At 71.5% G+C, this 55875-nt stretch carries 56 protein-coding genes and 1 pseudogene (2 of these 57 cut by a window edge); 26 read left to right on the top strand and 31 right to left on the bottom strand.

All coding sequences use genetic code 11. The annotated features are described in order from the left end of the window. The 8 genes and pseudogenes from AB0I04_RS02815 to pyrR form a co-directional block, all read right to left on the bottom strand. Window positions 1–91 carry the 5' end (the start) of a dihydroorotate dehydrogenase gene (locus AB0I04_RS02815; protein WP_360877906.1) on the bottom strand. 935 nt of this gene lie to the left of the window's left edge, so 91 of the gene's 1026 nt are visible here — the first part of the coding sequence; the start codon lies at window positions 89–91; its stop codon lies off the left edge, out of view. Next, window positions 88–966 (bottom strand): dihydroorotate dehydrogenase electron transfer subunit, encoded by an 879-nt coding sequence (locus AB0I04_RS02810; RefSeq protein WP_360877903.1) that lies wholly within the window; start codon window positions 964–966, stop codon window positions 88–90. Before AB0I04_RS02810 ends, AB0I04_RS02815 begins: the two co-directional genes overlap by 4 nt. Then, on the bottom strand, window positions 963–4301 hold the full coding sequence (carB, locus tag AB0I04_RS02805) for a carbamoyl-phosphate synthase large subunit (RefSeq protein ID WP_360877900.1): 3339 nt from the start codon (window positions 4299–4301) through the stop codon (window positions 963–965). Before carB ends, AB0I04_RS02810 begins: the two co-directional genes overlap by 4 nt. Continuing rightward, window positions 4301–4498: a hypothetical protein gene (locus AB0I04_RS02800; protein WP_360877898.1), complete on the bottom strand. Its 198-nt coding sequence runs from the start codon at window positions 4496–4498 to the stop codon at window positions 4301–4303. The genes carB and AB0I04_RS02800 overlap by 1 nt, the downstream gene beginning before the upstream one ends. After that, window positions 4495–5610, bottom strand: a complete 1116-nt coding sequence (gene carA / locus AB0I04_RS02795; protein ID WP_360877895.1) for a glutamine-hydrolyzing carbamoyl-phosphate synthase small subunit — start codon at window positions 5608–5610, stop codon at window positions 4495–4497. Before carA ends, AB0I04_RS02800 begins: the two co-directional genes overlap by 4 nt. Next, window positions 5607–6887: a dihydroorotase gene (locus AB0I04_RS02790; protein ID WP_360878793.1), complete on the bottom strand. Its 1281-nt coding sequence runs from the start codon at window positions 6885–6887 to the stop codon at window positions 5607–5609. The genes carA and AB0I04_RS02790 overlap by 4 nt, the downstream gene beginning before the upstream one ends. Window positions 6888–6988: 101 nt before the next feature. Beyond that, a pseudogene (locus AB0I04_RS02785) lies at window positions 6989–7897 on the bottom strand (aspartate carbamoyltransferase catalytic subunit); the annotation flags it as partial. Next, window positions 7894–8430 (bottom strand): bifunctional pyr operon transcriptional regulator/uracil phosphoribosyltransferase PyrR, encoded by a 537-nt coding sequence (pyrR, locus tag AB0I04_RS02780; protein WP_360877892.1) that lies wholly within the window; start codon window positions 8428–8430, stop codon window positions 7894–7896. The pseudogene AB0I04_RS02785 and the gene pyrR, both read right to left, overlap by 4 nt. 552 nt (window positions 8431–8982) lie before the next feature. Between pyrR and AB0I04_RS02775 the strand changes: the two genes are divergently transcribed. Together AB0I04_RS02775 and AB0I04_RS02770 are read left to right on the top strand one after the other, a co-directional pair. After that, the gene (locus AB0I04_RS02775) at window positions 8983–9477 is read left to right on the top strand and encodes a transcriptional regulator (RefSeq protein ID WP_252782932.1); all 495 of its coding nucleotides are present in this window, start codon (window positions 8983–8985) and stop codon (window positions 9475–9477) included. Window positions 9478–10004: 527 nt separating this feature from the next. Continuing rightward, window positions 10005–11216: a Cmx/CmrA family chloramphenicol efflux MFS transporter gene (locus tag AB0I04_RS02770; protein ID WP_360877889.1), complete on the top strand. Its 1212-nt coding sequence runs from the start codon at window positions 10005–10007 to the stop codon at window positions 11214–11216. A 451-nt stretch (window positions 11217–11667) separates the two neighbouring features. Here AB0I04_RS02770 and AB0I04_RS02765 read toward each other — a convergent pair whose 3' ends face one another. After that, complete coding sequence (locus tag AB0I04_RS02765; protein WP_345431319.1) at window positions 11668–12051, bottom strand: SAV_6107 family HEPN domain-containing protein; 384 nt, start codon at window positions 12049–12051, stop codon at window positions 11668–11670. A gap of 345 nt (window positions 12052–12396) precedes the next feature. Here AB0I04_RS02765 and AB0I04_RS02760 point away from each other — a divergent pair, with 345 nt between their 5' ends. From AB0I04_RS02760 to AB0I04_RS02740, 5 genes are all read left to right on the top strand, one after another. Continuing rightward, window positions 12397–12861: a YbaK/EbsC family protein gene (locus AB0I04_RS02760; RefSeq protein WP_360877886.1), complete on the top strand. Its 465-nt coding sequence runs from the start codon at window positions 12397–12399 to the stop codon at window positions 12859–12861. A 290-nt stretch (window positions 12862–13151) separates the two neighbouring features. Beyond that, on the top strand, window positions 13152–14171 hold the full coding sequence (locus AB0I04_RS02755) for a hypothetical protein (protein ID WP_360877883.1): 1020 nt from the start codon (window positions 13152–13154) through the stop codon (window positions 14169–14171). Next, window positions 14168–14494 (top strand): hypothetical protein, encoded by a 327-nt coding sequence (locus tag AB0I04_RS02750; RefSeq protein ID WP_360877880.1) that lies wholly within the window; start codon window positions 14168–14170, stop codon window positions 14492–14494. Before AB0I04_RS02755 ends, AB0I04_RS02750 begins: the two co-directional genes overlap by 4 nt. A 5-nt stretch (window positions 14495–14499) precedes the next feature. Further along, window positions 14500–15087, top strand: a complete 588-nt coding sequence (locus AB0I04_RS02745; protein WP_360877877.1) for a GNAT family N-acetyltransferase — start codon at window positions 14500–14502, stop codon at window positions 15085–15087. Window positions 15088–15285: 198 nt separating this feature from the next. Further along, window positions 15286–16731: a phospholipid carrier-dependent glycosyltransferase gene (locus tag AB0I04_RS02740; protein ID WP_360877875.1), complete on the top strand. Its 1446-nt coding sequence runs from the start codon at window positions 15286–15288 to the stop codon at window positions 16729–16731. On the opposite strand, the gene metF is transcribed toward AB0I04_RS02740, so the two are convergent. After that, window positions 16680–17591 (bottom strand): methylenetetrahydrofolate reductase [NAD(P)H], encoded by a 912-nt coding sequence (gene metF / locus AB0I04_RS02735; protein WP_360877872.1) that lies wholly within the window; start codon window positions 17589–17591, stop codon window positions 16680–16682. The two genes, AB0I04_RS02740 and metF, sit on opposite strands and share 52 nt — an antisense overlap. Before the next feature lie 49 nt (window positions 17592–17640). Here metF and AB0I04_RS02730 point away from each other — a divergent pair, with 49 nt between their 5' ends. Beyond that, window positions 17641–18702: a polyprenyl synthetase family protein gene (locus AB0I04_RS02730; RefSeq protein WP_360877869.1), complete on the top strand. Its 1062-nt coding sequence runs from the start codon at window positions 17641–17643 to the stop codon at window positions 18700–18702. A 96-nt stretch (window positions 18703–18798) separates the two neighbouring features. After that, complete coding sequence (locus AB0I04_RS02725) at window positions 18799–18969, top strand: hypothetical protein (RefSeq protein ID WP_360877866.1); 171 nt, start codon at window positions 18799–18801, stop codon at window positions 18967–18969. Window positions 18970–19087: 118 nt separating this feature from the next. On the opposite strand, the gene AB0I04_RS02720 is transcribed toward AB0I04_RS02725, so the two are convergent. The 5 genes from AB0I04_RS02720 to AB0I04_RS02700 form a co-directional block, all read right to left on the bottom strand. Then, a complete protein-coding gene (locus AB0I04_RS02720; protein WP_360877863.1) occupies window positions 19088–19510 on the bottom strand; it encodes a hypothetical protein in 423 nt (140 codons plus the stop codon). A 264-nt stretch (window positions 19511–19774) separates the two neighbouring features. Further along, the gene (locus AB0I04_RS02715; RefSeq protein ID WP_360878844.1) at window positions 19775–19942 is read right to left on the bottom strand and encodes a hypothetical protein; all 168 of its coding nucleotides are present in this window, start codon (window positions 19940–19942) and stop codon (window positions 19775–19777) included. A 254-nt stretch (window positions 19943–20196) separates the two neighbouring features. Next, on the bottom strand, window positions 20197–20880 hold the full coding sequence (gene thiE / locus AB0I04_RS02710; RefSeq protein ID WP_360877860.1) for a thiamine phosphate synthase: 684 nt from the start codon (window positions 20878–20880) through the stop codon (window positions 20197–20199). A gap of 52 nt (window positions 20881–20932) precedes the next feature. Then, entirely contained in the window at window positions 20933–21310 is a 378-nt protein-coding gene (locus AB0I04_RS02705; protein ID WP_360877857.1) for an Rv2175c family DNA-binding protein, read from the bottom strand. A 41-nt stretch (window positions 21311–21351) separates the two neighbouring features. Continuing rightward, window positions 21352–22518: an FAD-dependent oxidoreductase gene (locus AB0I04_RS02700; RefSeq protein WP_360877854.1), complete on the bottom strand. Its 1167-nt coding sequence runs from the start codon at window positions 22516–22518 to the stop codon at window positions 21352–21354. Between the two features lie 148 nt (window positions 22519–22666). Here AB0I04_RS02700 and thiO point away from each other — a divergent pair, with 148 nt between their 5' ends. The 5 genes from thiO to AB0I04_RS02675 all read left to right on the top strand — a co-directional run bounded on the left by thiO (window position 22667) and on the right by AB0I04_RS02675 (window position 28157). Continuing rightward, window positions 22667–23782: a glycine oxidase ThiO gene (gene thiO, locus AB0I04_RS02695; RefSeq protein ID WP_360877851.1), complete on the top strand. Its 1116-nt coding sequence runs from the start codon at window positions 22667–22669 to the stop codon at window positions 23780–23782. After that, the gene (gene thiS, locus AB0I04_RS02690) at window positions 23779–23979 is read left to right on the top strand and encodes a sulfur carrier protein ThiS (protein ID WP_360877848.1); all 201 of its coding nucleotides are present in this window, start codon (window positions 23779–23781) and stop codon (window positions 23977–23979) included. Before thiO ends, thiS begins: the two co-directional genes overlap by 4 nt. A gap of 1 nt (window position 23980) precedes the next feature. Next, window positions 23981–24910 (top strand): thiazole synthase, encoded by a 930-nt coding sequence (locus AB0I04_RS02685; RefSeq protein ID WP_360877846.1) that lies wholly within the window; start codon window positions 23981–23983, stop codon window positions 24908–24910. Between the two features lie 239 nt (window positions 24911–25149). Next, window positions 25150–27174: a Stk1 family PASTA domain-containing Ser/Thr kinase gene (gene pknB, locus AB0I04_RS02680; RefSeq protein WP_360877843.1), complete on the top strand. Its 2025-nt coding sequence runs from the start codon at window positions 25150–25152 to the stop codon at window positions 27172–27174. Window positions 27175–27293: 119 nt separating this feature from the next. Further along, entirely contained in the window at window positions 27294–28157 is an 864-nt protein-coding gene (locus AB0I04_RS02675) for a deoxyribonuclease IV (protein ID WP_360877840.1), read from the top strand. Between the two features lie 589 nt (window positions 28158–28746). On the opposite strand, the gene AB0I04_RS02670 is transcribed toward AB0I04_RS02675, so the two are convergent. From AB0I04_RS02670 to AB0I04_RS02650, 5 genes are all read right to left on the bottom strand, one after another. Next, entirely contained in the window at window positions 28747–30444 is a 1698-nt protein-coding gene (locus tag AB0I04_RS02670) for a cation acetate symporter (protein WP_360877837.1), read from the bottom strand. Window positions 30445–30510: 66 nt separating this feature from the next. Further along, window positions 30511–30861 carry a hypothetical protein gene (locus tag AB0I04_RS02665; protein ID WP_360877834.1) on the bottom strand — a complete coding sequence of 117 codons (351 nt, stop codon included), beginning with the start codon at window positions 30859–30861 and terminating at the stop codon, window positions 30511–30513. Then, the gene (locus AB0I04_RS02660) at window positions 30854–31615 is read right to left on the bottom strand and encodes a LytTR family DNA-binding domain-containing protein (protein ID WP_360877831.1); all 762 of its coding nucleotides are present in this window, start codon (window positions 31613–31615) and stop codon (window positions 30854–30856) included. The genes AB0I04_RS02665 and AB0I04_RS02660 overlap by 8 nt, the downstream gene beginning before the upstream one ends. 62 nt (window positions 31616–31677) lie before the next feature. Further along, window positions 31678–32880: a histidine kinase gene (locus AB0I04_RS02655; protein ID WP_360877828.1), complete on the bottom strand. Its 1203-nt coding sequence runs from the start codon at window positions 32878–32880 to the stop codon at window positions 31678–31680. A 102-nt stretch (window positions 32881–32982) separates the two neighbouring features. Then, the gene (locus tag AB0I04_RS02650; RefSeq protein WP_360877825.1) at window positions 32983–33576 is read right to left on the bottom strand and encodes a sulfite oxidase-like oxidoreductase; all 594 of its coding nucleotides are present in this window, start codon (window positions 33574–33576) and stop codon (window positions 32983–32985) included. 267 nt (window positions 33577–33843) lie between these two features. Between AB0I04_RS02650 and aroF the strand changes: the two genes are divergently transcribed. The 8 genes from aroF (at window position 33844) to AB0I04_RS02610 (ending at window position 41410) form a co-directional block, all read left to right on the top strand. Beyond that, on the top strand, window positions 33844–34866 hold the full coding sequence (gene aroF / locus AB0I04_RS02645) for a 3-deoxy-7-phosphoheptulonate synthase (RefSeq protein ID WP_360877822.1): 1023 nt from the start codon (window positions 33844–33846) through the stop codon (window positions 34864–34866). Window positions 34867–35214: 348 nt separating this feature from the next. Then, complete coding sequence (locus tag AB0I04_RS02640; RefSeq protein WP_360877819.1) at window positions 35215–36123, top strand: EamA family transporter; 909 nt, start codon at window positions 35215–35217, stop codon at window positions 36121–36123. 120 nt (window positions 36124–36243) lie between these two features. Then, entirely contained in the window at window positions 36244–36372 is a 129-nt protein-coding gene (locus AB0I04_RS02635; protein ID WP_360877816.1) for a lasso RiPP family leader peptide-containing protein, read from the top strand. 188 nt (window positions 36373–36560) lie between these two features. After that, window positions 36561–38216 carry an asparagine synthase-related protein gene (locus tag AB0I04_RS02630; RefSeq protein ID WP_360877813.1) on the top strand — a complete coding sequence of 552 codons (1656 nt, stop codon included), beginning with the start codon at window positions 36561–36563 and terminating at the stop codon, window positions 38214–38216. After that, window positions 38213–38479, top strand: coding sequence for a lasso peptide biosynthesis PqqD family chaperone (locus AB0I04_RS02625; protein ID WP_360877811.1), 267 nt, complete (start codon window positions 38213–38215; stop codon window positions 38477–38479). The genes AB0I04_RS02630 and AB0I04_RS02625 overlap by 4 nt, the downstream gene beginning before the upstream one ends. After that, complete coding sequence (locus AB0I04_RS02620; protein WP_360877808.1) at window positions 38476–38901, top strand: lasso peptide biosynthesis B2 protein; 426 nt, start codon at window positions 38476–38478, stop codon at window positions 38899–38901. The genes AB0I04_RS02625 and AB0I04_RS02620 overlap by 4 nt, the downstream gene beginning before the upstream one ends. A 183-nt stretch (window positions 38902–39084) precedes the next feature. Next, complete coding sequence (locus tag AB0I04_RS02615) at window positions 39085–40530, top strand: sulfatase (protein WP_360877805.1); 1446 nt, start codon at window positions 39085–39087, stop codon at window positions 40528–40530. 235 nt (window positions 40531–40765) lie between these two features. Further along, complete coding sequence (locus AB0I04_RS02610; protein ID WP_360877802.1) at window positions 40766–41410, top strand: FMN-binding negative transcriptional regulator; 645 nt, start codon at window positions 40766–40768, stop codon at window positions 41408–41410. Window positions 41411–41644: 234 nt separating this feature from the next. Here AB0I04_RS02610 and thiI read toward each other — a convergent pair whose 3' ends face one another. Together thiI and AB0I04_RS02600 are read right to left on the bottom strand one after the other, a co-directional pair. Continuing rightward, complete coding sequence (gene thiI, locus AB0I04_RS02605) at window positions 41645–42898, bottom strand: tRNA uracil 4-sulfurtransferase ThiI (RefSeq protein ID WP_360877800.1); 1254 nt, start codon at window positions 42896–42898, stop codon at window positions 41645–41647. Between the two features lie 77 nt (window positions 42899–42975). Continuing rightward, a complete protein-coding gene (locus tag AB0I04_RS02600) occupies window positions 42976–43635 on the bottom strand; it encodes an HAD-IA family hydrolase (protein WP_360877797.1) in 660 nt (219 codons plus the stop codon). Between the two features lie 43 nt (window positions 43636–43678). Here AB0I04_RS02600 and AB0I04_RS02595 point away from each other — a divergent pair, with 43 nt between their 5' ends. Beyond that, window positions 43679–44245, top strand: a complete 567-nt coding sequence (locus tag AB0I04_RS02595) for an XRE family transcriptional regulator (protein WP_360877795.1) — start codon at window positions 43679–43681, stop codon at window positions 44243–44245. Between the two features lie 113 nt (window positions 44246–44358). Here the strand turns inward: AB0I04_RS02595 and AB0I04_RS02590 are convergent, their stop codons facing one another. Both AB0I04_RS02590 and AB0I04_RS02585 read right to left on the bottom strand, forming a co-directional pair. Further along, window positions 44359–45384 (bottom strand): 6-phosphofructokinase, encoded by a 1026-nt coding sequence (locus AB0I04_RS02590; protein WP_360877792.1) that lies wholly within the window; start codon window positions 45382–45384, stop codon window positions 44359–44361. 160 nt (window positions 45385–45544) lie between these two features. Continuing rightward, on the bottom strand, window positions 45545–46402 hold the full coding sequence (locus tag AB0I04_RS02585; RefSeq protein WP_360877789.1) for a lysophospholipid acyltransferase family protein: 858 nt from the start codon (window positions 46400–46402) through the stop codon (window positions 45545–45547). A 487-nt stretch (window positions 46403–46889) separates the two neighbouring features. Between AB0I04_RS02585 and AB0I04_RS02580 the strand changes: the two genes are divergently transcribed. Both AB0I04_RS02580 and AB0I04_RS02575 read left to right on the top strand, forming a co-directional pair. Continuing rightward, window positions 46890–48548, top strand: a complete 1659-nt coding sequence (locus AB0I04_RS02580; protein ID WP_360877786.1) for a zinc ribbon domain-containing protein — start codon at window positions 46890–46892, stop codon at window positions 48546–48548. A gap of 142 nt (window positions 48549–48690) precedes the next feature. After that, window positions 48691–49392, top strand: coding sequence for a hypothetical protein (locus AB0I04_RS02575; RefSeq protein WP_360877783.1), 702 nt, complete (start codon window positions 48691–48693; stop codon window positions 49390–49392). Between the two features lie 56 nt (window positions 49393–49448). On the opposite strand, the gene AB0I04_RS02570 is transcribed toward AB0I04_RS02575, so the two are convergent. From AB0I04_RS02570 to AB0I04_RS02545, 6 genes are all read right to left on the bottom strand, one after another. Beyond that, window positions 49449–50147 (bottom strand): endonuclease/exonuclease/phosphatase family protein, encoded by a 699-nt coding sequence (locus tag AB0I04_RS02570; protein WP_360877781.1) that lies wholly within the window; start codon window positions 50145–50147, stop codon window positions 49449–49451. Window positions 50148–50154: 7 nt separating this feature from the next. Beyond that, complete coding sequence (locus AB0I04_RS02565; protein ID WP_360877778.1) at window positions 50155–51099, bottom strand: ROK family glucokinase; 945 nt, start codon at window positions 51097–51099, stop codon at window positions 50155–50157. A gap of 16 nt (window positions 51100–51115) precedes the next feature. Beyond that, the gene (locus AB0I04_RS02560) at window positions 51116–51460 is read right to left on the bottom strand and encodes a hypothetical protein (RefSeq protein WP_360877775.1); all 345 of its coding nucleotides are present in this window, start codon (window positions 51458–51460) and stop codon (window positions 51116–51118) included. A 112-nt stretch (window positions 51461–51572) separates the two neighbouring features. Continuing rightward, complete coding sequence (locus AB0I04_RS02555; RefSeq protein ID WP_360877772.1) at window positions 51573–52007, bottom strand: SRPBCC family protein; 435 nt, start codon at window positions 52005–52007, stop codon at window positions 51573–51575. Between the two features lie 75 nt (window positions 52008–52082). Then, window positions 52083–52850, bottom strand: coding sequence for a metallophosphoesterase (locus AB0I04_RS02550; RefSeq protein ID WP_360877770.1), 768 nt, complete (start codon window positions 52848–52850; stop codon window positions 52083–52085). Between the two features lie 25 nt (window positions 52851–52875). Then, window positions 52876–53562 (bottom strand): copper homeostasis protein CutC, encoded by a 687-nt coding sequence (locus tag AB0I04_RS02545; RefSeq protein WP_360877767.1) that lies wholly within the window; start codon window positions 53560–53562, stop codon window positions 52876–52878. A 321-nt stretch (window positions 53563–53883) separates the two neighbouring features. Between AB0I04_RS02545 and AB0I04_RS02540 the strand changes: the two genes are divergently transcribed. After that, window positions 53884–55644, top strand: a complete 1761-nt coding sequence (locus AB0I04_RS02540) for a long-chain fatty acid--CoA ligase (protein WP_360877764.1) — start codon at window positions 53884–53886, stop codon at window positions 55642–55644. A gap of 201 nt (window positions 55645–55845) precedes the next feature. Here AB0I04_RS02540 and AB0I04_RS02535 read toward each other — a convergent pair whose 3' ends face one another. Next, on the bottom strand, window positions 55846–55875 hold the 3' end of the coding sequence (locus AB0I04_RS02535) for a TetR family transcriptional regulator (RefSeq protein ID WP_360877761.1). It continues 549 nt past the right edge of the window; the window shows 30 of its 579 coding nt (coding positions 550–579); its start codon lies off the right edge, out of view; the stop codon is at window positions 55846–55848.

Genomic DNA, 55875 nt, shown 5'->3' with positions numbered 1-55875 from the left:
CCAGTTCGCGGCCGGTGCCTCCGCAGCCCGCCGCCGTCATGACGGGGTTCGGCAGCGTGACGTCGCCGATCCGGGTCTCGAGGTCGATCATGAGAGGGATCCGGGGAGTACGGAGCGGGGGGCGCCGTAGGCGTCGAACGGGATCGTGCCGAGGTCGTCCCAGCGCACCCGCTCGCCGCGGAACACCGGGCCCTCGACGCACGAGCGCGCCATGTGGGTGACGCCCTCGTCGTCGATCACGGGGAGCGCGCAGGCCATGCAGACGCCCGTGCCGCAGGACATCGGCTCCTCGACCGCCACCTGGGCGGGCAGGTCGTACTTCGCGGCGGTCCGGGTGACGGAACGGAGGGTCTCCGTCGGCCCGCAGGCGTACACGACGTCGGCGGCGACCTCATCGACGACGGCGGCCACCAGGTCCTCGGGCCGGCCCTGCTGTCCGAGCGAGCCGTCCTCGGTGGTGACGGAGGTGGAGTCGGCGACGCGGCGCGCCGCGCGTGTGCCGTACACGTGCTCGGAGTCCGCGCCGCCGAGCACGAAGTGGACGGCGCAGTCGCGCTGGCGCAGCACGGCCGCGAGGGGGAACAGCGCCGCCCCGGAGTGCCCCTCACCGACGAGGACGCAGCGCACGGGGTGGCGCGGCAGCGGGAAGGGGCGGCCGAGGGGGCCGGCGAGGTCGAGGATGTCGCGTGGGCGCAGCGCCGCCAGCCACCGGGTGCCGGCGCCGCGCACCGCGAAGACGATCTCGACGGTGCCGCCGTAGTCGGGTTTGACCTCGCGGACGAAGAAACATCGCCGCGTCAGCATGCTCGACTCGTCGCCGCCGACGGCCAGGGAGACGAACTGGCCCGGCCGGAAGCGCTCGGCGACGCCCGGGGCCACCAGGGTGATCGTGTGGTAGGCCCCGGTCCGCCGTATCGTCAGGACCGTTCCGGGCACCTGGACCGGTGCGACCGGTGAGTCGGTCAACTGTCCTCCTTGCCACCCCAGAGGTGCTCCGCGTGCTCCTGCAGCGACCGGACACCGACGACGCCGGCGGCGATGGCCTCGATGCCCTGGACCGCCGCGCCGAGCGCCTGGACGGTGGTGAGACAGGGCACGCCGCGCAGGACGGCGGCGGTGCGGATCTCGTATCCGTCGAGCCGCGGCCCGGACTGTCCGGGGCTGCCGAACGGGGTGTTCACGATGAGGTCGACCTCGCCGTCGAGAATGCGCCGCACGATCGTCGGCTCGCCATCCGGCCCGGGGCCGGCGCTGTGCTTACGCACGATCTTGGCACGCACGCCGTTGCGGCGCAGGACTTCCGCCGTCCCCTCGGTGGCAAGGATCTCGAAGCCGAGGTCGGCCAGCCGCTTCACCGGGAAGATCATCGCTCGCTTGTCCCGGTTCGCCACTGAGACGAACGCGCGGCCCTTGGTGGGCAGCGAGGCGTACACCGCGATCTGCGACTTGGCATACGCCGTGCCGAAGACCGCGTCGATGCCCATGACCTCGCCGGTCGAGCGCATCTCCGGGCCGAGGATGGTGTCGACGCCGACGCCCTCCGGCGTGCGGAACCGGTCGAAGGGCAGCACCGCCTCCTTGACCGAGATCGGCGCGTCGAGCGGGAGGTCCCCGCCGTCTCCGGTCGCGGGCAGGATGCCCTCGGCGCGCAGCTTGGCGACGCTCTCGCCCATCATCACGCGGGCCGCCGCCTTGGCGAGCGGCACAGCCGTGGCCTTGGACACGAACGGCACCGTACGGGACGCACGCGGGTTGGCCTCCAGGACGTACAGGACGCCCGCCGCGAGGGCGTACTGGACGTTCATGAGGCCGCGTACGCCGATCTCCCGGGCGAGGGCCTCGGTGGAGGCGCGGATGCGGCCGATGTCCTCGTGCCCGAGGGTGATCGGCGGCAGCGCGCACGCCGAGTCGCCGGAGTGGATGCCGGCCTCCTCGATGTGCTCCATGACGCCGCCGAGGTACAGGTCCTCACCGTCGTACAGCGCGTCGACGTCGATCTCGATGGCGTCGTCGAGGAACCGGTCGACGAGCACCGGGTGCTCGGGGTTCCACTGCCCGCCGCCGGCGCGCTCGATGTACGACTTCAGGGTGTCCTCGTCGTAGACGATCTCCATGCCGCGCCCGCCGAGGACATACGACGGCCGGACGAGCACCGGGTAGCCGATCTCGGCCGCGATCGCGGCCGCCTCCTCGTACGAGGTCGCGGTGCCGTGCTTGGGCGCCGGCAGCCCGGCGCGGGCCAGGACCTGCCCGAACGCGCCCCGCTCCTCGGCGAGGTGGATGCTCTCCGGCGACGTGCCCACGACCGGCACCCCGGCGTCCTTGAGCTTCTGCGCGAGTCCGAGCGGCGTCTGCCCGCCGAGCTGCACGATGACCCCGGCGACCTCGCCGGTCTCCTGCTCGGCGTGCACGACCTCCAGGACGTCCTCCAGGGTGAGCGGCTCGAAGTAGAGCCGGCCGGAGGTGTCGTAGTCGGTCGAGACGGTCTCGGGGTTGCAGTTGACCATGACGGTCTCGTAGCCGGCGTCGGCCAGCGTGAACGAGGCGTGCACGCAGCTGTAGTCGAACTCGATGCCCTGCCCGATGCGGTTCGGCCCGCTGCCGAGGATGATCACCTTGGGCTTGTCGCCCGGCGGCACCTCGGTCTCCTCGTCGTAGGTCGAGTAGAGGTACGGCGTGCGGGCCTCGAACTCGGCGGCGCAGGTGTCGACGGTCAGGTAGACGGGCCGGATGCCCAGGGCCTGCCGCAGCTCGCGGACGACCTCGGCGGAGGTGCCGCGGATCTCGGCGATCTGCTCGTCGGAGAAGCCGTGCCGCTTCACCTCGCGCAGCGCCTCCGGGTCGAGCTGGTCGCCCGCCACGGCGGCGGCGATCTCGTCGAGGGAGGCGATCTGGTCGAGGAACCACGGGTCGATCCGCGTCGCCTCGTAGAGCTCCTCGACGGTCGCGCCCACCCGGAGCGCCTGCTGGACGTCGCGCAGCCGCCCGTCGTGCGGCCGGCGGGCCCGCTCGATGAGCTCGGCCTTCAGCGCGGCCCGCTCGCCCTCCGTGAGCGCTTCGGGGCCCGGAGCCCAGGAGAAGGAGCTTTCGGCCCTCTCCAGCGACCTCAGGGCCTTCTGCAGCGCCTCGGGGAAGGACCGGCCGATGGCCATGGCCTCGCCGACGGACTTCATGTGGGTCGTCAGCGTCTTGTCGGCCGCGGGGAACTTCTCGAACGCGAACCGCGGCGCCTTCACCACGACGTAGTCGAGGCTCGGTTCGAAGCTCGCGGGCGTCTCTTCGGTGATGTCGTTGCGGATCTCGTCGAGGGTGTAGCCGACGGCGAGCCGGGCGGCGATCTTGGCGATCGGGAAGCCGGTCGCCTTGGACGCCAGCGCGCTGGAACGTGACACGCGCGGGTTCATCTCGATGACGGTCATCCGGCCGGTGGCCGGGTCGATCGCGAACTGGATGTTGCACCCGCCGGTGTCGACGCCGACGGCGCGGATGACGTCGATGGCGACGTCCCGCATCCGCTGGTACTCCCGGTCGGTGAGCGTCATGGCCGGCGCGACGGTGATCGAGTCGCCGGTGTGCACGCCCATCGGGTCGACGTTCTCGATGGAGCAGACGACCACGACGTTGTCGTGCCGGTCGCGCATCAGCTCCAGCTCGAACTCCTTCCAGCCGAGGATCGACTCCTCCAGGAGCACCTCGCTGGTCGGGCTGGCGGCCAGGCCCGCGCCGGCGATGCGGCGCAGGTCGTCCTCGTCGTAGGCCATGCCGGACCCGGCGCCGCCCATCGTGAACGACGGGCGCACGACCATCGGGTAGCCGAGGGTCTCGACGGCGGCCAGGCAGTCGTCCATCGTGTGGCAGATCACGCTGCGCGCGGACTCGGCGCCGATGTCGGCGACGATCTGCTTGAACCGCTCGCGGTTCTCCCCCGCCTGGATGGCGTCGACCTTGGCGCCGATCAGCTCGACGCCGTACCGCTCCAGGACCCCGGACTCGTGCAGGGCCACGGCGGTGTTGAGCGCGGTCTGCCCGCCGAGGGTGGGCAGCAGCGCGTCGGGACGCTCCTTGGCGATGACCTTCTCGACGGTCTCCGGGGTGATCGGCTCGACGTACGTCGCGTCGGCGATCTCCGGGTCGGTCATGATCGTCGCGGGGTTGCTGTTGACGAGGGCCACGCGCAGGCCCTCCGCCTTGAGAACGCGGCACGCCTGGGTGCCGGAGTAGTCGAACTCGGCGGCCTGGCCGATGACGATCGGGCCCGAGCCGATGACGAGGACGGATTTCAGGTCGGTACGGCGCGGCATCAGGTTCCCTGTCCGGAGGCGACCACGAGGGCCACGAGGGCCAGCGCGGTCAAGACGGCTGCGGCGGCGGTGAGGATGAGGGCGAGCGGAGACGGCGGACGGGCCCGTACGACGGCGTCGTTCGGGTCGACGGGCACGTGGCCGTGCGACGCGCTGTCGGAGGCGTGGTCGGCCTCATGGCCGGAGACGTCACTCATTTTTCTTCCATCAACTCGCAGAACCGGTCGAACAGGCCGGTCGCGTCGTGCGGGCCCGGCGCGGCCTCCGGGTGGTACTGGACGCTGAAAGCCGGCCGGTCGAGCAGCCGCAGCCCCTCGACGACGCCGTCGTTGAGGTCGACGTGGCTGACCTCGGCGCGGCCGTACGGCGTGTCGAACGGGCCGTCCACGGGGGCCTCGACGGCGAAGCCGTGGTTGTGGCTGGTGATGTGCACCCGCCCGTTGGCACGGTCCTGCACCGGCTGGTTGACGCCCCGGTGGCCGAAGCGCAGCTTGTACGTGCCGAGGCCGAGCGCCCGGCCCAGCATCTGGTTGCCGAGGCAGATGCCGAACACCGGCGTGCCGGAGTCCAGCACGCCGCGCATCGACTCGACGGCGTAGCCGCAGGCGGCCGGGTCACCCGGCCCGTTGCTGTAGAAGACGCCGTCCGGCCCGACCGCGAGGATCTCCTCGGCGGTCGCGGTCGCGGGCAGCACGTGCACCTCGCAGCCGCGCTCGGCCATGCGCCGCGGGGTCATCGCCTTGATACCGAGGTCGATCGCCGCCACCCGGTGGCGCACCTCCCCCTCGGGGCGCACGACGTACGGCTCGGGTGTGGACACCACACGGGCCAGGTCGGCGCCGATCATGTCCGGGCTGGCCAGTACGCGCTCCAGTAGCGCCTCGGGGTCGGTCTCGGCCGTGCTGACCCCGGCCCGCATGGCGCCCTTGTCGCGCAGGTGGCGGGTGAGCGCCCGGGTGCCGTTGATCGCGATGCCGACGACGCCGTACTCGCGCAGTTCGTCGTCGAGCGAGCGGCGCGCCCGCCAGTTGGAGACGATCCGGGACGGCTCGCGGACGACGTACCCGGCGACCTGGACGCGGCCGGACTCCGGGTCCTCGTCGTTGACGCCGGTGTTGCCGATGTGCGGCGCGGTCATCGTGACGATCTGCCGGTGGTACGACGGGTCGGTCAGCGTCTCCTGGTAGCCCGTCATGCCGGTGTTGAAGACGATCTCCCCGAAGGCCTCGCCCTCGGCGCCGTACGCCGTGCCGTGGAACGTCCGGCCGTCCTCCAGGACGAGCAGCGCGGGCTTGGTCGCGGAACTCAAATTACCTTTCCTTCCAGGACGGTGGGGCGGCCGCGCAGGAACGTCGCGCGCACCCGGCCCGGCAGCGTGAGCCCGGCGAACGGGGTGTTGCGGCTCTTCGAGGCGAAGACCGCCGGGTCGACGGCCGTGCGCGGGGCCGGGTCGTACAGCGTCAGGTTGGCCGGGGCGCCGACCTCGACCGGCTGGCCCTGGCCGTTGAGGCGGCCGATGCGCGCCGGCCGGGCCGACATGCGGTCGGCGACGCCGGCCCAGTCGAGCAGGCCGGTCTCGACCATGGCCTCCTGGACGACGGACAGGGCCGTCTCCAGCCCGATCATGCCCATCGCGGCCGGCGCCCACTCGGTCTCCTTGGCCTCGGCCGGATGCGGGGCGTGGTCGGTGGCGACGCAGTCGATCGTGCCGTCGGCGAGGGCCTCGCGCAGCGCCTCGACGTCGGCCTTGGTGCGCAGCGGCGGGTTCACCTTGTAGACCGGGTCGTAGGTCTCGGCGAGCTCGTCGGTCAGCAGCAGGTGGTGCGGCGTGACCTCGGCCGTCACCTGCCAGCCCTTGCTTTTCGCCCACCGGAGGATCTCCACCGAGCCGGCGGTGGAGACGTGGCAGACGTGCAGCCGGGAGCCGACGTGCGCGGCGAGCAGGCAGTCGCGGGCGATGATCGCCTCTTCGGCGACGGCCGGCCAGCCGGCCAGGCCGAGCCGCCCGGAGACCTCGCCCTCGTTCATCTGCGCGTGCTCGGTGAGCCGTGGCTCCTGCGCGTGCTGGGCGACGACGCCGTCGAAGGCCTTGACGTACTCCAGCGCGCGGCGCATCAGCACCGCGTCCGACACGCAGTGGCCGTCGTCGGAGAACACCCGGACCCGCGCGGCCGAGTCGGCCATCGCGCCCAGTTCGGCGAGGCGCTCGCCCTCCAGGCCGCGCGTGACCGCGCCGACCGGGTGGACGTCGCAGTGGCCGGCCTCCCGGCCGAGGCGCCACACCTGCTCGACGACGCCGGCCGTGTCGGCGACGGGCTCGGTGTTGGCCATGGCGTGGACCGCGGTGTAGCCGCCGGCCGCAGCGGCGCGGGTGCCGGTCTCGACCGTCTCGGCGTCCTCCCGGCCCGGCTCGCGCAGGTGGGTGTGCAGGTCGACCAGGCCCGGCAGCGCGATCAGGCCGCCGGCTTCGACGACGGTCGCCTCCGGCGCGGTCAGGCCCGCGCCGATCTCGGCGACGAGGCCGTCGCGGAGCAGGATGTCGGCGGGCGCCCCGCCGAGGATCCGCGCGCCCTTGATGAGGAACATCACGCCTCTTCCCTTCTCGATGCGTCGCCGCCGGTGCGTGCCTCGTCTCGGTCGCGAGACACCTCACTGCGGCCGGAGGCGTCGCCGCCGATCGCCGGCTCGGAGCCGCCCAGGAGGAGGTAGAGCACGGCCATCCGGACGGTGACGCCGTTGGCGACCTGCTCGACGATGGTCGAGCGCGGCGAGTCGGCGACCTCCGCGGCGATCTCGACGCCGCGGTTCATCGGGCCGGGGTGCATGACGATCGCGTGGTCCGGGAGCGCGGCCAGGCGGCGGGCGTCCAGGCCGTACCGCCGGCTGTACTCGCGGACGGTCGGGAAGAAGGCGTCGGTCATCCGCTCCTGCTGAACCCGCAGCATCATCACGACATCGCTCTTGGGCAGGACCGCGTCGAAGTCGTAGGCGACCTCGCACGGCCACGTGTCGACCGCGACGGGGAACAGCGTGGGCGGCGCGACGAGCGTGACCTCCGCGCCGAGGGTGTTCAGCAGCAGAACGTTCGAGCGGGCGACCCGGCTGTGCAGGATGTCGCCCACGATGGTGACCCGGCGGCCGTCGAGGTCGCCGAGCCGCCGGCGCATGGTGTACGCGTCGAGCAGCGCCTGCGTCGGGTGCTCGTGCGTGCCGTCCCCGGCGTTGACGACGCTGCCGCGCACCCAGCCGGCGAGCCGCTGCGGCGCGCCGGAGGCGTTGTGGCGGATGACGACGCCGTCGGCGCCCATCGCCTCCAGGGTCAGCGCGGTGTCCTTGAGGCTCTCGCCCTTCGACACGCTGGAGCCCTTGGCCGAGAAGTTGATGACGTCGGCCGACAGCCGCTTGGCGGCGGCCTCGAACGAGATGCGCGTGCGCGTGGAGTCCTCGAAGAAGAGGTTGACGACGGTGCGCCCGCGCAGCGTGGGCAGCTTCTTGATCGGGCGATCGGCGATCCGGGACAGCTCTTCGGCGGTGTCGAGGACGAGCAGCGCGTCGTCCCGGGTGAGATCGGCCGCCGAGATCAGGTGGCGCTTCACTTGGGGACCTCCAGAACGACGGCGTCCCGGCCGTCGGTCTCGGCGAGCAGCACCTTGACCTTCTCGCGGGTGCTGGTCGGAAGGTTCTTACCGACGTAGTCGGCGCGGATGGGCAGCTCGCGGTGGCCGCGGTCGACCAGAATGGCGAGCTGCACGGCGCGCGGGCGGCCGAGGTCGTTCAGCGCGTCGAGGGCCGCCCGGACGGTGCGGCCGGAGAAGAGGACGTCGTCGACGAGGACGACGACGCGGTCGTCGACCCCCTCGGGCGGCAGCTCGGTGCGGCCGAGGGCGCGCGCCGGGCGCAGGCGCAGATCGTCGCGGTACATCGTCACGTCGAGCGAGCCCCGCGGGACGGGGGCGCCTTCGACGTCGGTGATCCGCTCGGCCAGCCGGGCGGCGAGCGTGACCCCGCGTGTCGGGATTCCGAGCAGAACGATGTCGCGGCCACCCTTGGTGCGTTCGAGGATCTCGTGAGCGATCCGAGTGAGCGCGCGCCGGATGTCGGGGGCCTCGAGAACGGTCTTGTGACTCACATCACTATCGGGTGACGGTCCGTGCGCGGGCACGGAGGCAGCACTCACCTCGATAACCTCCTTTCCCGCCTCTCTGGACGGGTCTTAAAGGACGTCGGGCGCTATCACGGTAGCAGCCCGGACGTACACGCCCCGCACCGGCACCGTCACGTTTTCGCTGGTGACGACGCTGCGCAAGCGGGCCGCCGGACGCCGGGCCGGGGATATGGCAAGCTTTTACCCAACGGTCGGCGGCCCCCACGGCGTCGGCCCACCGGATCCCGCGGGCCCCTGCGGGCAAGGGGTTCCGGGCCCTCCGAGCCCCTCGTCGGAGGCTCTCCGAGCGCCGACTGTTTCGCCGCTTTTTTCCAATCAGCTTGACCTGGGGCTCTACCCGTTTTACCGTCACTGTCCGTAACCATCCCAGGAGATGGACCCCTCGGGCAGTCGGCCCCCCGGCCGGCTGAGAGTGCGCCTGCATGGGCACACCCGTCTCGGGGCGGCGGGGTTTCCCGTCCGGGTCCCCCTCCCGGGGCCACTATCGACGACGAGAAAGTGAGCCTGGGGGCCGCGATGCCGTCTGAATACGCTAAGGCTCTCGGCGCGAGACTTCGCGCCATCCGTACCCAGCAGGGCCTGTCCCTGCACGGTGTGGAAGAGAAATCACGTGGCCGCTGGAAGGCCGTCGTCGTGGGTTCGTACGAGCGGGGCGACCGCGCCGTCACCGTTCAGAAGCTGGCCGAGCTCGCCGAGTTCTATGGCGTGCCGGTGTCCGAGTTGCTCCCCGGCGGAGCCGCGCCGAGTCCGCTCGGCCCGACGCCGAAGCTCGTGATCGATCTCGAGCGACTCCAACAGCTTCCGAAGGACAAGGCCGGTCCCCTCGCCCGTTACGCCGCGACGATTCAAAGCCAGCGGGGCGACTACAACGGAAAGGTCCTGTCCATCCGGCAGGAGGATCTGCGTTCGCTGGCGGTGATCTACGACAAGTCACCGACGGAGCTCACCGAGGAGCTGATCGGCTGGGGCGTTCTCGATCCTGAGGCACGCCGCGCCGTCGAGGCGTTCTGATCCAATCTCCTGGTCATGCGGCACCTCGGATCGCCGCATGATCGATGCGTCGTGACGGAGCCCGTCCGGCATGCCACCGGGCGGGTTTCTTCATGCCTGAATCGACCCGATTTGCGCCATTTGTGCGCAGCCGACCGTCTTCGCCACCGAGATCACCGGCCCGGCCGCACAGCACCCGCCTCCGGGCCGGGCGCGTAATGCGGTGGACGAGCCGGGCCGCCCGTCGCTACTGTGCGCCCCATGTCGGGTCCTGAGGCGTCCAGACCGTAGCCACCGGTCCGTCGGTGGCTTCTCGTGATGTGCCGCGGCAGCGCCGCGGCCGAGTCCGCCCGCCCTTTCGCCGCCGGATGACCGTCGTACGGACCGATCTCCCCAGGAGGCCCATGGCCTCGGCCGTCTTCGTGCCGAGCCCGGTCTCCTTCACCCGGTAGCGCCCGCCCCGTCCTCCGCCGCGCCACACGGTCGGTCCCGGATGCCGTGCCGGCGCGCCGTGTCCTCGTTCCGACGCGGTTGTGGAGTCTCCGCTCATGCCCTTCGTCATCTACGTCCTCGGCCTCACGGTGTTCGCCCAGGGGACGTCCGAGTTCATGCTGTCCGGGCTGATCCCGGACATCGCCCGTGACCTGAAAGTGCCCATCCCCGCCGCCGGCGCGCTGACGTCGGCTTTCGCCATGGGAATGATCGTCGGAGCACCGCTGATGGCGGTGCTCAGCCTGCGCTGGCCCCGGCGGCGGGCGCTGCTCGTCTTCCTGATCGCGTTCATGCTCGTGCACGTCATCGGAGCTGTCACCGGCAGCCTGTCCGTGCTCCTCGTGACCCGGGTGCTCGGGGCGCTGGCCAACGCCGGTTTCCTCGCCGTGGGCCTCGCGACGGCCACCGCTCTGGTCCCACCGAACGCCAAGGGGCGGGCGACGTCCGTCCTCCTGGGCGGCATCACGCTCGCCTGCGTCGCCGGCGTGCCCGCCGGAGCCGCGCTCGGTCAGGCGCTCGGCTGGCGGTCGGCGTTCTGGGCCGTGGCCCTGGTCTGTCTCCCGGCCGTCTTCGCCGTGCTGCGCTCGGTGCCGGACACCGCGCGGGCGACCGGCGGCGGGGCCCGTCCCAGGGCCCGGCGCGAACTGCGGGCACTGCGGAGCCCGCGGCTGCTGGTCGTGCTGCTGCTGGCCGCGCTGGTGAACGCCGCCACCTTCTGCACGTTCACCTACCTGGCCGTGCTCGTCACCGGCGTCAGCGGCTTCTCCGAGGACTGGATGCCCGGGATACTGGCGCTGTTCGGCCTCGGGTCGTTCGCCGGGGTGACGATCGGCGGGCGCCTGTCCGACACGCGGCCCATGCGGGTCCTGGTTCCGGGCGGGATCGCCCTGCTCGCCGGGTGGGTGCTCCTGGCCGTGACCGCGGGCAGCCCGGTAGCCGCGTTCGTGCTGGTCTTCGTCCAGGGAACCCTTTCGTTCGCCGTCGGCTCGACGCTGATCGCCCAGATTCTGTACGCGGCGAAGGAGGCGCCTTCACTCGGCGGATCCTTCGCGACCGCGGCGCTCAACGTGGGCGCCGCCGCCGGTCCCGCCATCGGCGGCGCCACCATCGCCGCCGGACTCGGCTACCGCTCGCCGCTGTGGGTCAGCGCCCTGCTCGTCGCGGCGGCGTTCGGCGCGGCGGGCCTCGCCCAGGCCGTGCGGCGCCTGCGCCCCGCAACACGCGAGGAGGCACCGGCCTCCAAGCCCATCGGGCGGCCTGCTCGGTGACAGGGGTGCGCTCCGCAGGGGGCATGCGCCTCCGGAAGGGCTCGCGGCCGCGGTCACCGAGCGTTCGGCACATAGCCCGCAGCACGCGGCGCAAGATTCGCAACGCGGCACGCGGCACGCGGCACGCAGCCCGCAGGGCACAGCGCTCGGCACGCGCCGCGCGGGGCTGGGCAGCACGTGGTGCGAGATGCGCGGCACATGGGGCGGGGCGCGCGGCCCCGTGGGCACGGCACGTGGCGCGCGGCAGGAGGTGGCGCAGGGCGCGCGGCGCGGCTGGGGCGGCACGCGGCACGCGGCTTGCGGCGGACGGCTTGCGCGGGCGGAGCGCCGCCCGGCGGCAGCAGGGCATGGTAAGCGGCCGCGCGGGTCCCGCCGCTTCGGGGGGAGGTCCACGACGGGACCCGCGGGCACGAACCGTGCTCCGGTGAAGAGCCGGTCCCCAGAAGGGGTCTCAGCCGGCGGCGGGCAGCATGGGCTGGCCCGGGACGCCGAGGGTGGTCTCGACGAGCGACACGAAGATCTCCGCGTCGCGCAGGAGCTCATCGGCCTCATCCGCGGTGACCGCACGCGGCAGGCCGGCCTCCGCCGCGGCGCGCTTGTCGGCGCCGGCGGCGAAGAACGCCGCCCATTCGCGCAGCGCGGGCTCGGCCTCGGGGAGCAGCACCCAGACGCTGCGCGGTCTACCACGGGTGCGCGATCCGGGATCGGCGCGCTCGGCGAGCACGGCGGCGGCGGCGCGCAACGCGGCCAGGTGGGCCGCGACATAGCGCAGCGCCGGGGCGGCCGACTCTGCGGCCTCGATTAGGCCGCGCCGGGCCGTCTGAAGGAGTGACATCGCTGATGCGGCGGGCCTGCGCCGTGGCGCTGGACGAAGGGGGGCGGCAGTTGACGACCTTGCGGACATGACATGCCTCCTTCCGCTGGGCGGGCCCGAGGGCCCAGGGGAGGCCGGGCGAAGCGCTTCCCCTCGCCCCGCCCGGCCGTCGCATCTCGCCCGGCATGCGCTGCCCGCGAGAGACGATCCCCTCGGCGCGGGCCGCGAGTCCCGCGCCGTACTCGAACACAGGTTCGAGTACGTACTTCAGTAAAGCGTCCGACGCCGCATTCGTCAACGCGTTCGAATAGATGTGTCGTCGCAGTTCGGAACCTCTTACCTCGCCACCGGCCGTAGGGTGCTGCCATGCACCCCAACGTCGAACACGTCGCCGCCCGCCTGCGCGAACTGGGCGCCACCGGACAGGTCCGCGAGCTTCCGGAGGCCGCCCCGACGGCCGCAACCGCAGCGGCTCAGCTCGGCTGCGACGTCGGCGCCATCGCGAACAGCCTGATCTTCGCCGCCGACGGCGAGCCGCTGCTCGTGCTGACCAGTGGAGCGCACCGGGTGGACACCACCGGCCTCGCCGAGCGGATCGGCGTCGCCCGGATCAAGCGGGCGGACCCCGAGTTCGTCCGGGCGGCCACCGGACAGCCCATCGGAGGCGTCGCTCCCCTCGGCCACCCTCAGCCGATCCGCACGCTCGTCGACGAATGGCTGGCCAAGTACGACGTCGTCTGGGCCGCCGCCGGACACCCGCACACCGTCTTCCCCACCTCGTACGAGGAACTGCTCCGCCTGACCGGCGGCACCCCGACCGACGTCGCGTAGCCCACCCCACCGTGCAGCCCGCCCGAACCGAGCGGCTCGCCGTCGCGCAGCCCGACCGCCCGACCGAGCGGCTCGCTGTCGCGCAGCCAGACCGTCCGCCCTGCGGCATGCCACCGCGCCCCGACGACCCCGACCCGCGGCACACGGGCCGACGTCGCGTAGCCCGCACGCGTGACCGGAGCCGGACGGTCGGTCACGGCATCGGGACCGCGTCGTCGGGGACAACGGCCGACAGGCGGTGATACAACGGTCACCGGAGGCTTGAGCGCACTCTCCGGAGCTGGTGCCCTATGGCTGGACAGGACGGTCTGCGTGCCAGTGCGGCGCGCGACAAGGATTTCGTCGGCATCGACACGGCCGCGATGGCTCAGCTGATCCAGCAGATGACGAGCGCCTCGAACGCCATCACCGCCTGGCTGCGCACGAACGCCGCCCTGCCCCCGAGCGTCCCGCGCACCGGCCTCCGCCAGGCCGCGGCGGTCGAGAGCTGGGTCCGTGCCCAGCCGGGGATGCTGGGCCGGCGACGGGCCTACGCCGACGCGCACCTGAGCAAGGGCGCCGCGAACATGCCCCGCGTTGGCGTGGGCCGGCTCGGCGGCCGTCCGGGCCGTACGACGCCGGCCGGTGCCGGACACACGGTCGGCCACTTCCCCGACGCGCACGCCGCGACCCGAGCCGGGGCCGCCGACGCCGCCGCGATCCACGGGGCGCTCAGCGCCCACCGGCCGATCCCGGCCGACGTCTGGAAGCGGCTGTCGGCCAACGCCGACGACCCCGACTACGTCAAGGGCCTCTACTCCCGTCTCGGCCCGGCCGGCAACGCCGACCTGATCGCCGCGGCGCTGGGTCACGAGGCGCGCCTTGCCGCCGTCCGGGGGTCGCTGGGCCTGGTGAGCCATCATCTGAGGATGGACGAGAAGTGGCTCCGCGAGCTCCTCGACGAGGCGTCGCGGAAGGGCGTGCACGACGACGTCGTCCACGTGCTGGAGCACGCCGGGCTCGACCGGCGCGCGAAGGTCGCTCTCGGCCACATCGGGCTGACGCACCTAGCCGCGGCCCCGCCCGGGCACCGGATCCCCACTCCGCGCCCGCCGCACGAGGCGATGGTCCGCCCGGCCGCGACGGACCCCGAGGCGGCGGCCGAGCTCTACGCCCGTCACTCCGGGACGGTGCACCGCGCCTTGGCGGCCTGCCCGAGCTCGGCGGCGCTGCAGCACCTCGCCGGCCACGCCACGGCTGGTCATGCCTCGGCCGCCCACCCGGCCGACGCCCACCATGCGGCCACCGACGCTCAGAAGGAGGACGCGTGACCGCCTATCCGCCCTCCCCGGGCACCCTCCGCCCGCCGACGGAGCCGCCGGCCGGTCCGCCGGGCAGTCCCGCCCAGCGGCCCAACCCGGAGTACGCCGAGCTGTACGCCGCTTACGAACGCGCCTACGCGAGCGCGGATTCGCTGGAGGCCGCGCTGGATCCGCCGGTCCGTACGGCCGGCGACGCCTGGGTGGGTCCGGCCGCCCGGACGTGGCAGCAGCAGCTCGATACGGAGCGCGGTCAGCTGAAGAAGGCGGCGGCCCAGATTCTGTGGGACATTTACGGCGCACTGTCGAAAATCCCGCCTTATATACCAAAGTGAGCCACGTGAGATCAGCCTTCGGAGCCCGGCGGGACACCGCGCCGCAGATACGGGAGATCGACAAACGGACGTTCTTCCGGCGGCTCGACGCGATGCTGGCGACCTACGCGGCGGCGATGAAGCCGCCGACCGAGCAGATGCCGGGTCGCCGCACCATCATGGAACGCCATACGGTGTACCCCGGCTTCCGCGCGTTCGTCGCCGGGCGGCGGCGCGACGTGAACGGCTTCGCGTACGGCTTCCACGGCGAGCCCGGGCAGTGGTGGCACGACGTCGTCCACGCGGCGCTCACCGAGATCGGCGGCGCCGCGCACGCCCGGCAGTGGATGGACGACACGTTCGAGGTCGCCGAGCTGCACGTCCACCCGGACAGTCAGGGCCAGGGGCTCGGCCGGAGGCTGATCACCACGCTGTGCGCGGAGCGCCCGGAGCGCACGGTCGTGCTGTCCACGCTCGACGCCCAGACGCCCGCCCGTAACCTCTACCGCTCGCTCGGCATGACGGACCTGCTCACCGGTTTCCAGTTTCCGGGGGGCGGGCCCCTCTACGCGGTGATGGGCGCGCGCCTCCCGCTGACCTCCAGGCGCTCGTAGACCTCGCGCGTCGCGGTCGACATTGCCACCTGCGGCGCCGCACACCTACCGGCCGCTGACCCGCATCTCATCTGGGCCGCGTCGATGGTGATCTTGGAAAGGCACTCGCAGGCCGCCCGCGGATCGTCCGTCTGCCACCGAATCGTAAAGAAATCTGCCGTAATCTGACGTTATCCTCGGCTTGGCTAGCCTGCCTTGATGCGATTTGTCCATCGATACGGGGTTTTCTGCTTCGCCATGCTCGGTGGGATCGTGCTCCGGATGCTGGCGATGCTCGGCTATCGGCCCGCCCTGTGGTTCGTGGGCGACTCGTACACCTACCTCGCGATGACGCTGCGCTCGGCGCTGCGGCCGGAGCGCCCCGGCGGCTACCCGCTGATGCTGCGGGCGCTGGAGCCCTTTCACAGCTTCGTGGTGGTGGTCGGGCTGCAGCACTCGTTGACGCTGGCCACGGCTGTGATGATCTATGCCCTGCTGCGGCGCAGCGGACTGCCCGACTGGGGAGCCACCCTGGTCGTGCTGCCCGTACTGTTCGACGCCTACCTGATCCAGCTCGAGCACCTTCTGCTGTCCGACACCCTGTTCATATTCCTGGTCGTGTCGGCGTTCACCGCGCTTCTTTGGCATGAGCGCCCCACCGCTCCGCTCGCGACCGCCGCAGGTGTGTTGCTGGCACTGGCCACCGTGACGCGAACCGTCGGGTTCGCCCTTCTGCTCCTGCTGCCATGCTGGCTGATCGTGCGACGCGCGGGCTGGCGGGCCCTCGCCGTCACGGCGTTGACGGCAGTGCTGCCGCTGGGCGCGTACGCCGTCTCGTACCACTCCCGCTACCACCGTTACGCGCTGAGCGGCGCGGGCGGGGTGTTCCTGTGGTCGCGCGCGATGTCGTTCGCCGACTGCGCGAAAGTCCACCCTCCCGCCGGAGAGACGGCGCTGTGTCCCGTGCCCGGACTCCCGCGCATGCGGCCGGAGACCTACGTCTGGAACGCGTCCTCGCCGATCAACAGACTTCCCACGTTCCGGTTCACCGATTCGAACAACACACTCGCGCAGGACTTCGCGGAGCGAGCGATCCTTGCCCAGCCCGGCGACTACCTGTCCACGGTCGCTCACAGTGTCGCCCGAACCTTTCGCTGGAGCCCCACAAAGGACTACGGCGTCGCACTGCGCTATGAGTTCCATCCGAAGGAACCGGCACCTCCGGTCGAGCACTCCAGCACCATGGACAACGCCCGAAACGACATGGCGGCCTACGACCACCAGCCGCCGCAGGCACCGCGTGTCGTCGAGCCCTACGCGGGCTGGATCCGCGGATATCAGCATCACGTCTATCTGCCCGGACCGATCCTCGGTCTCATGCTGCTGGGCGGGCTGGCCGGAATCGTCGCCGCCTGGCGCTCCTGGGGCGGGCCTGGGCTTCTTCCGTGGGCGGCGGCGATGGTGCTGCTCATCCTGCCGCCGGCCACGATCGACTTCGACTACCGGTACGTCCTGCCCGCGATTCCCCTCGCCTGTCTGAGTCTCGGCATCGCCCTCGCACGAGGCGTATGGGCACCCGCACCCCGCGACGAGACCAGTGGCCTGAGCCGCGCTTACGGCACCAACAGGTTGCGACGGCTCCCGCTGACCTCCAGGCGGTCGTAGACCTCGCGCGTCGCGGTCGACTTGTTGAACGTAATGAAGTGGATGCCGGGCACGCCCTCGTCCAGCAGCGTCCGGCACAGCTCCACGGCCTGGTCGATGCCGAGCCGGCGCACCGCCTCCGGGTCGTCGCCGACGGCCTCGAACCGCTCGGCCAGCTCCGGCGGGAACGGCGCGCCGGACAGCTGCTCGGAGCGTTCGATCGTGCTGAGCTGGGTGACCGGCATGATGCCCGGGATGATCGGCACGTCACAGCCGTGCGCAGCGACCCGGTCGCGTAGCCGCAGGTAGTCCTCGGCCCGGAAGAACATCTGCGTGATGGCGTAGTCGGCGCCGGCCCGGCATTTGCGCACGAAGTGGAGGGTGTCGCTGTCGATGTCCGGCGACCGCGGATGCTTGTACGGGAACGCGGCGACGCCCACGCTGAAGTCGCCCGACGACTTGATCAGCCGCACGACCTCCTCGGCGTACTCGACGCCGTCCGGATGCTTGACCCACTCCCCCATCGGGTCACCGGGCGGATCGCCGCGCAGCGCGAGCAGGTCGCGCACGCCGACGGCGGCGAACCTGCCGATCAGCTGCCGCAGCTCGCGGATCGAGTGGTCGACGGCGGTGAAGTGCGCGACGGGGGTGAGTGTCGTATCGGTCGCGATCCGCTCGACGATCTCGACCGTACGGTCGCGGGTGCCGCCACCGGCCCCGTACGTGACCGAGACGAACGTCGGCTGCAGCACCTCGAGCCGGCGGATCGCCTGCCACAGGTTGCGGGCACCCTGCTCCGTCTTGGGCGGAAAGAATTCGAAGGAGAACGTGAGCTCGCCCGCGGCGAGCACTTCCCGGATCGTGGGGCGAGCGGACGTCATGCAGACCAGGGTAACGGGACGGGCGTTAAGGCCCACTAGTCTCAATCGTATGACCCCCAGTCGCGTTCGTAAGGAGGTCGACGCGGCGCTGTACGCCTTCGTCGACCGGCAGCGCCCCGTACTGAGCGATGTCGGCTACGACCTGACCCCCATGCTGACCGCGCTCGACGCGCTGCTGGCCGGAGGGAAGCGGCTGCGGCCGGCGTTCTGCTACTGGGGCTGGCGCGGCTCGGGCGGCGAGGACCGGCCGGAGATCGTCGCGGCGGCGGCCTCGCTCGAGCTCCTGCAGGCGAGCGCGCTGATCCACGACGACGTGATGGACGGCAGCGACACGCGGCGCGGTCAGCCCGCCGCCCACCGCCGGTTCGAGGCGCTGCACGCCGAGTCGGGCTGGCGCGGCTCGGCCGAGGCGTTCGGCGCGGGCGCGGCGATCCTCCTCGGCGACGTGTGCCTGTCCTGGTGCGACGAGATGTTCCAGGGCAGCGGCCTGTCACCGGAGGCGCTGCTCCGTGGACGGCCCATCTTCGACGTCATGCGCACCGAGGTGATGTGCGGGCAGTACCTCGACCTCGTCGGGCAGGCGCGGGGGTCGGGAGCGGACGGCCGGGCCATGGTGGAGGCGGCGCTGCGGGTCGTCCGGTTCAAGGCCGCCAAGTACACCGTCGAGCGGCCGTTGCAGCTGGGTGCGGCGCTGGCCGGTTCCGGGGCGATGGCGGAGCTGTCCGCGTACGGCATGCCGCTGGGGATCGCGTTCCAGCTGCGCGACGACGTCCTGGGGGTGTTCGGGGATCCGGCCGAGACCGGCAAGCCCGCGGGCGACGACCTGCGCGAGGGCAAGCGAACCGTCCTGATCGCGCTGACCCTCGAGCGGGCGGATCCGGCGCAGGCGTCGACCGTGGAGCGGCTGCTGGGCGACCCCGCGCTCGGTCCCGACGGGGTGGAGCGGCTCCGATCGGTCATCGTGGAGACAGGTGCGCTGGACGCCTGCGAGCGGATGATCGAGCGGTACGCCGACGAGGCGTCCAGCGCGCTGGCGAGCGCGCCGCTCACGGCGGAGGCCCGCGCGGCCCTGTCGGAGCTGACGATCGCCGCCACGGCCCGCAAGGTCTGACCCCTCCTGACCTGGACCTCCGTACAAGATCCAGATTCGCCGGACAAGCGAGGTTTAGGTGGCTAAGAATGAGGGCATGACAAACCGATTGCACGCATGAAGCTCGACACGCCGTACCCGCCGCGTATCGCCGAACCCGTGGCCCGAGTGTGCGCTTCCGCGCCCGCGCCGCGACGGAGCCCCCGCAGCCGGAGACTGATTCTCGCGCTGGCCTTGGTGGCGGTCGCCGGGTTCCTGCTGGGCCTGGGCCTGCCGGCCCATCCCTGAATCTCACCTGACGCGGCGGCGCGTTCCCCGAGCAGACGCCGGCCAGACCGGCCATCAACCCGACACAACGAAGAGCCCCCGGAGAGCGGTCCGGGGGCTCCTGTCATGCGGGGAGGGCTCAGAACACGCGCTTGGGCGTGACGTGCACCAGCTTGCCCTTACCGAGCTTCAGCGTCACCTCGGTAGCCGCCGTCTTGAAGAGGCCGCCCTTGGGGTTCAGCGGGTTCAGCGCGAAGCGCCCGGGGCGAACCGGGACGAGGCGGGTGGCGACGGCCTTCTTGCCCTTGTAGACCTTGATCGTGAGCAGAACCGTGGCCTTGGACTTGTTGAGGCCCTTGGCGGTCACGACCGTGGTCTTGGCCGCGAAGGTGACGGTCCCGTCGACCCGCGCGGTGGCCTTCTTCGCGGCGTTGGAGACGTGGTACCGCTTGGTGACCGGCTTGGTCGGCTTGGCGGTGGCGGCCTCGGCGGTGCCGGCGGCGCCCATGAGGGCGACGCCCGACACGATCGTGGCGGCGATCGTCTTGTGGACGAGCGACATGCGCTTCTCCTTGCGTGAAAGGGGATTCGGCCGTGTCCCGGGCGACCCTTGCCCGCGGCCGGACGCGAAGTTACAAGCTCTTTGATCTTGCTGGAAGACCTTGCAGCGAAGTTGAGCCCGGAGTCCCCTACTAAGAAGACCGAAATAGTCCGAAAAACTCATCGCCCAAGCCCGTCGGACCTCGTGAAGAGGGTGAATCACGGGCTCCCGCGCCGGCGGCGGGAGAATGGTCAGGGGGACTCTGGCGCGCTCGGGCCGGGTCTGCTACCAGTGCGGCGGGCGGTCCTCCTGCAGGCGGGCGTCGTCGTCATCGTCCAGGGAGTAACCGCCCCAGCCGAGCTCGGACTCGTCGCGCGTCTGGTCGGGCAGCACCGCCAGATCGTCGTCGTCGGCCAGCTCAACGAAGCGCTCATCGTCAGGGTTGCCGATCACGCGTCCCATTGTCGCGCATCGCACGGGTGCTCCGAGCCCGAGTCGGCCGGGGCACGTCGCCATCCCGAGGGCGGGGGCCGCCCCGGGCGGCCGGAAGCCGGCACCCCGAAGACGGCCGGACCGCCCGGGGGTCAGCCTGGCCGACGTCCCGGAGGCAGCGGCCCCAAAGCGCTCGGCCTGGCCGCCGTCCCGCAGGCAGCGGCCCCAAAGCGCTCGGCCTGGCCGCGGTCACGGAGACGACGATCCCCAGGACGTCAGAACACCGGGTCGGCGGCGTGGAGGCGGCGGGCGAACCCGGCCGCGGCGGCGCGCGGATCGTCCGCTTCGGTGATCGCGCGGACCACGACGACGCGGCGGGCCCCCGCCGTGAGCACCTGGTCGAGGTTGCCGGCGTCGATGCCGCCGATCGCGAACCACGGGCGGGTGAAGCGGTGCCCGGCCACGTACTCGAGCAGGCCGAGTCCGGGCGCCGGACGGCCCGGCTTCGTCGGCGTCGGCCATGTCGGGCCCGCGCAGAAGTAGTCGACGCCGGGCTCGGCGGCGGCGGCCGACGCCTGCGCCTCCGAGTGGGTCGACCGGCCGATGAGCACGTCCTGGCCGACGACGGCACGCGCGGCCGGGACCGGGAGGTCGTCCTGCCCCAGGTGGAGCACGTCCGCGCGTACGGCGTGGGCGATGTCGGCCCGGTCGTTGACCGCCAGGAGCGCGCCGTGCTTGTCGCAGGCCGCGCGGAAGGCCGAGAGATACTCGATCTCCTGCCGCGCCTCCAGGCCCTTCTGCCGGAGCTGCACGATGTCGACGCCGCCGGCGAGGGCCGCGTCCAGGAAATCCTCCAGGTCGCCCTGGGACTCCCGTGCGTCCGTACAGAGGTAGAGGCGGGCCCGGTCGAGCCGGGCCCGCAGGGTCACGGCGCGTTCAGAGGGCAGGTGACTGGGCACTGGGTGGCCTTTCGGTCATTCCGCGGGCACCCCGCCACCCGCCCTGAACGGATCAGAGAGCGAGCGCCTGGGCGCGCCGGTTGATCTCCTTGACGCGGTGCTGGGTGAGCGCCTGGACGGGCGTGCCCGGTAGCGAGGCATCCTCGGTGAACAGCCAGCGCAGCGCTTCGACGCTGTCGAAGCCGGAGTCGGCGAGCACCGTGAGGGTGCTCTGGAGTCCCTTCAGCGGCTGGTCGCCGGAGATGAACGCCGCCGGGACGCAGAGGCCATCGGCCCGCTGCACCCCCAGGAGCTTGTGGTCGCGTAGTAGCTGCTTCACTCGCTTGAGATCGAGGCCCAGCCTGTCGGCCACCTCGCGCAGGGTGAGCCACTCGCCCACCAGTGCGTCGGTCTTTCGGTCGATCTCGATTTCGGCAACGGTGTGCGTCACGGAACCCTGCCTACCACCTTCGGCACCTTCTGAAACCTCACTCACGGGGCAGCGTCTCTGACCGGAATGGCGGGATCCGCCAGCGCTGACCGGTCGATCCGCTTCTGAGCTGCGATGATACGCCTCGCTTGTACCAGGTCGCGCGGCCGGTCGACCGTCACGATCGCGACGAGCCGATCGCCGGTGAGCCAGCAGGCGGCCCACCCGCCCGCCGCCGGGTCCCCGCGCCAGATCATGGTGTCGGCGACCGGATGATGCCCGGCGTACTGCACCATGTGCCCGAACTGCTCCGACCAGAAGTACGGCACCGGGTCGTAGACCCGCTCGCCGCCAAGGAGATTGGCGGCCGCGACCTCCGGGGCGTTCAGCGCGGTGTCCCAGTGCTCGACGCGCAGGCGGCGCCGGAACATCGAGGACCACCAGGCGGCGCAGTCGCCGACCGCGAACACGCCGGGGCGGCCGGTGCGCAGCCGCTCGTCAACGGCGATCCCGTCGTCGAGGGTGAGACCGGAGCCTTCCAGCCAGGCCGTCTCGGGGCGGACTCCGATGCCGGTCACGACCACGTCCGCCTCGATCGAGCCGCCGCCGGCCAGATCGAGACCGCCTCGCTCCACGGACGCGACCTTGACGCCGTGGCGGAGTTCGACTCCCGCCTCGGCGTACCAGGCCGCCGTCTTCGCGCCGACCTCGGCGCCGACGGCGGCCGCGAGTGGCGTGTCAGCGGCCTCGACCACGGTGACCCGGCAACCGGCCTTGGCCGCCGCCGTAGCGACCTCCGCGCCGATCCAGCCGGCCCCGACCACGGCCACCCGGGCGCCGGGGCGCAGGACGGCGCGGAGGACGCGGGCGTCGTCGATCGTGCGCAGCACGTGCTGCGGGCCATTGCCGGGCAGCCGGATCGGCGACGCGCCCGTCGCGATCACCAGGCCGTCGAAGCCGAGGGGCCCCGCCGTCGTCTCCAGGACGTCGGTGAGGCCGGTCACGCGGTGGCCCAGGAGCAGCTCGCAGTCGAGCGCCGTCCAGTCGGCGTCGACGGTCGTGTCGTCGACCTCGCCGCGCAGGACGGCCTTGGACAGTGGCGGCCGGTCGTACGGGCGGTGGGACTCGGCCCCGACCAGGGTCAACCGGCCTTGGTAGCCCTGTGCCCGCAGGGCCTCGACGGTCCGGACGCCCGCCAGTCCGCCACCTGCGACGATCACCCGTTCCATGGTCGTGACCTTATAGTCTGGATACGTAAGCGTAAGCGCGGGAGTCCGGCGCACCGGGCTGAGAGGGCGGCACAGCGGCCGCCGACCGCATGAGTCCACAGCGGGCTCTGGACCTGATCCGGATCATGCCGGCGAAGGGAGCGCATGCGTGCGACACGTGGTCATCGTGGGCGGCGGAGTGATCGGTCTCGGGATCGCGTGGCGATCCCTGACCCGTGGCATCCGCGTCACGGTCGTCGATCCAGAACCGGCGAGCAAGGCGTCGCGCGTCGCCGCCGGGATGCTGACCCCCGTCACCGAGCTCGGGTACGGCGAGGACGCCCTGCTGCGTCTCGGGATCGTCTCGCGCGACCGGTTCCCCTCGTTCGTCGCCGAGCTGGAGGAGGTCTCCGGCGTCGACACCGCGTTCCGGCGTGACGGGGTGCTGCAGGTCGCCCTCGACGCCGACGACCTGGCCGTCCTGGAGGAGCTGCGCCGGTTCCAGGAGTCGCTCGGCCTCGCCGCGGAGGCGCTCACCGGCCGGGAGTGCCGGCGCCGGGAGCCGATGCTGGCGCCGTCGGCGCGCGGCGGGCTCTTCGCGCCCGACGACGGCTCCGTCGATCCGCGTCGCCTCTCGGCGGCGTTGCTGGCGGCCATCGACCGGCTCGGCGGGACCCTGATCCGTGACCGCGTGGCCGAGATCCTGATCGACGACCGTGCCGCCGGCGTGCGCCTCGCCGGCGGCGACTCCCTCGCCGCCGACCAGATCGTCCTGGCCGCCGGTCCCTGGAGCCACGAGATCAAGGGGCTGCCGCCGGACGCCGTCCCCCCGGTCCGCCCGGTGAAGGGCCAGGTCGTGCGCCTGCGCAGTCCGGTTCCCTTCCTCGGCCGTACCGTCCGCGGCCTGGTGCGGGGCTCTTCGGTCTACCTGGTGCCCCGCGCCGACGGCGAGCTCGTCATCGGCGCGACCCAGGAGGAGATGGGCTACGACACGACGGTCACCGCGGGCGGGCTGTGGGAGCTGCTGCGGGACGCCCGCGAGCTGGTGCCCGGCGTGACCGAGCTGGCCTTCGAGGAGGTGAGCGCCGGCCTGCGGCCCGGCTCGCCGGACAACGCCCCGGTGCTCGGGCCGTCGTCCGTCCCCGGTCTGCTGCTCGCCACCGGTCACTTCCGCAACGGCGTGCTCCTCACCCCGGTGACCGCCGACGCCCTCGCGGAGACCATCGCGACCGGAGAGCCGCCCGAAGTCATCCGGCCGTTCTCAGCTGGAAGGTTCCACGATTGAAGATCACCGTGAATGGCGCCGAACGGGACGCCCCCGACGGGTCGTCCGTGGCGGGCGTGGTCGCGTCGCTGACCGAGCGACCGGCCGGGGTCGCCGTCGCGCTGAACGACGAGGTCGTGCCGCGCGCCGACTGGAAGACCACGATTCTGCGCGAGGCGGACCGCATCGAGGTGCTGACCGCCGTCCAGGGAGGTTGACATGCAGGAACACGCCGAAGGCGGCCCCACGGCGGCCCTCGACGCCGTGACCGGCGACCGCACCGTCGCCCGTGCCGGAGGGGATGCGGCCGACCGTGTCTCTCCCGACCAACCTGTTTTGCCCGACCAACCGGCCCCGACCGACCTCCCGGCGACCCGGCCGGAGCCGCTCGTGATCGCGGGCGAGAGCTTCGAGTCGCGGCTGATCATGGGTACGGGCGGCGTGCCGAGCATGCACGTCCTGGAAGATGCGCTGGTCGCGTCGGGCACCGAGCTGACCACCGTCGCGATGCGCCGCGTCGGTGGGGACGCCCCTGGCTCCGTGCTCGACGTGCTCCGCCGATGCGGCATCCGGATCCTGCCGAACACCGCCGGGTGCTTCACCGCGGGCGAGGCGGTGCTCACCGCCAAGCTGGCCCGGGAGGCGCTGGGGACCGACTGGGTCAAGCTCGAGGTGATCGCCGACGAGCGGACGCTGCTCCCCGACCCGATCGAGTTGCTCGACGCGGCGGAGCGGCTCGTCGACGACGGGTTCGTCGTGCTGCCGTACACCAATGACGATCCGGTGCTCGCCCGGCGGCTCGAGCAGGCCGGCTGCGCGGCGGTGATGCCGCTCGGCTCCCCCATCGGCTCCGGGCTCGGCATCCGGAACCCGCACAACATCGAGCTGATCGTCGAGCAGGCCGGGGTGCCCGTGATCCTGGACGCCGGCCTGGGAACGGCCAGCGACGCCGCCTTCGCCATGGAACTCGGCTGCGACGCCGTCCTGCTCGCGACCGCCGTCACCCGCGCCCAGTCGCCCGCGTTGATGGCCGAGGCGATGCGGCGCGCGGTGGAGGCCGGCCGGCTGGCCCGCCTCGCGGGCCGGATCCCCAAGCGCCGCTACGCCCACGCGTCCTCGCCGTGGGAGGGGCTGAGCTCAGCCGGGTGAACGGGCCGCTCTCGTGCCCCTCTCGGCCGGGTGAACCGGCCGTCCGCGTGCCCCTCGCGGCCCGGAACGCCTCCGCCTGGCGTACCGTCTAACCGGAATTCGTTCCGAAGTGGTTCGGCTCATCGGTGGCGGCTCAGCAGGCGGTTCGCCGGGGAGAATGGTCTCGATCGTACAAGGATTGATGCTTTGATCCGGAGTGATGACGAGTATGCGCCGCGATCCCTAATACACTCCCCCTGATGGATACGACGGTTGCGGACCCCCTCGTCGGGCAGGTGCTCGACGGGCGCTACCTCGTACGGTCACGTGTCGCCCGCGGAGGCATGGCCACCGTTTACGAAGGTCACGACACGAAGCTCGACCGTACGGTGGCGCTGAAGGTCATGCATGGGAACCTCGCCGGGGACGAGGAGTTCGTCCGGCGTTTCATCGGCGAGGCCAAGCACGCCGCCGCCCTGTCCCACCCGAACGTCGTCGCGGTCTATGACCAGGGCACTGACAAGGGTTATGTGTTCCTCGCGATGGAGTACGTCCCGGGGCGCACGCTGCGCGACCTTTTGACCGAGCGCGGCCGGCTGGGCCCGCGCGAGGCGCTGCAGGTGATGCAGCCGGTGCTGTCCGCACTGGGCGCCGCGCACCGCGCCGGGCTGATCCACCGTGACGTCAAACCCGAGAACGTCCTGCTGACGGCCGACGGGCAGGTCAAGGTGGCCGACTTCGGCCTGGCCCGGGCGGAGACGGCGAGCAAGCAGACCAAGACCGGCATGATCATCGGCACGGTCGGATACCTCGCCCCCGAGCAGGTCATCTCCGGTGACGCTGATGCCCGCACCGACGTCTACGCCGCGGGCATCATGCTGTTCGAGCTGCTCACCGGCCGCCAGCCCTATGACGGCGGCACACCGCTGGCCGTGGCCTACAAGCACGTCAACGAGACGGTGCCGCTGCCCTCCAGCGTCATCGTCGGCCTGCCGCCCCAACTCGACGCGCTGGTGGCGAGCGCCACCAACCGTGACCCCGCCCGCCGGCCCTCTGACGCCGACCACTTCCACGCCGCGGCCGGTGAGATCTACCGCATCCTGCCGCCGGAGGTCGACGCGGCGCTGGCCGCAGTCGCGCCGGCCCCGCCGCCTCCTCCCGCCCAGCTTCCGCCCGTCACCGGCGCCACGGCCGTCGACGGCTCGACGCAGATGTTCGGCCACCAGCCGGGCGGTTACCCGCCGCCGCACGCGGGAACCCAAGCGTTCGGCCCGCACACGATGGCGATCCAGCACCAGCCGCCGCCACCGCCTCCGGCGATGCGGGACCGGCTGCTGCGGCCGCCGGGCCTGTACGGGCTGATCGCCGCCGGTCTCGTCGTCGTGCTGCTGCTCGGCGGACTCGTGTGGTTCGAGACGGTGGGCAACAAGGAGCGCGTGCCCACGCTGGTGGGACTGTCCGAAGAACAGGCCCGCGTCAACGCCGCCAAGGTCGGGTTCAAGGTCAAGGTCGGGTCCTCGCGCTTCGACCCGAAGGTCCCCAAGGACAAGGTCGCCGAGGTCCAGCCCACCGCGGGCACCCAGGTCAAGAAGGGCACCCTGCTCACCCTGGTCCTCTCCAAGGGCAAGCAACCGGTCAAGATCCCGAGCGTCAAGGGCGACCCGGAGGACACGGCCAAGCAGAAGCTGCAGCAGGCCGGGCTCACCGTCGCCGACGACGATGACAAGCAGGGCAGCACCACCGTACCGAGCGGCTCCGTGATCAAGACGCGGCCGGCGGCCGGCACCGAGCAGAGCCCGGACGACCCGGTCACCCTCGTCGTCAGCACGGGCATGCAGATGCCCAGTCTGATCACCCTCAAGCGCGATGTCGCCGCCCAGAAGCTCGCGAAGCTGGGCCTCAATGTCCAGTGGCAGGAGCAGGACCCGGCCGACGGCCAGCAGCCGAACACCGTGGTCGACCAGAACCCTCCCGCCGGCCAGACCGTCACCCGGGGGCAGGCCGTCGTGGTCAAGGTCACCAAGGCCCAGAAGAAGTGCGCTCCCCTGGACTTCATCTGCCAGTTCCAGCAGCGCAACAACGGCGGCGGCAACGACCAGGGCGGCCAGCCGGTCCCCGTGCCCAACGTCGTCGGCCAGCCGATCGTTCAGGCGGCCCAGACGCTCATGGACAACGGCTTCCAGCCTCAGGTCACCGGCGGCCAGGCAGGCGACGTCGTCACCGGTGAGGACCCGCCCGCCAACACCCCGCTGCCGAAGGGCACCGTCGTCAAGATCTGGCACTGAACGCCGCCACCCCGGTGCACACCGGAGAGGCGGTGTCGGTCGTCGATCGGCGGCATCCGAGCCTCGCGGCGTCGGCGCTCGCCTGAGGAGCACCAACGCGGCACTAAGCTGGACCGGTCATGGCCACTGAACCCATCAATCCGATCGGGGCGCACGTTCCGGTGGCGGGCGGGCTCGCGACCGGCGGGCTGCGCTACGCCGCCGAGATCGGCGCCGAAGCCATCCAGGTGTTCGTCAGCAACCCCCGGGGCTGGGCCCGTGCGGCCGGAAAGCCCGACGAGGACCGGCGGCTGCGCGAGCACGGCGAGGAGCACGACCTGCCGGTGTTCGTGCACGCGCCGTACCTCATCAACCTCGGCTCGCCGAGCCCCGAGACCATCACCAACTCCGTCGCCTCGATCCGGCACGCCCTGCAACGCGGTGCCGCGATCGGCGCGCGCGGCGTGGTCGTGCACACCGGCTCCGCGGTGTCCCAGCCGCGCGAGGACGCCATGCGGCAGATCCGCGAGCACCTGCTGCCGCTGCTCGACGAGATCCCCGACGACGGCCCAGACCTGCTCCTGGAGCCGATGGCCGGCCAGGGCGCCATGCTGTGCGCCACCGTACGGGACCTGGGCCCGTACCTCGACGCCGTCGACCGTCACCCGCGTGCCGGCGTCTGCCTCGACACCTGTCACGCCTTCGCCGCCGGGCACGACCTGACGGCACGGGGCGGTGTGGCCGAGACCCTCGACGCGCTCGCGGAGAGCGCCGGTGACGGCCGGCTCAAACTGATCCACGCCAACGACAGCAAGGACGCCTGCGGTTCCTGCAAGGACCGGCACGAGAACATCGGCGCGGGTCTGATCGGCGCGGCTCCGTTCGCCGAACTGTTCCGCCATCCGGTGAGCCGCGGAGTGCCCCTGATCATCGAGACCCCGGGCCGCAGCGCCGAGCCGCACCGCGCCGACATCGAGACCCTCAAGAAGCTCCGCGACGCGTGAGCCTCCCGGCTCGCCTCGAGGCGCCTGGGTGAGCCTCCAGGCCCCGCTCAGGCCTTTCCGGGCGAGCCGCGCAGTCCCGCACAGGCATCTCCGGGCGAGTTCTCGCGGTCGACCTCGGGCTGAGCTTCACGGTCCCGCTCAAGCCCCTCCGGGTGAGCCCCGCAGCCCCGCCCAGGTCTCTCCGGGCGAGTTCTCGCGGTCGACCTCGGGCTGAGCTTCACGGTCCCGCTCAAGCCCCTCCGAGTGTGCCTCGCGGCCGACTGGGGCCTCTCCCTCCGTCTGCCTGACGGAGGGAGAGGCACTCGGCAGCCCGTGCGCCCGATGCAGGCACGGCCCCGGCATGAAAAAGGCCTGGGTGCCGCTGAACAACCCCCCGACCGTTCAGCAGCACCCAGGCGCGCCGCCTGGCGTCCACCCCCCCGAGTCGGAGCCTGGCGGCCGTCCCGAGAACGTTGCTGTGTCCGAAACCCTAGAGTCCCCGCGCAGCCCCGCGAAACCCATATTGGCCTTGCCTCGGCAAACGGTCAGTAGCGAGCGGTATACGTTCCGTAATCGAATGCCGAGCGGTCGGTGCGACGCGACGAACGGTTCACGGCGGCCCCTCCGACAGGAGGTTCTCGGGCAGGTGCATGCGGGCCATCGCCCGGTCCGTACGGTCGGGGATCCACCCGGGGGTGAGGAGTGAGACCGCGACCGTCACCGCGAACGCCAGCGGAACGGTGACGATCGCAGGCTGCTCCAGGAGGGTGCCCAGCCAGCCGGAGCCGGTGCCGGGGTCGCCGAGGACCCGCGCCAGCCCGGCGGCGGTGGCCGGCAAGCCGCCGGCGAGCAGTCCGGCAAGCGCGCCGGGCGGGGTGATCCGCCGCCACCACACGCCGAGGACGAGCAGGGGGCACAGCGACGAGGCCGCGACGGCGAACGAGACGGTCACCAGGGCCGCCGACTGCGGGGTGCAGGCCCAGGGCGCGAGCAGCAGCGGCACGGCCACGGCGACGAAGACGGCGGTCTGGAAGCCGCGTACGCCACCCCCGAGGCCCCGCGCGATGCTGCCCGACACGGCGACCACGACGCCGCACGACGTGGAGGTGAAGGCCGCGAACGCGCCCGTCGCGACGAGGGCGGTGAGCAGGTCGCCGCTGACGCCGGGCACGATCCGGTGCGGCAGCAGGAGCAGCGTCGCGTCGGTGTCGCCGGTCATCAGGAGTTCCGGCGTGTAGAGCCGGCCGAGCGTGCCGAACAACGCCGGGAACAGCGAGAAGACCGCCAGCATGAGGACGACGAGCCCGGCGGTGCGCCGGGCGGCGCGCCCGCACGAGTTCGTGTAGAAGCGCACCATGATCTGCGGCAGGCCCATCGTGCCGAGGATCGTCGCCAGGAGCACGGAGTAGGTGGCGGCGAGCGGATGCTGACGGCCGCCCGCGAAGGGCGTCGCCCAGCGGTCGCCGCGCAGCAGCGCGATCCGGGATGTCTGGGGCACCGCCGCGCCCGCCGGAAACCGGAGCCGGGTCCGGGCCCGTACGCGGTGCCGGCCCGCCGGGAGGCGCAGCCGCTCACCGGTGTGCCGCCGGCCGTCGAGGACGCCGGTGACCGCGACGACGGCCGGTGCCGTCAGGTGGATGCCGGCGGCGGTGTCGGCCGTCACCGTGGTCTCACGGTGGAAGTACGGGGGCCGGGCGGCGTCGGCGTCGTTCTGCAGCCGCCAGACGGCCAGGAACACGAGCGCGGGGATGGTCACGGCGGTCAGCTTCAGCCAGAACTGCACGGCTTGGACGCCGGTGATGCTGCGCACTCCGCCGGGGAGGACGAGCACGACGACGGCGGCCACCACCACGAGCCAGCCCATCCACACCGGAAGACCGCTGATCACCGCGAGGGTCACTCCGGCCCCCTGGAACTGCGGCAGCAGGTAGAACCAGCCGATGACGAGGACGCAGGCGCTGACCGCGCGGCGCACCCGCCGCGAGCCGAGCCGCCATTCGGCGAAGTCCGACAGGGTGTACGCGCCAGAGCGCCGCAGCGGGGCCGTCACGAGGGCGAGCAGCACGACGTGACCGGCGGCGGCGCCGATCGGCAGCCACAGCATGTCGGCGCCGTACGCGAGCACGAGACCGGCCATGCCGAGGAAGGCCGCCGCGGAGACGTACTCGCCGCTGATCGCCGAGGCGTTCCACCACGGCGACACCTCGCGGGCGGCGGTGTACAGGTCGGATACCTTGGCGGGCCGGCCCCGCGCCGGCACGGTCGCCAGGGAGGCGATGAGCAGGGCCATCGCGAGCATTGTGATCATGTGTTCTCCTCGCCGGGCGGCGAGTCCCACCACCTTCCGGGGGTTCGGCGTCGACACGCCCTGGGGTCACTCGTGCCGGGCCATGGCGGCGAAGTCGCGTTCGGCGCGCTCGGCGAGGCGTACGTGCCGGCGCGCGACGGCGACCCATACGACGGGGACGACCACGCACAGCACGAGCCAGGGCAGGCGCACGCCGAACAGCCGCACCCGCGACAGCGCGGGCTCCCACGCGAACAACAGCGGCAGCCCGCCGGTGATCAACGCGACGATCACGCAGGTCACGGCGGCGTGTCCGGCCTGGACGCGCATGAGCGCGCGGACGGGCGCCGCGTCGACGCGGCTCCGGTCACCGGTGACACGGCGCAGGGGCCGCCTGGAGCGTCCGCGCGGGCTGGTGACGGTGACGCGTTCACTCATCTGGCGATGGGGGCCTCTGCCGGAAGCGGCGGATGAGCAGGTCGCGCACCTCCCGGGTGTGGCGGCGGCTCACCGGCAGCAGCAGGTCGCCGACCTGCACGAGCGCGCGGCCCTCGTCGAAGCGGAGCTCGGTGATGTGCGCGGCGGCGACGAGCGTCTTGCGGTGGATCCGGATGAAGCCGGCGGTCCGCCAGCGCTCGGCGAGCGCGGCCAGCGGCATCCGGAGAAGGTAGCTGCCGTCGGCGGTGTGCAGGCGGATGTAGTCGCCCTGCGTCTCGGCGTGGGTGACGTCGGCGCGGGAGATCAGGCGGGTGCGCCCGCCGAGCTCCACCGGGATCACCTCGTCCGTCTCCGGCTCGTACGGCGTGATCTCCCGGTGGACGGCCTCGTCGACGCGGCGGACGGCCTCGCCGAGGCGGTCGGGGTCGATGGGCTTGAGGATGTAGTCGACGGCGCCGAACTCGAAGGCCGTGACGGCGAACTCGTCGTGGGCGGTGACGAAGACGATGACGGGCGGGTCGGCGAAGCCGGCGGCGAGGCGGGCGAAGTCGAGGCCGTCGAGCGCGGGCATGCAGATGTCGAGGAACACCGCGTCCAGCCGCTCACCGCTTTTCATCATCCGTCCGATCTCGCGGAGCGCCTCGGCGGCGTCGCGGGCCGGCTTGACGTGCTCGATCCGCGGGTGTCGGCGGAGCAGGTAGGTGAGCTCCTCCAGGGCGGGGGCCTCATCGTCGGCTGCGAGCACGCGAAGCATGGCAGGAGACTCCCTCTTTTACCGTGAGTATGCAACTCGTTTCACCAAGTAGTCGGTTTCTTTTACCCTGCGGCGACACCTGGGTGGCTCTTCGGTACGCGGAGGCCGACCTTCATCCCCGCTCCGACGGCCGTCTCGATGACCAGTCCGTACTCCTCTCCGTAGACCTGACGCAGGCGGTGGTCGACGTTCACCAGGCCGATGCCGCCGTACGCCGCGTCCTCTCCTCCGTCCGCCAGGAGGGCGCGCAGTTTTCCGGGGTCCATGCCGACCCCGTCGTCCTCCACGCTGATCTCCGCCTCGGCGCCGGCGTCCCGCGCCGTGATGCGTACGTGGAACCGTTCGGTCCCGTACTGCATGCCGTGCCGGATGGCGTTCTCGACGAGCGGCTGCAGGGACAGGAACGGCACCGCGACCGGCAGCACCTCGGGCGCGATCTCGACGCTGAACCGCAGCCGCTCGTCGCCGAACCGGGCCCGCTCGAGCAGCAGGTACCGGTGGATCGACCGCAGTTCCTCGGCCAGCGTCGTGAAGTCCCGCCGGTCGCGGAACGAGTACCGCGCGAAGTCGGCGAAGTCGAGCAGCAGCTCACGAGCGCGCTCGGGGTCGGTGCGGACGAAGGAGGCGATCGTGGTCAGCGAGTTGTAGACGAAGTGTGGGGAGATCTGGGCGCGCAGGGCCCGCATCTCCGCCTCCACGAGTCGTGTCTTGGACGAATCCAGCTCGGCCAGCTCCAGTTGCCCGGAGGCCCAGCGGGCGACCTCCCCGAGCGTCTGCAGGCGCTCGTCACGGACGCCCTCGCCGTAGGCGGCCAGGGTCCCGGCGACGCGGCCCTCGATGGTCAGCGGCGTGATCACCACCACCCGGAGCGGGCAGCCGGGGTCACCGCAGGCGACCTGCGCCGACGCCGCGACGCGCGGCCGCCCGGTGCCGAGCACCGGGGAGGCGAGCCGGAGCACCTGCCCCGCGTGGTCGCCCCCGGAGCCCTCCCAGGCCAGCAACCGCTCGGTGTCGGTGACCGCGACGGCCGGAACGCCGAGGAGCTCCCGAAGGTGACGGGCGGCACGCCGCGCCGACTCCTCGCTCAGGCCGGTGCGCAGCGAGGCCGACGCGAGGGAGATGGTGTGCAGGACGGCGAACGACGCCTCACCGCTTGGCACGTCGTGTTCGTCACGGCGGCGCGCCGACCCCAGCGACCAACCGGCGGCGGCGGCCATCAGGGCCGCCGTCGCAGCGAGAACGGCCTCGAGCGAAATTCCTAACATGAACACAGACGGTAATGCCACCGTCACGGAAACGCCGGTATTTCGCCAAGTCCCCAGGGCGGGTCTGACGAATCCCGTTCGTAGCGAGCGGCGCCTCCCGCCCTAGGCCGGAAGGTCGTCCTCCTGGTAGGAGTACCGCTGCTCGCGCCACGGATCGGCGACGTTGTGGTAGCCGCGTTCCTCCCAGAAACCGCGGCGGTCCACTGTGAGGTACTCGATGGCGCGCACCCACTTCACGCTCTTCCAGGCGTACAGGTGCGGGACGACCATCCGCAGCGGAGCCCCGTGGTCCGGCGCGAGCGGCTCGCCGTCCCGGCGCGTGGCCAGCAGCGTCGTGTCGGCGAGGAAGTCGGTCATCCGGAGATTCGCGCTGTAGCCGTACTCCGCCCACACCATGACGTGCGTGGCCTCGCCCGCCGGCGGCGCCAGCCGTACGAGGGCGGCGGTGAGGATGCCCTCCCACCCCACGTCGGGGACGGTGAACTTCGTGACGCAGTGGAAGTCGGCGGTGACCTTCGCGTGCGGCATCGCCGCGACCTCCGGCCAGGTCCACCGGTATTCGCGTCCCGCCTCGGTCGCGCCGTACACCCGCAGGTCCCAGCGCTCGGGCCGGAACTTCGGCACCGGGCCGTAGTGCAGGACGGGCCAGCCGCGCGGGACGTACTGCCCCGGCGGGAGGCGATCCTCAGGCCCCACCGCGTCGTCCTCGCCTCTTCGAATCCCCGCTCATGGTCATCGGCCATCCTGCCACCCCCCGCCGACGGTATGCGCCGAGCCCCTCCCTCACGGTCGCTCCGCACATCGGTTAGGCTGTTCTCCGTGAGCAACGTCTTCTCCTTTACCTATGGCGGGCCCGGGACACGGGTGGCTGCCAGGAGGACGCTGCGCTAAAAGGCAACCACTGACAGATGCCCCGGGCCCGATGGGTCCGGGGCATCTGTCGTTTTACCGAAGGGGAGCACCATGGTCGTGGTCATGTCCGCCGAGGCGGAGGAAGCACATATCCAGGCGGTCGTCGCGCTGGTGGAGGGGGCGGGCGGCGAGGCGTTCGTCAGCCGGGGCGTCAACCGCACGATCATCGGGCTGGTCGGCGACGTCGAGCAGTTCGGGACGCTGAACCTGCACGCCCTGCCCGGCGTCACCGACGTCGTGCGGATCTCCGTCCCGTACAAGCTCGTCAGCCGGGAGAACCACCCCGACCGCTCGGTCGTCCGGGTCGGCGGGGTACCGATCGGTCCCGGCACCATGACGCTCATCGCCGGGCCCTGCGCGGTCGAGACACCGGAGCAGACCCTCGAGGCGGCGCGGATGGCCCAGGCGGCGGGCGCGACCCTCCTGAGGGGTGGCGCTTTCAAGCCGCGCACCTCCCCCTACGTCTTCCAGGGACTCGGGGAGAAGGGCCTGCGGATCCTGGCCGACGTGCGCGCCGAGACCGGTATGCCCATCGTGACCGAGGTCGTCGACCCGCACGACGTCGAACTCGTCGCCTCCTACGCCGACATGCTCCAGGTCGGCACCCGGAACATGCAGAACTTCGCGCTGCTTCAGGCGGTCGGCGGCGCCGGCAAGCCGGTCATGCTCAAGCGCGGCATGAACGCCACCATCGAGGAGTGGCTGATGGCGGCCGAGTACATCGCCCAGCGCGGCAACCTCGACATCGTGCTGTGCGAGCGCGGCATCCGCACGTTCGAGAAGGCCACCCGCAACACCCTGGACATCTCGGCCGTCTCGGTCGCCCAGCGGCTGTCGCACCTGCCCGTCATCGTCGACCCGTCCCACTCCGGCGGGCGGCGCGACCTGGTCCTGCCGCTGACCCGCGCGGCGATCGCGGTCGGCGCCGACGGCGTCATCATCGACGTGCACCCGCACCCGGAGAGCGCCCTGTGCGACGGCCCGCAGGCCCTCGTGGACGGCGACATTCAAGAGCTGGCCGCAACCGTACGCGACCTGCCGCCCGTGGTCGGCCGCACCCTCACCCAGGTCTGATGCCCGTGCCGCGGCGCGCCGTCCGGCCCCCGGGCGGCGCGCCGCGGCAGGCGGACAGGGTTTCACCCGACCAACCCGTCCTTCCCGACCAACCCGTCCTTCCCGACCAACCGACCCCGACCGACCTCCCGGCCCCGACCGGCCTCCCGGCCCCGACCGACCTCCCGGTAGGCTCTCCGGCATGGCGTACTACACCGCCCAGCTCGGGCCGCCCCGGTTCTGACCGGGGCCACCGCACGCACGCCCGGCACCGCCGGGCATTTTCTCTGACGCCGCGCTGACGCGGCTCTTTCGGCGCGCCCCGGATTCACGGACCCCGATCGGTTTCCTTAATCTGGAGCGTTCTCCTTGACCATCTCCGAGGTCTCTTCCGCCGTGCCCGTACGCCAGAGGCGCGGCGGATCCGCCGACATCGTCCTGGCCGCCGCCCTGTGGGGCACGACCGGCACCGTCCGCAGTTTCATCCACGCCGACCCGATCGCGGTCGGCGCCGCACGCCTGCTCATCGGCGGCGCCTTCCTCTTCGCCGTGGCCCTGCGCGGCGGCGGCCTGAGGCCCCTGCTCGCCCGCGGCACGCGGACCCGCCTACTCCTCCTGCTGGGCGCGGCGCTCGCCGCCGTCTACCAGACGGCGTTCTTCAGCGCCGTCGCCCGTACCGGCGTGGCCACCGGCACGGTCGTCACGATCGGCAGCGGGCCCGTCTTCGCCGGCCTGCTGTCCCGGCTGCTGCGCATGGGCACGCTGACCCCGCGCTGGCTGCTGTCCACGGCGGGCGCGGTCGCCGGGTGCGCGGCCCTCACCCTCGGCGGCCAGGCGGCCGGCGTGGAGCCGGTGGGCATCGCGCTGGCCCTGCTGTCCGGTTGCGGCTACGCGGCGTACGCCACCGTCGCGTCGTTCCTCATCACCCGCGGCGACGACAGCCGCGCGGTGCTCGGCGCGCTGTTCGGCGGATCCGGGGTGCTGCTCCTGCCGGTCCTGCTGGTCTCGGACTCCGGCTGGCTGCTCACCCGACCCGGCGCGGCGGCGGCGCTCTACCTCGGCGTGATCACGACCGGGGTGGGCTACCTGCTGTACGGCCGGGGCCTGCGGACGACGCCGGTCGCCGCCGCGACCACGCTCACCCTGGCCGAGCCCGCCGTCGCGGCGGTCCTGGGGCTGGTCGTCCTCGGCGAACACCTCGGCGCCATCGCCCTCACCGGCCTGGCCCTCCTCGCGGCCAGCCTGGTCATCCTCACCCTGCCCGCGCGCTCACGCTGAAGCCGTAGCCGAGAGGACGGGCGCTCATTTACCGCAAAGATTCGGTAAAGGGAAATTGATCACCTCGTCGGGGCCGGGGTAAAACCGGGGAAACGGTCCGGCGAAAGGTTGAGGAGGACCATGGACCGCATTCCCGACGAGCCGCTTCCCTACGAACCCCCGATGCTGGCCGAGGCGGGATCCTTCGCAGAACAAACGAAGGGTGCCGGAGGTCTGATCCCCGAGTTCCACGGCCACATCCCCCACTGAGACCGGTGATGAACGGTTCCGGCGAGACATGGTTCGTGGCCCTTCCCGATCGGGAGGATGCCGCGGACACGGCGGCCGTCCTACGGCCCGGGGCCTCGCAAGAGGTGCCTCATCCCTCCGGGCGGCCGTTTCTCATCGGGTGCTGGTCACCGGATGAACTACGGCTCGCCGGTACCGACGGTGTACGGGTGGCGGTGCTGGGGCAGTGCCGCGGCACCGCCGCCCTCCTCGCCGACCAGGTCGCCGGCACGCGTACGGTGGCCGACCTCGACCGGCCCGCTTCCGCCATGGCCGGTAGCTTCCACCTGATCGCGAGCGTTGACGGCCGCGTCCGCGTGCAGGGAAGCGCCTCTGGGCTCAGGCGGGTCTTCCGGACCCGTGTCGGCCGGGTGACGGTGGCGAGTGACCGGTCCGACACGCTGGCCGCGCTGGTCGGCGCCGACGTGGACGAAGAACACCTGGCCCTGTACCTGCTCTATCCGTGGCTCCCCTTCGCGCTGGCGGACAGGACGCCATGGCGCGGCGTACGGGGCGTACCCGCCGACCACTACCTCCTCCTCGGCGACGACGGTGACGAACGGGCGGTCCTGTGGTGGCGACCTCCCGAGCCGGACCTCCCTCTGGCCGAGGGCGCCGGCGTTCTGGCCGACAGACTGGCCGAGGCGGTGGCCCTCCGTACGGCCGGCGGTGGCATCATCAGCGCCGACCTCTCCGGCGGCCTGGACTCGACGGCGCTGTGCTTTCTGGCGGCCGAACGAGACGTCGACCTGCTCGGCGCGACGGTCGCCACGACCGACCCGGGCAACGACGACGTGGCGTGGGCGGTGCGTGCCGCCGACCGTCTGACGACGCGAGGCAGGGTCGTCCACGATCTCATCGACCCGGGAGACGTCCCTCTGCCGTACGAGGGCATCGTCGCGGTGCCGCCCATGGACGAGCCGTTCGGCGCCTTCCGGGACGTCGCCCGCTCCGACGCGGTCTGGCAGCGGATGGCCGGACGAGGATCGCGTGTCCATCTGAGCGGCTTCGGCGGGGACGAGGTCCTGCAGTGCCCGCCGGCCTACCTGCATACGCTCGCGCGCCGGCGTTCCCTCACCGCCCTGTCCCACTTGCGCGGATACCGCGCCCGGTACCGATGGCCGCTCGGCGGATCGCTTCGGGCGCTCGCGGACACACGCCCGTATGGCGGCTGGCTGGCAGAGGCCGCGCAGGACGTCGACCGGCCCGGGTCCATCGCCGGAGAACCGCATCACTGGGAGCCCGCGTTCCGGCTGCCCCCCTGGGCCACCGATCAGGCCGTCGAGACGGTACGCCACCTGGTCCGTGAGGCGGCCGGAACGGCGGCGCCGCTGGCCCCCGACCGCGCCCGGCACGAAGCGCTCGTCTTCGCCCGCCAAGGCGCGAGGACATACCGCCAGGCGGTGCGGCAGGCCCGCCGTGCCGGACTGACGCTCGCGGTGCCGTTCCTGGACGACCGGGTGCTCGAGGCGTGCCTCGCCGTGCGCATGGAGGAACGGACCGACCCTCGCCTCTACAAGCCGTTGCTGACCAGGGCGATGGACGGGACCGTTCCGCGGGATCTCCTGGAGAGGACCACCAAGGGCCACTACGCGGTCGACGGGCACGCCGGGCTGCGCCGGTTCCGCGCTCGCATCGCCGAACTGCTGGAGGACCCGCTGCTGGCCCGGCTCGGACTGGTCGACGCCGAGGCGCTGCGCTCCGCCTGCCTCTCGCTCTACCCACCGACGTTGGGCCTGCCCGCGCTGGACGCGACTCTCGCCTGCGAAGTCTGGCTGCGCGCTGCCCGTACGTCACGCGACGCCGCAGTGAAGGGACGACCATGACCTTGCGACTTCGCCGGGACGTGTCCACCGCCGACACCGGGACCGGGCTCGTGCTGCTGGACCAGGCGGCGGGCCGGTACTGGCAGCTCAACCCGACCGGCGCCCTGGTCCTGCGGATGCTCCTCGACGGGGCGACCGAGGCTGAGGTGGCCCGCACACTGGCCGAGCGGCACGCCGTCGACGTCGAGCGCGCCGGCACGGACGTCGCCGCCCTCGTGGAGAGTCTGCGCGCCGCCAAGGTGGTCGAGGAGACCGCGCGGTGAGCGCCCCGGTCACGGTGACCGGCGGCGGCAGGCTGCCGCTGTTCCTGCGTTCGCTGACGTTCCTGGTCGTCGGGGCAGCGCGGGTGCTGGCCCGGCTGCCGCCGCGGCGCATACGGGTGATCCTCGTGCTCCTGCGGGCAGGAGCCAGGCCGGCCGACTACGACCGGGCCCGCCGGGCCCGCCACGCCGTCGTGACGACGAGCGTGCTGTGCGCGGGCGAGGGATGTCTGCAACGGTCACTGGCCACCGCGCTGTTGTGCCGCGCGTACGGTGTCTGGCCCACGTGGCACGTGGGTGTCCGTACCGAACCCTTCATGGCGCACGCCTGGGTGGAGGCAGAGGGGCGTCCCGTCGACGAGCCCGACCCGCCCGGTTACTACCACTCCATCCTCAGCGTCCCGCCGCGCACGCCCCAGGCATAAAACGTCGCATTTCAGCGCCCGGCGCGTCACGTGTCGCCAATTTCGGCGGTTCGGAGCACGCAAAGCCGCATGCCCGGAATAGGCGTCCTCTCGATGCCGTACTCCCATGATCGTGCCAGCCCGTTCCGATGATTTTCCAAGAGTCTTACGGCAGCCTGACCGCAGTCGACGAAAGGTCTGACAATGAAGCGGATTCTGGCACTCACCGCTGCGGCCTGCCTCGCGCTCTCCGCCTGTAGCGCGGCGGCCGCCGAGCGAAGTTCGAACCACGTGGCGGCTCCCAAAAAGGCCCCACCCAACATCGTCTTCGTCCTCACCGACGACCTCGCGATGAACCTCGTCCCGTACATGCCGCACGTCCAGCAGATGCAGCAACAGGGGACCACGTTCGGCAATTACTTCGTGACCGACTCGCTGTGCTGCCCGTCGCGGACCACGACGTTCACCGGGCGCTTCCCGCACAACACCGGCGTCTTCACGAACGGCGGCAATGACGGCGGTTACCAGACGTTCAACGCCCGAGGGAACCAGAACCACACCTTCGCCACCGCACTTCAGGCGGCCGGCTACCGCACGGCGATGATGGGAAAGTACCTCAACGGCTACCAGCCGTCGGATCCGGTGCCGCCGGGCTGGAGCGAGTGGGACGTCGCGGGCAACGGCTACCCCGAGTTCAACTACTCACTCAACGAGAACGGCCGCGTCGTGAAGTACGGCCACCAGCCGAAGGACTATCTGACCAACGTCCTGAGCAATAAGGGACAGCAGTTCATCGGCCAGTCGGCCAAGGCGGGCAAGCCCTTCGTGCTGGAGCTGGCCACCTTCGCCCCGCACGCCCCGTACACCCCGGCCCCGCAGGACAAGAACAAGTTCCCCGGCCTGAAGGCCCCGCGCGGCCCGGCGTTCAACGAGGCCGACATGTCCGACAAACCAGCATGGATCAAGAACCATAAGAAGCTCACCGCGAAGCAGATCACCACGATCGACAATGTGTTCCGCAAGCGGGCGCAGGCCGTGCAGGCCGTCGACCGGATGATCGGCAACATTCAGACGGCGCTGAAGAACAACGGCGTCGACCGTGACACCTACCTCGTCTTCAGCTCGGACAACGGCTTCCACCTGGGCGAGCACCGACTCGCACAGGGCAAGATGACCGCCTACGACACCGATATCAAGGTGCCGCTGGTCGTCAAGGGCCCGGGCGTCGCGGCGGGCCACACGACGAACACCCTCGCGCAGAACACCGACCTGTGCCCGACCTTCGAGGACCTCGCCGGAGTGAAGGTCCCGGCAGCGGTCGACGGCCGCTCCCTCGCGCCGTTCTTCAAGGCCGGGCCCGGGCAGAAGAGCCGTGACGGGGTCCTCATCGAGCACCACGGCCCCGACCACCTCGCGGGCGACCCGGACCTGCAGGCGGCCGCGAGCGGCAACCCGCCGAGCTACGAAGCGGTCCGCACCGGGCACGAGGTGTACGTCGAGTACGCCGACGGCGAGCGCGAGTACTACGACCTTAGCCGCGACCCGAACGAACTCGACAACGCCGTCACCCGCCTGCCTGCGGCCCGGCTCAAGCAGCTCACCTCGCTGCTCCACCGCCTGGAGAAGTGCTCGGGCAAAACCTGCCACTAGATTCGTCTCCGTACGCGCCGTCTGCCCGGGCGAGACCGTGTCTCGCCCGGGCAGACGGCGCGTAGCAGTCTCGGCCCGGCCGGCCCACCGAATACCTCTCTCCCGGCCGACGACCCGGACACCTCATCTCACCCACCCGCCACGCTTGACCTTGTCCCCAGGGGCAAGGTTTAGCGTGCGAGGTGATACCCCTGTAGCCGTAGCCCCCCGCAGCCCCGTAGCCGAAAGACCGACCGTGTACATCCCCAAGCACTTCACCCCCGACGAAGGCACCGTCCGCGCCCTCCTCGCCGACCAAGGCGCCGCCGACCTGATCACCATGACCCCGCAGGGCCTCCTCGCCACCCACCTGCCCCTCGAATACGACCCGACCACCGGCGACCAAGGCGCCCTCATCGGGCACCTGGCCCGCAACAACACCCAGTGGCGCGAGCCGGTGCAGGGCGAGGCCCTGGTGATCGTCCGGGGGCCTGAGGCGTACGTGACGCCGTCGTGGTACGCGACCAAGGCCGAGCACCACCGGGTGGTGCCGACCTGGAACTACATCACCGCGCACGTGTACGGCCGGCTCGTCGTCCACGACGACCCGGCCTGGACCGAGGCGCAGATACGCCGCCTGACCGACCGCTACGAGGACGGCCGCGCCGAGCCCTGGTCCGTCGACCAGGCACCAATGAAGTTCATCCAGGGGCAGTTGCGCGCCGTCGTCGGCGTCGAGCTGGTCATCAGCCGCATCGAGGCCAAGTTCAAGCTCAGCCAGAACCAGCCGCAGGCGAACATCGAGGGCGTTATCGCGGGCCTCGAAGCCCGCGCCGAGTCCGAGGACGCAGCCGTCGCGGCGGCGGTACGCGCCCACGACCCGCACGCCCGGCCCTCCTAACCCTCACACGACGCCCGCGCCGCCGCCCCACCGGGCCGGAGGCTGCTGTCGAACGCCTGCCGGCCGTCGCGGATGGCGGGGCCCGCGCATGCTCGGCTGCGAGTTCGCCCGAGCCACCCATCGTCGCCAGTGCCGTCTACTCAGGCGAGACAACGTGTCGTCCGAGTAGACGGCCATGGACCAAACCCCTCGCCGGCAGGCCCGAGCGTTCACAAGACCGGCGCCGCTGACCCGTCAGGCGCTGTGCTCGCCGTACGAGGGGCGGTGCTCCTGAAGGTTGGCGGCGAGCTGCTCGGCCATCTCCCCCGCGTCGAGCCGCTTCTCGATCTGGCGGAGGTCGTCGATCTTGGCGCGGGTCTCGGCGCGGCGGGGGGTGAGCACGGTGCAGCAGTCCTCGTCGGGCAGCTCCGAGATGCTCAAGGTGTGGATCTTCCGCGCCTCGGCCATGATCTCGGTCTTGTCCATGCCGATGAGCGGACGCAGGATCGGCAGGCTCACCGCGTCGTCGAGCGCGGTGATGTTCTGCATGGTCTGGCTGCTGACCTGGCCGAGCGAGTCACCGGTGATCAGGGCGGCGCCCCCGAGGTTGTGCGCGACGACCTCGCCGGTCTTCAGCATCAGCCGGCGCTGCGCGATGATCTGGAGCCGGTCGGCGCCGGAGGACTTGATCTGCTGCTGCGCCTTGCCGAACGGCACGACGAACAGCCGTGAGCCGCCCTGGAACTTGTCGAGCTCGCGCACCAGGGCGTACGCCTTGTAGATCGACTCGGGGCCGGTGAACGGCATCCCGGAGAAGTGCAGGAAGTCGACCCGCAGGCCGCGGCGCATCATGCGGTATGCGGCGACGGGCGAGTCGATGCCGCCCGACATCAGCACCAGCGCCCGGCCGCTCATCCCGACCGGCAGGCCGCCCGCGCCAGGCATGCCGTCGGTGAAGACGAACACCTCGCGCTGGTCGACCTCGATGAACACCGCGAGGTCCGGGTGCTTGAGATTGACCGGCAGGTCGTAGCGCTCCTTGACCTTGGAGCCGACGAGGGCGTTGAGGTCGGAGGAGGTGATCGGGAAGCGCTTGTCGCGGCGGCGCGCCCGGATGGCGAACGCGCCCTTGCGGGCGAGCGCGGGGTGCTGTGCGACCAGGTCCAGGGCCGCCTGGACGGTCGCGTCGACGTCCTTGGCCACCCGCCAGGCGCGGTGCACCCACACGATCCCCATCACGTCGGTGAGCCGCCGGGCGACGGCGTCGACGTCGGACAGCTCGCCGCTCTCGGCGCGGACGACGATGACGCCTTCACGCGGCCAGATTTGGATCTTGATGCCGAGCCCCTTGACGGCGGCGCGGATGTTGTTCTGCAACCGCCGCTCGAACAGCTCGCGGTTCTTACCCTTAAGGACGATCTCGCCCAGTTTGAGCAGAACGCAGGGCTCACCGGCGACGGCGGGCCGCTCGGCGTTCTGGGGCTGCGTCGCGGTTTCGAGCGTGGGCATGCGTCCTACCTCCAACGGACACTGACGAGTGCCTCTCAAGTGTCGCGCACGATGGCGACTACCCGTACCAACCCGGGCTACGCGCCCGTCCTTCCCGCTCCGCGATGCGTGATGACCGAGATGCCCTCGGCGGTCGTGATGGCGCGCACCTGGGCCAGGGACGGCACTTGGGCGACCACCAGGTCGGGCCGGTCGCCGAAGGCCGGCCCGATGCCGAGACAGTCCATCCCCGCGGCGCGGGCGGCTTCCGCACCGGCGATGGCGTCCTCCACGACCAGGCAACGCGCCGGGCTCCGGCCCAGCAGGCGGGCGGCGCGCAGGTAGCCCGCGGGATCGGGTTTGCCGGCCGGTACGTCTTCGGCGGCGACCAGGACCTTCGGCGTGGGCAGACTCACGGCGGCCAGCCGCGCGGTGGCGACCGCGCGGGTTCCCGAGGTCACGACCGCCCAGGCCTCGGGGTGGAGCGAGGCCAGTAGAACATCGGCTCCCGGCAGCGCCCGTAGTCCCGTCGTCTCACGTTCTTCACGAGCGACGATCTCAGCCGTCTCCGCCTCTGCGTCCAGATGCGGCGTCAGGATCCGGATCAGATCGATGTCGCGCCGTCCGTACGACAGGGCCACCGCCCGATCGCCGTCCACGCCATGGGCGACCGCCCAGTCACGCAGGATCCGCTCGATCACTCCGAGCGAATCGACCAGCACCCCATCGAGGTCGAACAGCACTGCCTCATACGCCATGCAGTTATATTATGGTGCGCGTCAATAACAATATACTGGCACGATGGACGTCGTCGAAGAAGTCGGCCGCACCCTCGCGGCGAATCTCCGGGCAGCCCGCGCCCGGCAGGGGTGGCGGCTCGATGATCTGGCCGCGGCGAGCGGAGTCAGCCGCGGCATGATCCATCAGATCGAGACCGCCCGCACTCATCCCAGCGTCGCCACTCTGGCCAAGCTCTGCGCGGCGCTGGACGTGCCGATCAGCGAGCTCGTCGAGATGCCCGCCGAACTCGGCAGCCCCGCGCCCTACGCCGACGCGACGGTCACCCGTCACGGGCACAGCACGGCCGCACTGCTGATGAGCGATGGGCGTCATGAGCTGTGGGAGCACACGCTGTACGCCGGCCATCCGATCCACGACAGCGGGCATCCGCCCGGCACCCGCGAGCTCATCCATGTCACGCAGGGAATCCTGCAGGTGGACGTCGGCGGGGCGACCTTCACCGTTCCGGCCCGCGACGGCCTCACACTGCGCGGCGACCGCCCCCACGGCTACCGCAACGACGGCGATGTCCCGGCCGTCTACACCGTCGTCGTCGTGTACACCGGGGCACGCGATCCGCGCTTCTGAGCCCATGACACACTCAAGGACGCGACGGCCCGAACATGACACCGGCCCGTGGCACGCCGCGTGCCACGAGCCGGTGATCAGGGCCGTACGGGCCGGGTCGCCCCGGCCGCCGGTCAGCCGAAGAAGACCTCGGCCTCTTCGTACCGCTGGACCGGGACGGTCTTGAGCTCGTCGGTGGCGGCGCCCAGGTCGACCCGGACGATCTCGGTGCCCTGCAGGCCGACCATCTTGCCGAACGCCCCGTCGTGCACCGCGTCGATCGCGTGCACGCCGAACCGGGTGGCCAGCACCCGGTCGAACGCGGTCGGGGTGCCGCCGCGCTGGATGTGCCCGAGGACGGTCGTACGGGCCTCCTTGCCGGTGCGCTTCTCGATCTCCGCGGCGAGCCGCTCGCCGATGCCGCCGAGGCGCACGTGGCCGAAGGCGTCGAGCTCCTGCGTCTGCGTGTCCATCTGGCCGTCGACCGGGTGGGCGCCCTCGGCGACCACGATGATCGGGGCGTAGCGGGTCTTGAAACGGCTCTCGACGTAGCCGCAGACCTTCTCGATGTCGAACGGCTTCTCCGGGATGAGGATGACGTTCGCGCCCGCCGCCATGCCGGCGTGCAGCGCGATCCAGCCCGCGTGTCTGCCCATGACCTCACAGATCAGCGCGCGGTGGTGCGACTCGGCCGTGGTGTGCAGCCGGTCGATGGCCTCCATCGCGATGTTCACCGCGGTGTCGAAGCCGAAGGTGTAGTCGGTGGCATTGAGATCGTTGTCGATCGTCTTGGGGACGCCGACGACCTTCACGCCCCTGTCGTACAGCTGGCGCGCCACGCCGAGGGTGTCCTCCCCGCCGATGGCGATGAGCGCGTCGACGCCCAGCCCGGCGAGGTTGTCCTTGATCCGCTCGACGCCACCCTCGATCTTGATCGGATTCGTCCGGGACGATCCGAGGATGGTGCCACCGCGCGGCAGGATGCCGCGTACCGCCTGAACGTCGAGCGGCAGGGTGTCGCCCTCGAGCGGACCACGCCAGCCGTCGCGGAAGCCGACGAACTCGTATCCGTAAACCTGGATGCCCTTGCGGACCACGGCGCGGATGACGGCGTTCAGGCCGGGGCAGTCACCGCCGCCGGTCAGCACTCCGACACGCATGCCCAACTCCTCTTCGTAACCCTGGGTTCACCCGACCAGACTAGTGGTGCGGGTAGGACGTATAAGACGCGGTGCGCCCTCAGGACAGGACCATCCCGATTGGTCTAGACCATATCGGATAGAGAGGGCTCTGATCAGCCCTTCCAGGGTCTTAGTATCGTCACTCTCCGCTCGTGGCGCCGCGCGCCCGCGCGTTGGAGGCCACCCGCTCGGCGTCGCGCTCCTCCGGTCCGCCGGTCTCGTCCCGCCCGCGCGCGGCGGGCTCAGGCTCTCCCGGCCCGCCCGCATCGGCCTCCGGTACCCGCGATCCGCCGTCGCCTGCCGACGCGGTCCCCTCCTCGGCCGCCGGGTCGTTCTTGACGTCGGAGGCGTACCGGTCGACGTACTCCTGGCCCGACAGCCGCATGATGGCGTACATGATCTCGTCGGTGACCGCACGCAGCACGGCCCTGTCGTGCGCCATCCCGTAGTACCGGGAGAAGTCGAGGGGCTCGCCGAACCGCACCTCCGGCCGCGGGCGCAGGCGTGGCAGCGTCCGCCCGGAGGGCATCAGCTCGAACGTGTTGATCATCGCCATCGGGATGACCGGCGCACGCGACTCGAGAGCGAGCCGGGCCACCCCGGTCTTGCCGCGGTAGAGCCGGTTGTCCGGCGCGCGCGTGCCCTCCGGATAGATGCCGAGCAGCCTGCCCTCCGCCAGGACGCGGAGGCCGGTCCGCAATGCGGCCTCGCTCGCCCGGCCGCCCGTACGGTCGATGGGCACCTGCCCGACGCCTCGGAAGAACATCCGGCTGACGAGGCCCTTCACGCCGGTTCCGGTGAAGTACTCCGCCTTCGCCAGGAAGGTGACCTTGCGCGGCAGCGGCAGGGGCCCGAAGAAGTGATCGGCGAACGACAGGTGGTTGCCGACCAGGATCGCGGGGCCACGGCGCGGCACGTTACGCGTCCCCTGTGCCCGTGGCCGCCAGACCAGGTACAGGAAGGGACCCAAGATCGCCTTGACGACCCAGTAGAACAACGTCCCGCCTTCCCCTACCCCCTGCCGTTAACCCGTCCGTGGGATGATAATCATCTTCCCATCTCAGGCCGGACACACCCACATCCGCACACGGCACGTTTTCGTCATCGCGAGGCGCAGCAGCCGTAGACTCACGGGCTTCCTTAGGGATCCGTGCGGTCGCTAGAGGGGTGTCGAGTTGCTGTGGTTGTTCCCGATGGCGCTTCGCCGGTAGGCGGTCGACGCCCCGACGGGCCGACTTCGCTCGGATTTTCGAATCATCGAGCGGATTGCGGATACGCATCGCTACTGTGCGTACATGCTTGGTCGCGTGTCGTCCGGTCGTGGCGTATGAGCCGTAAGCTTGCGCTGGCCGAGGGCCAGGTGGCGTGGACCGCGACCGCCCGCGTTCTACTGCGTGGTGGGGTGGATGAACGGACGGGTGAGGTGGTTTCGGCGCGGGTGGTGGCCGAGCGGGTGGGCTGGGGCAGCGGACCTGGTCGCTGGGATGGCCGCCGGTCTGCTGGCCGAGCGTTGGAACGCCGGTGATGTGGCCATGCTGGCCGCCGGGGTGGATGGCGCGGGCCGCGTCTTGCCGTCGAATGCGTGGATGGCGTTGCGCCGCTTGGGCTGGGGTGTGACCGTGCCCGACGGGGTGCGGGTCAATGACCGGATCGTGCGGTTTCCGGTCGATGTGTTCGAACTGGAGGACCCGCCAAACGCGGCCCGGATGCTGGTGCTGGCCGCAGTCGACCGCCAGCAGGCCACCCTGGAACGCGCCGACGACGACCCGGCCAGGGTGCTGCTGCGGCTGCAGTTGCCCACCCGCCCGGACCCTCGCTCCTACGCCGACTGGACCTGGGTGGCCTGCCCGCTCACGCTGCCGCCCACCGTCCCGCCGGATGCGGTACTGCACCTGCCCACACTGCGCCCCACCATCGGGTCGGCCAGTGGTGGCAGGGTGCACGCCGACCTGGCGTTCTCCCACCCCGTCCCCAAGACTGAACCGAAGGGTCACACGACGGCTCTGGGGGTCGACTGGGGCCTGAACACCCTGCTCAGCGCCGGGGCCTGCCGGTTGCATCCCGACGGCACCATCATCGCACTCGGGGCAAGGGCGATGTTCCGCGCCGGTGGAGTGACGGCCCGCCAGCACCTCCTCCGCCGCCACAGCGAACACCTGCACGCCAAAACCGACACCTACGAACGCCTCATCGGCAGCCAGGAGGATCATCACCTGACCGCCAAGCACGCCGTGCTGCAGGCCGAACGCCAGCACGTGGCTGACCGCCGGTCGGGCCTGAACGACGCGCTCGCCTGGTCGGCCGCCCGGTGGACGGTGGATCAGGCGATCGCGGCGGGGGCGAGTGTGATCTATGTGGAGGATCTGCGGTCGATGGAGGCCAAGGGCATGGGCCGCACCCTCAACACCCGCCTGTCCCAGGCAGCGCGTGGACAGATCGTCGCCAACATGCGGCACCTGGCCACCGAGGCCGGCATCGCCGTGGTCACCGTGCCACCGAAGAACACTTCCAAGCACTGCCCGCAGTGTCTGCTGCCGCTGCGGCACTGCAAGGCCCCCGACCGGCCCACCATCCCCGGATGGAAATGGGCGATCTGCCCCAACCCCGACTGCGGCTGGCAAGGCGACCGCGACCACGGCGCATGGCGGCGCATCGCCGCCCGCGGCCTGACCCACCAGACCAAAACCACCGTCGACCGCGCCACCGGCCAAATGGCCATCGGCCGCGTGATCGACACGTTCGAAGCGGGCGCGGTCATCACCTCGACCGCACCCGAGCAACACCAGACCAGTGGGGATGATCGGTCCAAGACCGGACCGACCCCGCGCCGATCTTCACGCCCCGCGCCCAGGCGACGCGGGGCACCCTCCACCCCCGGCCCCCAAAGGCCGGCGGGTCAGCGTCCGGAGGGACACGCTCACACGGACCACAGACCGCCCCGCGCGGCCTGCCGGTACCAGGGCGTCCGCACCACCACCGTGCACACGATCAGCTCAACCACCCCCACCACCCGCCGGAACCGGTCACGGCACCGGCCCAAGGGAGCGGCACTGGGCGCAGGCTTCCACCTCCACGCCCACGCCACCCCACCCCGGTGGACAGATCCCCCAGTCGTAACACTTAATGTGACTACGGATCCCTAAGCTGATCAGAGACGCTCATCTTGAAGCGTCGGCCGACGGCAGTTTCGAGGGGAGGCGCCATGGCGTTGACGCCGTACGTCCGGTCGTCCACGACCGACGTGCCGCACGACGGCCTGGCCACGATGCGACGGGAGACCGGGGTATGAGTCGGCGCGGCAACGGGCTCACGGCGGACTCCTATATTCCGTTGGCCGACCTGGCTCCGCAGCTCGCCGACGCGATGCTGGCCGCGCTCCGGGAGGCGGGCATCGCCGCCTATGCGGTGCCGGCACCGGGCACGACCGGCGGCTACCTCGACGTGCGGCTGCCGGAGGAGCCCACCGACCGGCTGTACGCCGACGCGGCGGCCAAGCAGGCCGCCGAGGACATCCTCGAACGACGCCTCCCCGAGCTTCGCGCGGACTACGCCAACTCGCGCGACGAGGACGAGATCTTCGCCGAGATCGTCGCCGGGTTCGACCGGCCCGCGGACGGCGACGAGGTGCCCTGGCCCGCTGAGGAGAACATCGACGAGGCGCCCGAGGAGTCCGGCGGCGGGTCCGGCGACGACACCGGTCCGGAACGCACCGCGACGGCCCGGGTCGTCAAGCCCGCCTCCGAGGACGAGGAAGAGCACTTCGTCCCCCCGCCCCCGCCGCCGCTGCCGAAGGCGGACCCGATGACCAAGTTCGCGTGGATCGCGCTGCTGGGCGGGCCGCTGTACCTGGTGCTGTCGGTGTTCCTCGGCTGGTCGGTCCCGAGCTGGGCGGCGTTCGCCGCGGTCGCGGCGTTCATCGGCGGCTTCGTCGCGCTTGTCCTCCGCATGGGCGACGACCCTCCGGACGACGACGGCGCCGTCGTCTGATCTCCGCAGGCCCCGCACCTGGGGCGCCGCGAACCGCGCTCGCGGAGCGAGCGCCGTCAGACACGCAGTTCGGCGAGGACGGGGCGGTGGTCGGTGGCGGCCGGGTAGTCGGCGAGCAGATCGGGGTCGTCCGGCACACCGCAGCGGAGGACCTCGATGCCCTCGTCGGCGAAGACGCCGTCGATGCGGCGCCTCGGGTCTGCCGCGCTGAAGGTCTCCGGCAGCCCGTACGGCGAGATCGCGCCCGCGTCCTGGAAGCGCCCGGCGAGGAGGTCCCAGGCGGGGCCTCCCGGCTGTTCGTTGATGTCTCCGGCGAGGACGACGGGCGCGCCGGTCTCGGCGCGGACCCGGTCGAGTTCGTCGGCGACCTCCTCCGCGTGCCGGCGGCGCGGCTCGGTGGCGAGGTCGAGGTGGACGCTGGCGGCGAGCAGGCGGACGCCGCGGACGTCGAACAGGCCGAGCACGAGGCCGCGACGGTGCAGGCCGGGCACGGGCGACAGCAGGCGGTGCCGCCCGCCGGCGGCCGTGGTCCGAGGCCCGGCGTACAACTCCAGCCCGGCGGCCCGTTTGAGCGCGATCGGGACCAGCGCCGCGTGCCGGGCGAGCCAGATCCGTCTCCGCTGCCAGAACAGGAAGCGCGGAGCCTCCTGCACGCAGAGGATGTCCGGCCGCAGGCACCGGACGACACGGACCAGCGCCGCCCGGTCGTCCCGCATCGACCGGATGTTGTAGCTGACGAGTCGGACGGTGACCATTCACTCCCTACCGGGAGCGGGCGAGGTCGGCGGCGCCGACGATGCCGGCGTCCGGGCCGAGCTCGGCGATCCTGATGTCGGCGAAGGGCCGGTGGCCCCGGCCGGTGAGGGCGTTCTCGAACGCGGCGCGCGCCGGCTCGAGCAGCAGGTCGCCCGCCTCCGACAGGCCGCCGCCGATGACGAACGCCCCGGGGTCGAGGATGGCGGCCAGGTCTGCGAGGCCCTGCCCGACCCAGCGGGCGACGCTGCGGAAGCACTCCAGCGCCGCGCTGTCGCCCTCACGCGCAGCCTCGGTGATCTCGGGGCCGCTGATGCCCTCGGGGCTGCCGCCGAGCTCGAGGAGCCGGCCGGCGAGCGCCGGGGACACTCGGGCGAGCTCCCGGGCCTCGGCGACCAGGGCGTTGCCGGAGGCGTACTGCTCCCAGCAGCCGCGGTTGCCGCAGCCGCAGCGCCGGCCGTCGGGGACGACGCGGTAGTGCCCGAACTCGGCGCCGATGCCGAACCGGCCGCGGTAGAGCTCGCCGCCGAGGATCAGGCCGCCGCCGATGCCCGTGCCGAGGGTGATGAGGACCATGTGGTCCTCGCCCCGGCCGGCGCCGAACTTCGCCTCGCCCCAGGCGGTGGCGTTCGCGTCGTTCTCGACGACGACGGGCAGGCCGACCACGCCCTCGACCTTCTTCTTGATGGGCTCGTCGCGCCAGGCCAGGTTGGGCGCGAACAGCACCGTGGACCGGCTCTCGTCCACGAACCCGGCGGCGCCGAGGCCCACCGCCTCGACCTCGCCGAATTTCGCCTTGAGGATGTCGACGACCTCCGCGATCACGCGGGCCGTCTCGTGCGGGCTGGTGGACGGCGTCGGGCGCCGTACCTTCTCCAGAATCCGCCCATGGTCGTCGACCACACCGGCGGCGACCTTCGTACCGCCGACATCAACACCAATGGTCAGCGTCATGGACGCTTCTCCTCCGTCAACCCGTCGCCGTGCCGGCGCCCGCAGGGTCGTCGCCCGCCGCGCGGGGGCGCGGCCGCGTGCGCTCGAACCCTGCCATCGCCTCGCGGACCGCCGAGTAGAGCTGCTCACCCGCCGCCATCACGTGGGAGAGGACCTCCGGCCCCGACTCCCGGGACGCCGCGATCGCGCGGCACACCGGGCAGTAGCGGCACTCCGCCGCTCCCGTGTGCTCGCTCCAGGCCTCGCTGGTCGCCTCGCTCCACACGTCATCCTTGGGGGCGCTGCCGGCGTTCCACTTCCGGCGGAGCGTGTCGACGAGGCGCACGGCCTCGAAGAGCACGGATGGTGGCTGCTCACTCATTGGTCATCATCTACCTATCGTTCGGCGTGAAACCGTACCGCCCCGCGGCGTATGCCCGCGCCATGGGGTGCGCCGGTCGCGGCCTCGCCCATCGTCGGATCCCGTCGCATGGCTATTCCTCGACGCGTCGCTTGAGCCCCTTGAGGGCCGTGTCGATGATGCGTTTCTCCGCCTTCCGCTTGACCATGCCGATCATGGGCACGCGCACGTCGACGGCGAGCTCGTACGTCACCTCGGTCTCGCCGCCGTGCTCGGCGAGCCGGTAGGCGCCGGTCATGCCGGTCAGCATCGTGCCGCGCTCCGCGAGGTGCCAGTGCACCGCCTCGTCGTCGTCCCAGTCATAGGCCAGGACGTAGGTGTCCTTGATCGGTCCGGCCTCCAGCGTGATCCGCACCTGTTCGGCGCGGCCGTCGTCCCTGGTGGCGACGACCTCGGCCGCGGTGATTCCTTCCGCCCATTCAGGGTATTCCGCAAAATCGGCGATAACCGCCATGATCTCCGGCTTTCCAGCCTTGATCGTGATGCTGGAGCTCGTACGGTCCGCCATGGACGTTTCCCTCTTTCAAGCTGATTATCGGGCGGAAATGGGCACCGCGTCACTGCCTTGAGCGGAGCGTAGCGGCTACCACTCGAGAACGTACGGAACCCCGCGCGCGCGGAAGTGTCCGACGTTCACGCATTCCGTCCGCCCGATGCGGGTCCGGCGGACGAGCGGCTGGTGGACGTGCCCGAACAGCACGTACTTCGGCTGAGCCTCGTAGATCATGCGCAGGACCGCCTCGCTCCCGCGTTCGAAACGCCGCGCGACCGTGTCGTACAGCAGCTCGGGCACGGCGGGTGGAATGTGGCAGCACAGCACGTCGACCTCACCGACCGCGGCGACCTTGGCCGCGAAGATGTCGTCGTCGAGCTCGTACGGGGTGCGGTATTCGGTGCGCAGACCGCCCCCGACGAAGCCGAAGCGCAGGCCGTCGAGCTCGACCGTCTCTCCGTCGAGCACCCGCTGGCCGGCCCGCATGCTCTCCGGCCACAGGCGGGGGATGTCGACGTTCCCGTAGGTGAGGTACGCCGGCGTCGGCATCGCGCCGAACAGCTCCTTGTACTGCCGGCGCACCGCGGCCTCGATGTACGGCCCGGCGTCGCCCTCCAGCGTCGCCCACATCGACCGGGAGAACGCCCGTGCCTCCTCGAAGCGCTTCTGGGTGCGCAGTTCGATGAAGGTCTCGGCGTGCTCCTCGCCGAACAGCTCGGCGAAGATGCCCTTGCCGTGGTCCTCGTAGTCGATGAACAGGATCAGATCGCCGAGACAGATGAACGCGTCGGCCCCGTCACCGGCACGGACGAGCGCGTCGGCCCGTCCGTGCACGTCGCTCACCACATGAACCCGCATGCGCCAACTGTATGACTTGTCGGGATCAACGCTCGGCGGCGGCGTCGACGAGGGCGCGCCACTCGCGGACGCGGGCGGCGTCGACGGGCGTCTGTCCCGCCGCTGCCGGGCGTACGGCGTCCTCGACCTGGAAGGCGCGCACGCCGGCCGCCGCGAGAACCGCCACGTGCCGGCGCCGCAGGCCGCCCCCCACGAGCATGAGCCGCGCGTCGCAGGCGGCCCGGCGTACCAGCGCGTCGATCCCGGGCTCGACGCCGCCCGCTGCTCCGGCGCACAGGACGGAGTCGAGCCCGCGCAGCACGCGCATCTCGCGCCAGGCGGCCGCGGGGTCCACCGCGTGGTCGATCGCGCGGTGGAACGTCCACGGCAGCGGCAGCACGGCGTCGGCGAGCCGTGCGGTGGCGGACAGGTCGACGGTCCCGTCGGCGTGGAGGAAGCCGAACACGAAGCCGTCCGCCCCTGCGGACGCGTGCGCGCAGGCGGCCCGGCAGAGCCGGGCGAGCTCCGGCTCGGTCGTGCGGAAGCCGCTCTTGGCCCGGAGCATCACCCGGATCGGGAGCGACGTCGTCTTGCGCATCGCGGCGACCGTCTTGGGATCGGGCGACAACCCGCCGGACTGCCGCTCGGCAACGGCCACGATCCGGTCGGCGCCTCCCGTCTCGGCCGCCTCGGCGTCCACCTCGTTCATCGCGATCACCTCGAGCAGCGCCATCGTCTCCCCCGGGTCCAGCCCCCACGACCACCGCGGCCGACGCGTATTCTGGCCTCCGCCCGGCCCCCGACGCCTCTGACCTGGCCCTCCTTTGGCGTTTCTCGGCGATCCCGTTACCGGACCCGTCTCCGGGCCGGGACCGCCGCGTGCTTCGCGCCAATCACTCCCGGACGTCGGGAAGGAGAACAGCGATCAACGGACTCGTTCACGCGTGGTAAGAAGAAATGCGAGACGTGTCACGCGTCGAAGGCTACCGATCAGTATCTTGAAGCGGTAGCGTCCGTGCGACCAATGGCCGCCGCACTCAGCTGAGGAGTAGTCGTGCGTGAGTACAGCGTTCCCGCGCAGGTGACGATCGTCGATTCGGCGAACCTCACCGGCACGCTCTTCTCGCGGGCCGCCGAGGAGCCGGACCGCGTCGTCCTCCGCCGTAAGGACGGCGCGGGATGGCGCGACGTCACCGCCCGGGAGTTCGCCGACGAGGTCACCGGTGTCGCCAAGGGGCTGATCGCCGCCGGTGTGGAGCCGGGCGACCGCGTGGCCATCATGTCGCACACCCGGTACGAGTGGACCGTCGCCGACTACGCCATCTGGACCGCCGGCGGCATCACCGTGCCGATCTACGAGACGTCCTCGGCGTCGCAGGTCGAGTGGATCCTCGGCGACTCCGGCACCAAGGCGGTCTTCGTCGAGACCGACGACCACGAGAAGGCGGTCGAGACCGTCCGGGAGCGGCTGCCCGAGCTGGCGCACGTCTGGCGGATCGACGCCCTTCCGACCGGCGAGGTCTCCGATGAGGACCTGGCGGAGCGGCGCGAGGCGCGGGCCGCCGCCGACCTGGCGACGATCATCTACACCTCGGGCACCACCGGCCGCCCCAAGGGCTGCGAGATCACCCACGCCAACCTCCTCGCGACGGCGCGGAACACCACCGAGGGCGCGCTCACGGAGGTGTTCGGCCTCCGCGACGGCTCGACGCTCCTGTTCCTCCCGCTCGCCCACGTCTTCGCACGCCTCATCGAGGTCGGCTGTATCGAGGCCGGGGTCACCCTCGGCCACACCCCCGACGTGACGAACCTCGTCGACGACCTGGGGTCCTTCCAGCCGACGTTCCTGCTCGCGGTGCCGCGCGTGTTCGAGAAGGTCTACATCGGCGCCGAGCAGAAGGCCGTCGCCGACGGCAAGGGCCGCATCTTCCGCATCGCGGCCGACACCGCGATCGCCTTCAGCCGGGCCGAGTCCCCCGGCCTCGGGCTGCGGCTCAAGCACGCCCTGTTCGATCGGCTCGTGTACGGCAAGCTGCGCGCCGCGGTCGGCGGGCACGTCACCCACGCGGTGTCGGGCGGCGCGGCGCTCGGCGAGCGGCTCGGCCACTTCTTCGACGGCGTCGGCATCAGCATCCTCGAGGGGTACGGCCTGACGGAGACGACCGCCCCGATAGCGGTCAACATGCCCAGCGGCAACCGCATCGGCACGGTCGGCAAGCCGATCCCCGGCACCACGGTCCGCATCGCCGACGACGGCGAGGTCCTCGCCAAGGGGCCGAACGTCTTCGCCGGCTACTGGCACAACGAAGAGGCGTCCAAGCAGTCCCTGGAGGACGGCTGGTTCCACACCGGCGACGTGGGCGAGCTCGACGGCGACGGCTACCTGAGGATCACGGGCCGGAAGAAGGAGATCATCGTCACGGCCGCCGGGAAGAACGTCGCACCCGCGCCGCTGGAGGATCGCCTGCGCGCCCACCCGCTGATCAGCCAGTGCATGGTGGTCGGGGACGGCCGGAAGTTCATCGGCTGTCTCGTCACCCTCGACCCCGAGGCACTGGAGCAGTGGAAGCAGCAGCACGGCAGGACGTCGCTGTCCATCGCCGAGGCAGTCAAGGACCCGGACGTGCTCAAGGAGATCGACGCGGCGGTGGCCGACGCCAACGCCACGGTCTCCCGGGCGGAGGCGATCAAGAAGTACCGTCTCCTCGACGTCGACTTCACGGAGGAGTCCGGGCACCTCACCCCGACGCTCAAGGTCAAGCGGAACCTCGTGGAGCGGGACTTCGCCGCCGAGATCGAGGCGCTCTACGCCTAACCGGCGATCCGGTGGTCCGGGCGTGCCCCACCCGGACCGGCTGTCCGCTGTGACCGCCCGCCCGGGGCCGTTGCCGCGATGTGCCGCGCCTGCCCTGACCGGCTGGTCCGACGCGACCCGCCCACCTGGGGCCGTTGCCGCGGCGTGAGCCGCCTGCCCGGACCGGCTGCTCCGGCGTGATCCGGCCGTCCGGCCGGAGACTCAGACCGACGTGCGCCGGGCGACCGCCGA

Source organism: Actinoallomurus sp. NPDC050550 (genome assembly GCF_040655075.1).
GTDB lineage: Bacteria > Actinomycetota > Actinomycetes > Streptosporangiales > Streptosporangiaceae > Actinoallomurus.
The sequence above is the reverse complement of the archived record's forward strand: the minus strand, read 5'-3'. Positions and strand labels throughout refer to the sequence as shown.

Bases quoted from the DNA above. Each gene is read 5' to 3' on its own strand.
- AB0I04_RS02790 (WP_360878793.1), bottom strand. From the start codon at position 6,887: ATGTTCCTCATCAAGGGCGCGCGGATCCTCGGCGGGGCGCCCGCCGAC.
- AB0I04_RS02655 (WP_360877828.1), bottom strand. From the start codon at position 32,880: ATGTTAGGAATTTCGCTCGAGGCCGTTCTCGCTGCGACGGCGGCCCTG.
- AB0I04_RS02740 (WP_360877875.1), top strand. From the start codon at position 15,286: ATGCGATTTGTCCATCGATACGGGGTTTTCTGCTTCGCCATGCTCGGT.
- carB (WP_360877900.1), bottom strand. From the start codon at position 4,301: ATGCCGCGCCGTACCGACCTGAAATCCGTCCTCGTCATCGGCTCGGGC.
- AB0I04_RS02720 (WP_360877863.1), bottom strand. From the start codon at position 19,510: ATGTCGCTCGTCCACAAGACGATCGCCGCCACGATCGTGTCGGGCGTC.
- AB0I04_RS02560 (WP_360877775.1), bottom strand. From the start codon at position 51,460: ATGAGTGAGCAGCCACCATCCGTGCTCTTCGAGGCCGTGCGCCTCGTC.
- AB0I04_RS02660 (WP_360877831.1), bottom strand. From the start codon at position 31,615: ATGCTTCGCGTGCTCGCAGCCGACGATGAGGCCCCCGCCCTGGAGGAG.
- AB0I04_RS02565 (WP_360877778.1), bottom strand. From the start codon at position 51,099: ATGACGCTGACCATTGGTGTTGATGTCGGCGGTACGAAGGTCGCCGCC.
- AB0I04_RS02675 (WP_360877840.1), top strand. From the start codon at position 27,294: ATGGCCACTGAACCCATCAATCCGATCGGGGCGCACGTTCCGGTGGCG.
- AB0I04_RS02685 (WP_360877846.1), top strand. From the start codon at position 23,981: ATGCAGGAACACGCCGAAGGCGGCCCCACGGCGGCCCTCGACGCCGTG.
- AB0I04_RS02555 (WP_360877772.1), bottom strand. From the start codon at position 52,007: ATGGCGGACCGTACGAGCTCCAGCATCACGATCAAGGCTGGAAAGCCG.
- AB0I04_RS02755 (WP_360877883.1), top strand. From the start codon at position 13,152: ATGGCTGGACAGGACGGTCTGCGTGCCAGTGCGGCGCGCGACAAGGAT.
- AB0I04_RS02760 (WP_360877886.1), top strand. From the start codon at position 12,397: ATGCACCCCAACGTCGAACACGTCGCCGCCCGCCTGCGCGAACTGGGC.
- AB0I04_RS02625 (WP_360877811.1), top strand. From the start codon at position 38,213: ATGACCTTGCGACTTCGCCGGGACGTGTCCACCGCCGACACCGGGACC.
- AB0I04_RS02580 (WP_360877786.1), top strand. From the start codon at position 46,890: ATGGCCGCCGGTCTGCTGGCCGAGCGTTGGAACGCCGGTGATGTGGCC.
- metF (WP_360877872.1), bottom strand. From the start codon at position 17,591: ATGACGTCCGCTCGCCCCACGATCCGGGAAGTGCTCGCCGCGGGCGAG.
- AB0I04_RS02730 (WP_360877869.1), top strand. From the start codon at position 17,641: ATGACCCCCAGTCGCGTTCGTAAGGAGGTCGACGCGGCGCTGTACGCC.
- AB0I04_RS02770 (WP_360877889.1), top strand. From the start codon at position 10,005: ATGCCCTTCGTCATCTACGTCCTCGGCCTCACGGTGTTCGCCCAGGGG.
- AB0I04_RS02600 (WP_360877797.1), bottom strand. From the start codon at position 43,635: ATGGCGTATGAGGCAGTGCTGTTCGACCTCGATGGGGTGCTGGTCGAT.
- AB0I04_RS02670 (WP_360877837.1), bottom strand. From the start codon at position 30,444: ATGATCACAATGCTCGCGATGGCCCTGCTCATCGCCTCCCTGGCGACC.
- AB0I04_RS02615 (WP_360877805.1), top strand. From the start codon at position 39,085: ATGAAGCGGATTCTGGCACTCACCGCTGCGGCCTGCCTCGCGCTCTCC.
- AB0I04_RS02725 (WP_360877866.1), top strand. From the start codon at position 18,799: ATGAAGCTCGACACGCCGTACCCGCCGCGTATCGCCGAACCCGTGGCC.
- AB0I04_RS02575 (WP_360877783.1), top strand. From the start codon at position 48,691: ATGAGTCGGCGCGGCAACGGGCTCACGGCGGACTCCTATATTCCGTTG.
- pknB (WP_360877843.1), top strand. From the start codon at position 25,150: ATGGATACGACGGTTGCGGACCCCCTCGTCGGGCAGGTGCTCGACGGG.
- thiI (WP_360877800.1), bottom strand. From the start codon at position 42,898: ATGCCCACGCTCGAAACCGCGACGCAGCCCCAGAACGCCGAGCGGCCC.
- AB0I04_RS02570 (WP_360877781.1), bottom strand. From the start codon at position 50,147: ATGGTCACCGTCCGACTCGTCAGCTACAACATCCGGTCGATGCGGGAC.
- AB0I04_RS02775 (WP_252782932.1), top strand. From the start codon at position 8,983: ATGCCGTCTGAATACGCTAAGGCTCTCGGCGCGAGACTTCGCGCCATC.
- AB0I04_RS02800 (WP_360877898.1), bottom strand. From the start codon at position 4,498: ATGAGTGACGTCTCCGGCCATGAGGCCGACCACGCCTCCGACAGCGCG.
- AB0I04_RS02635 (WP_360877816.1), top strand. From the start codon at position 36,244: ATGGACCGCATTCCCGACGAGCCGCTTCCCTACGAACCCCCGATGCTG.
- AB0I04_RS02595 (WP_360877795.1), top strand. From the start codon at position 43,679: ATGGACGTCGTCGAAGAAGTCGGCCGCACCCTCGCGGCGAATCTCCGG.
- AB0I04_RS02765 (WP_345431319.1), bottom strand. From the start codon at position 12,051: ATGTCACTCCTTCAGACGGCCCGGCGCGGCCTAATCGAGGCCGCAGAG.
- aroF (WP_360877822.1), top strand. From the start codon at position 33,844: ATGGTCGTGGTCATGTCCGCCGAGGCGGAGGAAGCACATATCCAGGCG.
- AB0I04_RS02590 (WP_360877792.1), bottom strand. From the start codon at position 45,384: ATGCGTGTCGGAGTGCTGACCGGCGGCGGTGACTGCCCCGGCCTGAAC.
- AB0I04_RS02545 (WP_360877767.1), bottom strand. From the start codon at position 53,562: ATGGCGCTGCTCGAGGTGATCGCGATGAACGAGGTGGACGCCGAGGCG.
- AB0I04_RS02700 (WP_360877854.1), bottom strand. From the start codon at position 22,518: ATGGAACGGGTGATCGTCGCAGGTGGCGGACTGGCGGGCGTCCGGACC.
- AB0I04_RS02550 (WP_360877770.1), bottom strand. From the start codon at position 52,850: ATGCGGGTTCATGTGGTGAGCGACGTGCACGGACGGGCCGACGCGCTC.
- AB0I04_RS02665 (WP_360877834.1), bottom strand. From the start codon at position 30,861: ATGAGTGAACGCGTCACCGTCACCAGCCCGCGCGGACGCTCCAGGCGG.